The sequence below is a fragment of the Leifsonia sp. genome (assembly GCF_051955155.1).
In the GTDB taxonomy this organism is placed as follows: domain Bacteria; phylum Actinomycetota; class Actinomycetes; order Actinomycetales; family Microbacteriaceae; genus Leifsonia.
Map to the genome: position 1 here is coordinate 1 of NZ_JBQCGZ010000080.1, position 55,258 is coordinate 55,258.

Genomic DNA, 55,258 nt, shown 5'->3' on the forward strand with positions numbered 1-55,258 from the left:
CGGCACCGTCACGCGTCACTACCGCCAGTACCAGCAGGGCAAGGCCACCTCGACCAACCCGATCGCCTCGATCTACGCCTGGACGCGCGGCCTCGCGCACCGCGGCAAGCTCGACGGCAACCAGGACCTGATCGACTTCACCCACACCCTTGAGGACGTCGTGGTGAAGACGGTCGAGGAGGGCAAGATGACGAAGGACCTCGCGCTCCTGGTCGGCCCGGAGCAGGCCTACCTGACCACCGAGCAGTTCCTCGACGCGATCAGCGAGAACCTGAAGGCGCGCCTGGGCTGATCCCGGCTGTCCTGTCCCCGTTCGGTACGAGTGGGCGTGCGCGAGCGCGCCGCACACGTACCGGACGGGGACTTTTGCGTGTCAGGAGGCGGAGGGAGCGAGGAGGGTGCGGAGGGTGGTGATGCGGTTGTCGCGGACGGTGATCAGGTCGATTCCGCGGGCGACCGGGGCGCCCTCCGGGCCGAGGGTCCAGGCGAGGGCGCCGGAGTCCGCGCCCTCGTAGGCGGGGCCGTCCTCGCGGAAGGAGAACGTGTCCGGCGCGCCGGCGAGCAGGGCCCCCGCCTTGGCGGCGAGGGCGTCGCGACCGGTCACGGAGCCCTCCGGGTCGGTGAAGACGACGTCCTCGGAGTAGACGTCGTCGATCGCGGCGCGGCGGCGGGCGGCGTCGCGCTCGCCGAAGACGCGGTGGAGGTTGGCCTGCAGGAGTTCCGGGATGGTGGGCATTCCCGCATGCTATCCGCGATCGCTACACTCCCGCTCGGGAGGCGCAGATGGCACTGTTCGGCAGGCACCGTGAACACGGCTCGACGCCGGACGGTACCGCCGCCGCCCTCGAGCGGTACGAGTACGTGCTCGCGACAGCGCAGCCGGACCAGCAGTACGCCGTGCACGCCGAGGCGTTCGGCAGGCTGACGGACGCGGAGCGCGAGGAGCTGCGAACGCGGCTGACCGAGGCCGTGGCGCCCGGCGATGCGCCGATCGACGCGCGACCGGAGACACTCGCGCGGGTCGCCACCGACGCCGAGCGGGCAGCGAGCGGCAGCCTCGCGCGCATCCTCGGCCCGCTGCTGCCGACCGTGGCGGCGGTGGTCGTCGCCTCGCCCCTCGCCATCGCGCTGTTCCCGTACGACTACGGCGCGGTCACCGGGCAGTGGGCGGAGGACGCCGAGGACGACGGCGGCTTCTTCTGAGGCCGCGGGACGAGGGGAGAGCAGTGGAGGCACAGACGTTCGACGTCGTCATCATCGGCGGCGGCGCGGTCGCGGAGAACGTGGCGGAACGGGCGGTGCAGGGCGGCCTCAGCGCCGTCCTGATCGAACACGAACTGGTGGGCGGGGAGTGCTCGTTCTGGGCGTGCATCCCCTCGAAGGCGCTGCTGCGTCCCGCGCAGAGCCTGCGGGAGGCGCGGGCGGTCGACGGGGCGGCGCAGGCCGTCACCGGCGGCGTGGATGTCGCGGCGGTGCTCGCGCGCCGCGATCGCCTCGTGTACGACTGGTCCGACCAGAGCCAGGTGGACTGGGTGGACGGCGCGGGAATCGCGCTGATCCGCGGGCACGGCAGGCTCGCGGGGGAGAAGCGCGTCATCGTCACGGCGGCGGACGGCGCCGAGACCGAGGTGGAGGCGCGCGCGGCCGTCGTGATCGCGACGGGCTCGGATCCCGTCGTCCCCGACATCCCGGGCCTGCGGGCGAGCGAACCCTGGACCAGCCGCGACGCGACCAGCGTCCGCCAGGTGCCGGAGAGCCTCGCGATCATCGGCGGCGGGGTCGTCGGCGCGGAGATGGCGACCGCATATGCGGGCTTCGGCTGCGCCGTCACGCTGATCTCGCGCGGCGGGCTCCTCGACGCGATGGAGCCGTTCGCCGGCGAGCTGGTCGCCGCGTCGCTGCGGAGGCTGGGCGCGACGGTGCTGCTCGACACCGGGATCGGCAGGGTCGAACGGAACGCGGAGGGTGTGCGCATCGAGATCGACGGCGGCGAGCCGGTCGTCGCCGAGGAGGTGCTGGTGGCGACGGGGCGCCGGCCGCGCACGGAGGCGATCGGGCTGGAAACCGTCGGGCTGCGTCCCGGCGACTGGCTCCCCACCGACGACACCCTCCGGCTGCCGGGCTACGACTGGCTGTACGCGGTCGGCGACGTGACCCACCGCGCGCTCCTCACCCATCAGGGCAAGTACCAGGCGCGCATCGCGGGCGACGTGATCGCCGCGCGGGCGGCCGGAGACGAGGTGGGCGACGAACCGTGGGGGCCCCACGTCGCCACCGCCGACCACGAAGCGGTGCCGCAGGTGACGTTCACCGAGCCGGAGGTCGCGTCCGTCGGACTCACCGAGGCCGCCGCGCGGGCGGCCGGCTACCCGGTGAGCGTGGCCGACTACGACATCTGCTGGGTCGCCGGGGCGGTCGTCCGGGCCGACGGCTACGAGGGCAGGGCGAGGATGGTCGTCGACGACGAGCGCAGGGTCGTCCTCGGGGTGACGCTCGTCGGGCCGGACGTCGGCGACATGCTGCACGCCGCGACGACCGCCGTGGTCGGACAGGTGCCGATCGAGCGGCTCTGGCACGCCGTTCCGTCCTACCCGACGGTGAGCGAGCTCTGGCTGCGGCTCCTGGAGACCTACCGGCTGGATCAGCGCAGGAAATCCCGACAGAAGGCGTGACGAACATGGACATGAAGCTCGAAGTGGTGGTGCTCCCGGTCTCGGATGTGGACAGGGCCAAGGCGTTCTACGCCGGTCTCGGCTGGCGCGAGGACGCGGACTTCACGGTGGACGAGGGGTACCGGGTGGTGCAGTTCACCCCGCCGGGGTCGGCGGCATCGGTCATCTTCGGGTCCGGTCTCACCACGGCGCAGCCCGGCTCGACGCAGGGTCTGCAGCTCACGGTCTACGACATCGACCAGGCCAGGGCAGCGCTCATCGCGGGCGGGGCGGACGTCTCGGAGCTCTGGCACGACGAGACCGGCGTCTTCCACCACGCGGGCACCGCGGGCCGCGTGCCGGGGCCGCATCCCGAGCGCGCCGACTACTCCACCTTCGCCTCCTTCTCGGACCCGGACGGCAACGGCTGGATCCTGCGGGAGATCAAGAAGCGGCTTCCGGGACGATGACCGACGCGGACGACGAGATGACGGCGGTTCTGCTCGACCACCTTAGGCAGGCGGCCGCGGCCCACGGCATCCACGAGAAAGAGGAGCTCGGCGGCGTCTACGACGAGCAGTGGCCGGAGTGGTACACGCAGCACATGGTGGAGACGCTGACCGCGGCCGGCTGGCGGCTGGTGCGCGCCCGCTGAGCGGTGGCGTCTGTCCCCGGTCGGTACGTGTGCCCCTGCTCGAGCAGGGGGCAGAGGTACCGAACGGGGGCAGTCGGGAGGGGCTGGCTCAGGAGCCCAGCGCGTCCAGGGCAGCCATGTCCTCGGCGGACAGCTCGAAGTCCACGTCGGCGTTGGCGGCGATGCGGCTGGGGGTGGTCGACTTCGGCAGCGGCAGGACGTCGTGCTGCAGCAGGTAGCGGATGCTCACCTGGGCCACCGACTTCCCGTACTTCTCGGCGATCGCCGCGATGTCGCGGTTGTCGAGCAGCCGGCCGGTGGCGAGCGGCGAGTAGCCCTCGACGAGGATGTCGCGCTCGCGGCAGAACGCCGTGGTCTCCGGCTGGGTGTTGCCGACGAACCAGCGGATCTGGTTCGCGTGCGGGACGACCGTCGTCGCGCCGAGCAGCGACTCCAGGTCGGCGACCTGGAAGTTGCTGACGCCGATCGAGCGGGTGCGGCCGGCGTCGTAGAGCTCCTCGAAGACCTTCCAGACCTCGATGTTCCCTGCGCGGTGGTCGCTGCCCTGGTCGCTCCAGGGCCACGGCGCGTGGATGAGGTACAGGTCGATGTGCCCGAGGTCGAGCAGCTCGCTGGAGCGCTCGAACGCGTGCCGGGCGCCGTCGGCGTTCTTCACCTCGGCCGGGCACTTGGTGGTGACGAAGATCTCGTCGCGGGGGATGCCGCTGTCGCGCACGGCGCGGCCGACGCTCGCCTCGTTGCCGTAGGCGCGGGCGGTGTCGATGTGGCGGTAGCCGGTGTCCAGCGCGGCGCGGACCGAGTCGTAGGTCTCCTGGCCGTCGGGGATCTGCCAGGTGCCGAAGCCGATCTTCGGGATCTCGACGCCGTTGGACAGGGTGAAGGTGTCAGTCAGTGCGGGCATGCGCCACATGGTAGCCGCCGTCAGCGCGCGGTCCAGCCCCCGTCGATCGCGAGTGTCTGGCCGGTGACGAGCGAGGCGGAGGGGGAGGCCAGGAATGCGACTGCGCCGGAGACCTCCGCGGGCCGCCCGAGCCGGTGCAGCGCTGCGATCCGCTCGATGGTGTCGGCGCGGAACGCGTCGTCGGAGAGCGCGGCGGCGGTGCCGTCCGTCTCGATGAAGGTGGGCGCGACCGCATTGACGCGGATGCCGTACTCGCCCCACTCGACGGCCAGGCAGCGCGTGAGGTGCACGACGGCGGCCTTCGCCGCGCAGTAGGACGACTCGCCGGGCAGCGCGACGAGCCCGGCCTGGGACGCGACGTTGACGATCGCGCCGCCGCCGTTCGCACGCATCGAGTGGGCGAGGTGCTGCGAGAGGAAGAACGTGGAGCGGGTGTTCAGCTGCCAGACCCGGTCGAAGTCCTCCTCCGTCACGTCCAGCGCCGGCGCGTCGACGCCGCCGCCGGCGTTGTTGACCAGGATGTCGATCGGGCCGTGCTCGGCGATCGACGCGTCGATCGCGGCGCGGCAGCCGGCGAGGTCGAGCACGTCCATCCGGATCGCGTCGGCGGAGACGCCGAACGCCTTCAGCTCCGCGACCAGGCCCGCGGAGCCCTCGGGGTCGCGGACGCCGATCACGACGTCGGCGCCCTGGCCGGCGAGCTCCAGGGCGATCTCGCGGCCCAGGCCGCGGCTGGCGGCGGTCACGAGGGCGCGGGAACCGGACAGCGAGAACGGGGTGCGGACGGATGCGGGGGATGCGGTCATCCCTGGATCGTAGCCGCGCGCCCGGCACGGTCCAGAATGGGACCATGTCCGACGCCGACCTGCTGCTGAGCCGTTTCGTGAGTTCTGTCGACCGGGAGGGGCTCGGCGTCTACGGTGCCGTCGCCCTGGTGGGAGACGACGAGAGCGCGCACCGGTGGCGCAGCGACGACCGCGAGAACCTGTACTCGGTCTCCAAGGGCGTGAGCGCGCTCGCGGCGGGCATCGCCGTCGACGCGGGCATCCTCTCGCTCGACACCACCGTCGGCGAGGCGCTGCCCGGCCTCGAGCTCGGCGACGGTGTCGACCGGGTGACCCTGCGCGACCTGCTGACCATGTCGAGTGGGATCGACTTCGTCTGGTTCGGGGACGAGCCGGTCCCCGGGACCGACCTCGCGCAGGAGATGCTGCGCCGGCCGACCCGCGGACCGGGGGAGGGGTTCCGGTACTCGGACGCCAGCACCTACGTCGCCATGCGGATGCTCGAAGCGCGCGTCGGCGACGTGCGCGACTGGCTGCTGCCGCGTCTGTTCGACCCGCTGGAGATCGACAACCCGCAGTGGCTGCGCTGCCCGCTCGGGCACATCCTCGGCGGCACCGGGCTGCAGCTGCGCACCGGCGAGCTCGCCAGGATCGGCCGGCTGCTGCGCGACCGCGGCGAGTGGCGCGGCCGACGCCTCGTGAGCGCAGGCTGGGTGGATGGGATGCACGCCGGCTGGCGCGAGACCGGCCTGCCCGCGACCAGCGACCGCTATGGCCTCGCGGTCTGGGCGGGCCCGTCGGGGCTCTGGCGGCTGGACGGCCGGTACGGGCAGTACGTGATCGTCGACGACGCGCACGGAGCCGTGCTCACCATCACCGCGCACGAGGAGTTCCGCGACGACCGCCTCCTGGAACTCGCGCACCAGGCGCTGCTGAGCTGAACCCCGCAGGTTACGACTTCGTTTCGTCGCTTGCATTTCATTTGTTCGTAAGCTTTACTAACAAACATGACGACGACGGAGGTGCAGGGACGCGCCGGCGGGCTGGGCCCGGGCCGCGCGCTCCGGCCGCGCGCGAAGGTGCTCCCCGAGCACGCGCGCAGCCACAACCGGTCGCTCGTCCTGCAGACGCTCTACCGCTCGGGGGAGCGCAGCCGCGCTGACATCGCCAGGGAGACCGGGCTGACCCGCGTCACCGTGTCCGACCTCGTCGCCGAACTGCTCGCGGAAGGGCTCGTCATCGAGCTGGGCCAGCGCGAGTCCGCCCGGCCGGGCAAGCCGGCCGTCCTGCTCGACATCAACCGCAGCGCGCACCAGATCGTCGGCGTCGACCTCAGCGACCACGACCGGTTCCGCGGCGCCGTCATGGATCTCGACGGCGCGATCGTCGCCTCCGCCGAGGTCATGCTCGACGGCGCCACCGGGGACGAGGCGCGGGCCAAGGTCGAGACGCTCGTCGACCGGCTGATCGAGACGGCCAGCGCGCCGATCCTCGGCATCGGGGTCGGCTCGCCCGGCGTCGTCGACCTGAGCGGCACGATCCTCACGGCCCCCAACCTCGGCTGGAGCGGCCTGCGCCTGCAGGAGCTGCTCGCCGCGCGGACCGGACGGCCGGTGGTCGTCGCCAACGATGCGAACGCAGCCGTGCTCGCCGAGCACAGCTACGGCGACGCGTCCGGCGACATGATGCTCATCCGGGTCGGCCACGGCATCGGCGCCGGCCTCATCGTCGCCGGCGCCCTGGTCTACGGCAGCCACTTCGCCGCGGGCGAGATCGGCCAGGTCATGGTCGGAACCGATCTCGGCCTCGACGCCACTTACCGCAGGGACCAGGTGCTCGAGCACTGGCTGAGCGTCCCCCAGCTGCGCCGCGGCATCGCGGAGGCGGAGGCCGCCGGCGCGGACGCCACGCCCATCCTGCGCGAGGCCGGGCAGCGGCTCGGCATCGCCCTGGCGCCCGTCGTCGGCGCCCTCAACCTGTCGGAGATCGTGCTCAGCGGCCCGGCGGACCTTCTCGATGGCGCGCTCGCCGACGCGACCATCCACACGCTCCGGAGCCGGACGATGGCCGAGAACCACGCCGACCTCGCCCTCCGGATGACCGCGCAGGGGCAGGACATCGTCCTCCGCGGCGCGGCCGTACTCGTCCTCTCCGGACAACTCGGGGTCTCGTGACACAGCATGCGCGAAACCTGGACCCCTGCACCGACGGTGTGACGCGACCCGCACACATCGACCACTGAAGAGAACAGCCCCACTTCACAACGAAAGGACAGCGCTATGAAGAGAAAGCTCGTCGGCCTCGCCGCAGTGGCTACGGCTTCCGCTCTCGTGCTCGCCGGATGCGCCTCGGGCGGAGGCTCTGCCCCCAGCACCGACGGCAAGGGCAAGACGGTCACCCTGTGGCTCGTCGGCTCGGACACCCCGGATGAGCTCCGCAACTACCTCAAGACGGAGTTCAAGAAGGAGACCGGCGCCACCCTCAAAATCGAGCAGCAGGACTGGGGAGACATCGTCACCAAGCTCACCACGGCGCTGCCGGATGCGAACAACACGCCGGACGTGACCGAGATGGGCAACACCCAGTCGCCGACCTTCACCAACGTCGGCGCGTTCCTCGACATCTCCGACATGTACAAGGACCTCGGCGGCGACAACCTGCTGCAGTCCTTCGTCGACGCCGGCAAGGTGGACGGCAAGAACTACACGCTGCCGTACTACTTCGGCTCGCGCTACATGTTCTACCGCAAGGACGTCTACGCGGCAGCCGGGGCGACCGTCCCGACCACCCTCGACCAGTTCAACACCACCGTGGCCGACATCACGGCCAAGAACCCGAAGAAGATCGACAACTTCTCCGGCTTCTTCCTCGGCGGCCAGGACTGGCGCGACGGCATCTCGTGGATCTTCGCCAACGGCGGGGACATCGCGAAGAAGGAGGGCGACAAGTGGGTCGCCACCCTCGACTCCGCCGAGTCGCAGAAGGGTCTGCAGCAGCTGCAGGACATCTACAAGAACGCGTCCAAGGCGCCGAACGACGCCAAGGACTCCAACCAGTACATCTACCTGAACGACAGCGACCAGACCACGGACGCCGACGGCAACAAGACGGGTGACACCTCGCTCGCCGCCGCCACGATCATGGCCCCGGGCTGGGCGCACTGGTCCATCGGCGACCTGTCGACCAAGGACGGCAAGGCCGTCCGCACCTGGAACGACGCCACCTTCGGCACCTACGTGCTGCCGGGTAACGACGGCAAGCCGGCCCCGGTCTTCGCGGGCGGCTCGAACATCGGCATCTCGGCCAAGTCCAAGAACCCGGGCCTGGCCAAGACCCTCCTGAAGATCATGTTCTCGAAGGAGTACCAGGAGATGCTCGGCAAGAACGGCCTGGGCCCGGCGAACAAGGACTACGTGTCCTCGCTCGGCGACGACCAGTTCGCGAAGGCGCTCATCGAGTCGGCCTCCAACTCGAAGCTCACCCCGGCCGCTCCGGGCTGGGCCAAGGTCGAGGCGGCGAACGTGATGGAGGAGTTCTTCTCCAAGATCCGCGACTCGTCCGACCTCAAGGGCCTCGCCCAGGAGTACGACACCAAGATCAACGCTCTCCTCAACGAGAAGAACGGCTGATCCAGCCCCGCCCCGCGGCAGTCAGGCGAGGGCGCGGAAGCCTCTTCCGCGCCCTCGCCCCTGCCACCAGACTGACGAAACACCGGAAGGAGGACCGCCGTGACCGCGACGAAGGAGCACGTGAGTGCACCCGCCGCCCCGCGTAGCCCGAAGACGCAGGGAGCTCCCCGCGCCCGCAGACGCCCGATCGCGCCATACGTCCTGCTGCTGCCCGCCATCCTCATCCTGCTGCTCGCGCTCGGCTACCCGATCCTCTGGCAGCTGATCACCTCGATGCAGCACTTCGGACTCGCGCAGCAGTTCGGCCAGCCGGCGCCGTTCGTGTGGTTCGACAACTACATCCAGCTGTTCTCCGACTCCTACATGTGGATCGTCGTCGCGCGGTCCATCGCCTTCTGCCTGGTCACCGCTGCGGTGACCGTGATCATCGGCGTCGGGCTCGCCCTGCTGATGAGCGGGGTCGGGAGGTTCGCCAGGATCTTCCTGCAGATCGCCCTGCTGCTGGCCTGGGCCATGCCCGTCGTCGCCGCCATGACCGTGTGGAACTGGCTGTTCGACTGGCGCCGCGGCATCGTCAACTCCGTGCTCACCTCGATGGGCCTGGACTTCCAGAACCACAACTGGCTGCAGAACCCGCTCTCCTTCTTCTTCGTCGCCATGGTCATCGTGGTGTGGATGAGCGTCCCGTTCGTGGCCTTCTCGGTCTACGCCGGTCTCACCCAGGTCTCCAGCGAGGTGCTGGAGGCGGCCCAGATGGACGGGGCGAAGGGCTTCCAGCGGCTGCGCCACATCATCCTGCCGATGATCCGGCCGGTGCTCGGCATCGTGCTGCTGCTCCAGATCATCTGGGACCTGCGGGTGTTCACCCAGATCAAGCTGCTGCAGGACAAGGGCTCCATCGCGAGCGAGACCAACCTGCTCGGCACCTACATCTACCAGCTCGGCGTCGGATCGAGCGACTTCGCGATGGCCAGCGCCGTCTCGGTGTTCGTGCTCATCCTGACCATCGCCCTCAGCTGGTTCTACGTGCGTTCGCTGCTCAAGGAGGACGAATCGTGACCGCCACCGCACAGGCCACCGGGACCGGGACCGGCGGCACCGGCCGGAAGCTGAGGCAGAAGGTCCGGCCCGGCCGGATCCTGCTCGGCGTGCTCGCCGTCGTTCTCGGGCTGATCTGGGTCTTCCCCGTCTACTGGATGCTCAACTCGTCCCTGCTGCCCAACGTCGTGCTGCAGAGCACCACCCCGACCTGGCTGCCGTTCGGCGGCTCGTTCGACAACTTCGCGGCCGTGATCGGCGGCGGGACCTTCTTCCCCGCGCTCGGGATGAGCCTGGTCGTCGCGCTGATCACCGTCGTGTTCTGCCTCGGCTTCGCGTTCCTCGCGGCGCTGGCGATCAGCCGGTTCAAGTTCCGGGGCCGCAAGTCGTTCGTGCTCGCGGTGCTGCTCATCCAGATGCTGCCGGCGGAGGGGCTGTTCATCGCCCAGTACAAGCTGATGGGCTCGCTCGGGCTGCTCAACACGGTCCTCGGCGTCAGCATCATCTACATCGCGGCCGTCGTGCCGTTCACGATCTGGATGCTGCGCGGCTTCGTCGCCGGCATCCCGGCCGACCTCGAGGAGGCGGCGATGGTGGACGGGCTCAGCCGCACGCAGGCGTTCCTGCGGATCACCTTCCCGCTGCTCGCGCCCGGCCTGGTCGCCTCCGGCGTGTACGCGTTCCTGCAGGCCTGGAACGAGTTCACCGTCGCCCTGGTCATCCTGCAGGAGAACAGCAGCCAGACGCTCCCGCTGTGGCTGCGCGGCTTCATCCAGCAGTCCGCGTCGCGCGCGACGGACTGGGGCCAGGTGATGGCGGCATCGACACTCGTCGCCGTGCCCGTGATCATCTTCTTCCTCATCGTGCAGGGGCGGATGACCAGCGGCCTGGTCAGCGGGGCGGTCAAGGGGTGAGCGGCGCGTCGGTCACCGAGGAAACCCTGACCGACACCGGGCTCCGCCGGCGCATCGCCGCGACCCTCCTCCCCGGCTTCGTCGGAACGACGCTGCCCGGCTGGCTGGAGGAGCGGCTGCGCGGGGGCCTCGGCGGGGTCTGCGTCTTCGGCCAGAACATCGTCTCCGTGCAGCAGCTGCGTGCGCTCACGGACGCGATCCGCGCGGCGAACCCGGACGCCGTCATCGCGATCGACGAGGAGGGCGGCGACGTCACCCGGCTCTACTACGAGAGTGGATCGCCGTATCCCGGCAACGCGGTGCTCGGCCGGCTGGCGGACCCCGAGTACACGGAGTCCGTCGCGCGCCGGGTCGGGCGCGAACTGCGGGCGGTCGGCGTGAACCTCGACTTCGCACCGGACGCCGACATCAACTCGAACGCCGAGAACCCGGTGATCGGCGTCCGCAGCTTCGGCTCCACGCCGGACGTCGTCGCCGAGCAGAGCGCCGCGTGGACGCGCGGCCTCCAGTCCGCCGGCGTCGCGGCGTGCGCCAAGCACTTCCCCGGCCACGGCGACGCGGGGGCGGACTCGCACCTGGAGCTGCCGGTCGTCGATCTGGACGCCGCGCGGCTGCGCGAGCGCGAGCTGGAGCCGTTCCGCGCGGCGATCGAGGCGGGGACGCGCACGGTGATGACGTCGCACATCCTGCTGCCGCGCATCGACCCCGAGCTGCCGGCCACGTTCAGCCGGAGGATCGTGGAGGGCGTCCTGCGCGGCGAGCTCGGCTTCGACGGGCTCGTGGTGACCGATGCGCTCGACATGTACGGCGCGAGCGGCGAGCGGGGCATCCCGGAGGCGGCCGTGCTGGCCATCGCCGCCGGCTGCGACCTGCTCTGCATCGGCACCGAGAACACCGACGAGCAGCTGGAGGCGATCGAGGGCGCCGTGCTCGCGGCGATCGCCGCCGGCCGGCTCGGCCGGGAGCGGGTGGCGGAGGCCGCCGAGCGCGTCCGAGGGCTCGCCGCCGGACTTCGCGACGACAGGAAGGCCGACGACGCCGCCACCGCGGCCGCCGGCCCGGACGTGCCGGGCGGCATCGACCCCGCCGACATCGAGCGCGTGCTCGGCGCCTTCGACGTGTCCGCGGACGCGGCGGAGTGGCTGAGCGCGCACCGCGGACGGTCCTCGGTGGTCCGCATCGACACCGTCGCGAACATCGCGGTCGGGTCGGCGCCCTGGGGCCCGTTCGCGGCCGCGGCGGCGGATCCCGCCGCACCGGAGGCGGTGGCGTTCACCGCGAACCCTGCGGTCGTCTTCACCGAGGGCGACCATCCCGATCTCGTCCTCGCCGCGCAGTCGCCGGTGCTGGTGATCGGCAAGGACAACCACCGGCACGCCTTCGCGCGCGAGGCCATCGACCGGCTGCGCGCGGAACGCGACAGCGTCCTTGTGGTGGACATGGGCTGGCCGAGCGAGGACAGGCGCTACGCCGACATCGCGACGTTCGGCGCCTCCCGGCTGGTCGGCCACGCGCTGCTGAGACTGCTGGAGCGCGGCGCGTGAGACTCGGCATCGACATCGGCGGCACCAAGACCGACGCGGTCGCCGTCGACGAGGCGGGCGCGCTCGCGCAGCGGGTCCGTCTCGCCACCGGCTTCGGTCACGCGGCCGTCGTGGAGACGGCGGTGACCGCCGTCGCCCGCATCGGCGAGCTGACCGGCCTGCCCGCCGCCGGCTTCGACTCGATCGGCATCGGCATCCCCGGCATGGTGGACAACGCCTCCGGCCACGTCGCGCACGCGGTCAACCTGGGCGTGGAGCGCCTGGCCCTCGGCGGCGAGCTCGCCGGCCGGCTGGGCGTCGGCGTCCGCGTGGAGAACGACGTGAAGGCGGCGGCGCTCGGCGCCTACCACCTGCTGGGGATGCACGGGACGATGGCGTACCTCAACCTCGGCACCGGGATGGCGGCGGGCATCGTCGTGGACGGCCGGCTGTGGCGCGGCGCGACGGGCATCGCCGGGGAGATCGGGCACCTGCCCGTCGATCCCGCAGGGGCGCCGTGCGCGTGCGGCCAGCGCGGCTGCCTGGAGACGGTGGCGAGCGGTTCCGGGATCGCCAGGCAGTGGCCGACGGACGACCCCCTCCCGGTGCGCGCCGTGTTCGCCGCGGCGGCGGAAGGCGACCGCGAGGCGAGGGCGATCACCGCTAGGCTGGCCGAGGGCATCGCCGCAGCGGTGCGGGTCCTCGTGCTGACGGTCGACGTCGACGCCGTCGTGATCGGCGGCGGTCTCCGGCACCTCGGGGACCGGCTGCTCTGCGATGTCCACGAGGTGCTCGACGGCTGGGCGCGGACATCCCCGTTCCTCGCCTCGCTCGCGCTGTCCCGGCGGGTGCGCCTCGTCCCCGAAGGCACACCCGTCGCCGCGCTCGGAGCGGCACTCGTTGGAGGAGCACATGGCTGAAGTCGTCGTCGTCGCGGACAAGGAGGCGGCGGGCGAGCTCGCGGCAGAGGCGATCCTGGACCTGATCGCGGCCAAGCCGGACGCGGTCCTGGGACTGGCGACCGGCTCCACCCCGCTGCCGGTGTACCGCGCGCTGGCGCGCCGCGTGACCGAGCGCGGCATCGACGTCTCGCACGTCCGCGGCTACGCGCTCGACGAGTACGTCGGCCTGCCCGCCGGGCACCCGGAGTCCTATCGCTCGGTGATCAGCCGCGAGGTGGTGGAGCCGCTCGGCCTCACGCCCTCGCTCATCCACACGCCGAACGGCGCGCGCGAGACCATCGAGCACGCCGGAGCGGACTACGAGAAGGCGATCGCGGAGTCCGGCGGCGTCGACGTGCAGATCCTCGGCATCGGCACCGACGGCCACATCGGCTTCAACGAGCCCGGCTCGTCGTTCGCGTCGATCACGCGCGTCAAGACGCTCACCGAGCAGACCCGCAAGGACAACGCGCGCTTCTTCGACAGCGAGGACGACGTGCCCATGCACTGCATCACGCAGGGCCTCTCGACCATCCTGCGCGCGCGGCACCTGCTGCTGCTCGCGTTCGGCGAGGGCAAGGCGGAGGCGCTGGCCGGGGCCGTGGAGGGACCGGTGTCGGCCTCCAACCCGGGCTCGGCCATCCAGCTGCACCCGCACGTGACGGTGCTCGTGGACGAGGCGGCCGCGTCGCAGCTGAAGAACATCGACTACTACCGCTACGCCTACGCCCACAAGCCGGCCTGGCAGAAGCTGTAGCGCGCCCGTTCCGTCACGCGCGAAAGGGAGGGTTTCCGGCCGTATTCGGCGCGGAAGTCCTCCCTTTCCGGTTCTCCGCGAGATTTCCGGCCGGATCTCCTCCGTTCCTGCGGGCGAGCGGAAAGGAGGATGCGAGCTGCCGAGGCGGCCGAAACGCGAGGAAGGGAGGAGATCCGGCGCGCGAGCGTGCGGATGTCCTCCGTTTCCGACGTCAGGCCAGGAAGCGGCCGTCGGCCAGGACCCGCTGCACGCGCCACTCGTGGTCGAGCAGCACCGCGTCGGCCGCGTAGCCGGTGTGCAGCCGGCCGAGGCGGTGGTCCTCGCCGAGGACGCGCGCGGGCGCCAGGGTGAGCGCGGTCACCGCGGGCACCGGATCCAGCCCGACCAGCGTGATCGCGTTCCGGAGCGCCACGTCCTGCGTGAGCGTCGAGCCGGCGATGGTCGAGGTCCCGGAGAGGACGGCAAGACCGTCCTTCACCGTCACGTTCAGGCCGCCGAGGCGGTAGTAGCCGTCGGTCGCCCCGGCCGCGGCCATCGCGTCCGTGACCAGTGCGACCCGGCCGGGAGCCTCCCGGAACAGCAGACCGGCGACCGAGGGATGCACGTGCAGGCCGTCCAGGATCAGCTCGAGCGTCACCTCGGGGTTCTCGATCGCCGCCATCACCGGTCCGGGCGCGCGGTGGTGGATGCCATTCATGGCGTTGAAGGCGTGCACCAGCAGCCGCGCGCCCACCTCGAACGCGCGTGCCGCCTGGTCGTAGTCGGCGGCCGTGTGGCCGATCCCGACGACGACGCCGGCCTCGATGAGCACGCCGATGGACTCCAGCGCGTTCGGCAGCTCGGGCGCGATGGTCGTCGTGCGCAGGGTGCCGCGCGCGGCGCCGATCAGCTCCTCCACCATCTCCGGCCCCGGCTCGCGCAGGAAGGCGGCGTCGTGCGCGCCGCGCCGCTCCGGCGCCAGGAATGGGCCCTCCAGGTGGGAGCCGAGGATGAGCGGGTCGACGGCCGCGAGGTCGGCGACGACGCCGAGGCTCTCGCGGAGGGAGGCGAGCGGGTTCGCGACGTGGGACACCAGCGCACGGGTGGTTCCGTGGGCGCGGTGGGTGGCGAGAGCGGCCAGCATCTGGTCGGGGCCGTCGTCGTAGGGGTGACCGCCGCCGCCGTGGCAGTGCAGGTCGATGAATCCGGGCGTCAGCCAGTGCCCGTGCGCGTCGACGACCTCGCGGCCGGGCGCCTGCGCGGCCTCGCGCCAGCCGATGCCGGTCCCGGTCGCGACGATCCTGCCGTCCTCGGCGACCAGCCAGAACTCGTCGACCAGCCCGTCCGCATCCACCTTGCGGGCGTTGTGGACGACGACGCCGCTCATGCGAACTCGCGCCGGCCGTTGATGATGCCGGAGACGGTGGCGATCACGGCGAAGACGACGGCGACGATCGGCTGCCCGAGGTCCCACCACGCGAACGCCGCGGCGCCCATGACCACGATCTCGACGATCGCCTTCACGAACGGGTCGACCCGGAGCACCGCCTTCGGCGACCGGAACAGCGCCCAGAGCAGGATCGCGATGACCGGAGCGCCGATGCCGATCACGATGTTCCAGGGCAGCGGCCAGACCACGAAGCCCCAGATGCAGAGCGAGACGATGGCGAACAGCTCCAGCACGAACCGGAGGATGTCGTTCGGCCCGATCCGGAAGGGCGTCTGCTGGTCTTGCGCTGAACTCACCCGGCCAGTCTACCGGCGGGGCATCACCGGAAGATGATCGTCCGCGCCCCGTCCAGCAGCACCCGGTCCTCGGCGAACCACTTCACCGCCTGGGTGAGCGTGCGGCTCTCCTCGTCCTGGCCGATCGAGACCAGCTCGCTGACGCTGCGGGTGTGGTCCACCCGCACCACGTTCTGCTCGATGATCGGGCCCTCGTCCAGGTCGCTGGTGACGAAGTGGGCGGTCGCGCCGATGAGCTTCACCCCGCGGGCGTGCGCCTGGCGGTACGGGTTCGCGCCCTTGAAGCCGGGCAGGAACGAGTGGTGGATGTTGATCGCCCTGCCCGCGAGCTTCTCGCACAGCTCGGGGGAGAGGATCTGCATGTAGCGGGCGAGCACGACCAGTTCGATGTCGTGCTCCTCGACCGCCTCCAGGATGCGCGCCTCGAACGCCGCCTTCGACGCGGGATCGGTCACCGGGCGGGACTCGAATGGGATGCCGTAGAAGCCGGCGAGGTCGCGCAGCGTTCCGTGGTTGGAGAGCACGAGCGGGATCTCCACCGGCAGCTGGCCGCCGCGCTGGCGGAACAGCAGGTCGTTGAGGCAGTGCGCGGCGGTGGAGACCAGGACGAGGGTGCGCAGCGGGCGGCCGACATTGTCCACGCGGTGCGACATGTCGAACTGCGCGACGACCGGGGCGAGCGCGCGCTCGAACTCCGCGCGGTCGGCCTCCGACTCCACCTGCAGGCGCATGAAGAACCGGCCGGTGTCCGTGCTGGCGAACTGCTGGCTCTCGGTGATGTTGCCGCGCGCGGCGACGATCGCGCCGCTGACCGCGTGCACGATGCCGGGACGGTCCGCGCAGCTGAAGGTCAGCACCCAGTGGTTCGGGCGGGTCTGGGGGGTCGAGACGGAGGAATCCACCCGTCAAGGGTAGCGGGAGGCGCGGCACCGGCCGCGCCGCGCTTGACCGGTGTTCGCGCGTGCACTTGGATCGGGTTCATGACCAGCACAGGTGAGGACGCGCCGGATAGAGCACCGGCCGCGGCGGGCGCGTTCGGCGTGGAGCTGAACGGGCTCAACACGATCCACGAGAGCGAGCGGAAGGGCAGGGCGCGCGACCTGTTCTGGCCGTGGTTCGGCGCCAACGTCTCGGTGTTCGGCCTGAGCTACGGATCGTTCCTGCTCGGCTTCGGCATCTCGTTCTGGCAGGCGACCATCGGCGGCATCATCGGCATCGGCGCCTCGTTCCTGCTCTGCGGGATCAGCGCGCTGGCCGGCACGCGCGGCTCGGCCCCGACGATGGTGCTCAGCCGGGCGGTGTTCGGCGTGGAGGGCAACCGGGTCCCCTCGTTCCTCTCCTGGCTGCTGACGGTCGGCTGGGAGACCGTGCTCACCGCGCTCGCCGCGCTCGCGACGGCGACGGTGTTCACCCAGCTCGGCTGGGAGGGCGGTGTTGCGACCAAGCTCGTCGCGCTGATCGTGGTGGTCGCGCTCGTGATCGCGGGAGGTGTGATCGGCTTCCACCTGATCATGCGGATGCAGATGGTGATCACGATCGTGACCGGCGTGCTCACGGTCGTCTACATCCTGCTCGTGCTCGGCCACATCGACATCGGCGCCGTCGCCGCGCTGCCGGCGGGCGACGTCCCGCACGTTGTCGGCGGGTTCGTCTTCATGCTCACCGGTTTCGGTCTGGGCTGGGTGAACGCGGCCGCTGACTACTCCCGCTACCTGCCGCGCAGCACGCGCTCGGCCGGCGTCGTCGGCTGGACGACGTTCGGCTCGTCGCTTGCGCCGGTCATCCTGCTGGTGTTCGGGATCCTGCTCGCCGGCTCGTCCGAGAAGCTGTCGACCGCGATCGCCGCCGACCCGATCGGAGCGCTCGCGTCGCTGCTGCCCACCTGGTTCCTGGTGCCGTTCGTGATCGTCGCCGTGCTCGGCCTGGTCGGCGGGGCCGTGCTGGACATCTACTCGTCCGGGCTCGCGCTGCTCAGCGTCGGCGTCCGGGTTCCGCGGTTCGTGGCGGCCGGGATCGACGGGATCATCATGACCGCGGGCGCCATCTACGTCGTGTTCTTCGCGAACGACTTCCTCGGACCGTTCCAGGGCTTCCTCATCACGCTCGGCGTGCCGATCGCCGCCTGGTGCGGCATCTTCGTCGCGGACATCGCGCTGCGCCGCAGGGACTACGCGGAGGCCGAGCTCTACGACCGGCGCGGGCGGTACGGCGCGGTACGCTGGCTGCCGATCGCGCTCATCGTGATCGGCACGGCGATCGGCTGGGGGCTGGTGACGAACACGGCGGCGTCCTGGCTGAGCTGGCAGGGCTACCTGCTCGGCCCGCTCGGCGGGGTGCAGGGCGACTGGGCGTACGCCAACCTCGGGGTCCTGGTGGCCCTGGTGATCGGGTTCCTGGGGACGCTGCTGTTCGGCCGCTCCGCGATCCGCAGGCAGGAGCAGCGATGACCGCTCCCGTGCTGGTCGTCATCGACATGCAGCAGGTGTTCGGCGACCCGGCGAGCCCGTGGTTCACGCCGCGGTTCGCCGAGGCCGAGGCCGTGATCGCAGGGATGCTGCCGGCGTTCGGGGACCGGGTCGTGTTCACCCGGTTCGTCGCCCCCGAGCAGCCGCAGGGCGCCTGGGGTCCGTACTACGAGCAGTGGCCGTTCGCGCTCGTCCCCGCCGACGACCCGATCTACGACCAGGTGCTCGCCTTCCGCGACACCGGGCATCCCGTGGTCTCCGCTCCCACCTTCGGCAAATGGGGGCCGGCGCTCCGGGAGGCGATCGGCGACGCGGACGAGATCGTCCTGACCGGCGTCTCCACCGACTGCTGCGTGCTCTCCACGGCGCTCGCCGCGGCGGACGCCGGCGTGCGCGTGCGGGTCGCCGCCGACGCCTGCGCCGGGCTCAGCGATGCCGACCACCAGCGCGCCCTGGACGCGATGGCGCTGTACGCGCCCCTGATCGAGATCGAGGACAGCGCGCGGAGCATCGCACGCGCGTAGGATGCGCGCGTGTCGTTCGACGATGTCGCCGCCGCCTCCTATGACAGCTTCATGGGCAGGTACTCCACGCCGCTCGCCGCGCTGTTCGCCGACAGCGCCGGCCTGCCGGACGGTGGTCTGCCGTACGCCGGACGCGTGCTGGACGTCGGGAGCGGGCCGGGCGCCCTGACCGCGGTCCTTGCCGCGCGCTACGGCGCGAGCGCCGTCGCCGCCGTCGATCCGGCCGAGGCGTTCGTCGCCGCGCTGCACGCCCGGCTGCCCGGCGTGGACGCCAGGGTGGGGGCGGCGGAGGCGCTGCCGTTCCCCGATGGGACGTTCGATGCGGCACTCGCCGCGCTCGTCGTGCACTTCATGGCCGACCCGCGGCAGGGCGTCCGCGAGCTCGCACGGGTGGCGGTCCCCGGCGGCACCGTCGCCGCGTGCGTGTGGGACTTCGCCGGCGGCCGAGCGCCGCAGAGTCTGTTCTTCGGCGCGCTGGCCGACGTCGTCGAGGGCGTGGACGACGAGACGGATCGGGTGGGCGCGCGCGGAGGCGACCTCGCCGCGCTGCTGGAAGAAGCAGGCTGCGCCGACGTCCGCGAGACCGAGCTGACCGTGCGGATTCGCTACGCGGGCTTCGACGACTGGTGGGAGCCGTACACGCTCGGTGTCTCGCCGGCCGGACGGCAGCTCGCCGCGCTGTCCGGCGACGACAGGGAGCGGGTGCGCGCGCTGTGCCGCGAGCGCCTGCCCGCCGGCCCGTTCGAGGTCTCGGCGACCGCGTGGAGCGCGAGCGGCCTCGTCAGCCGATCGTGATCGGCACGTCGGCCACGAGGCCGCGGCGCTCGCCGGAGGTGTAGGCAGCGCCGATCCGGTGGTCGCCGGGCGCCGTCCACTGGTAGTAGCCGGTCGTGCCGCCGTCCGGCCCGAGGTCGAGGCGGTATCCGGTCTCGGCGCCGTCGGCGATCACGAGCACCGTGCGGCCGGGGAGACCGGTGACGGTGAGCGCGATGGCGGTCCCCGTCACCTGGGCGGACGCGGTCGGGACCTGGACGCTGCCCGCGACGGACGTGCTGAGCCCCGACACGTTGCCGAGGGGATCGGTCTGCCGCGCGGAGAGCGAGAACGAGGGCCGCACTCCGGTGAGCTGGCCGGTGGCCCAGCGGCCGTCCGCGTCGGCGGTCACCGTCGCCTGGACCGCGCCCCCGTCGAGGACCTGGACGGTCGCGCCCGGCTCGGCCGTCCCGCTCACGATCGGCGCGAGCAGGCCGGTGTCCGCGCCGTCGCCGGTGTCGACCGCGGTCAGCACGGGAGGGAGCGCCGTCCTGTCGATCACGAACCGCACGGTCGCCGCCGTGGAGGTCCGGCCGCCGGCCGACTGCACGACCGACAGTGTCCAGGCGCCGTCGCCGAGCCCGTCGATCGGGACGGCGGCGGACCATGACCCGTCCGCTCCCACCCGGGCGGACACCAGGCGCGTGGCGACGGCGGCGATGGTCACCGTCGCTCCCGGGCGGCCGGTGCCCGCCGCGTCGATCGTCAGCGCCGCGGTCGTCGTCCCGGCCGCGGGTGCGAGCAGCACGGGAGCGGCGGGCGCGGGCGGGGCCGGGGGTGTCGGGGTCGACGGGGTCGTGGGGGCGGGCGCGGGGGTCGCGGGCGTCGCCGGGGGAGCGGGCGTGGCCGCGGGCGGCGGGACGGCCGGGGCGGCGACCGGCACGGGCTGCTGCGGCGCTCCCGCCGGCGGCGGGAGCAGGACCGCGGGAGGCGGCGGCGCTGCGGGCTCCGGAGCGGACGGCTGCGGCACGGAGGCGGCCGGGGTCCTGGCCGAGGTCTCCGCGGCCACCGGGCCGCCGAAGAGCTGCGGGCCGAGGACGAGGGCGCCCGCGATCGCGGCGGCGACGAGGACGCCGGCCGCGGCGATCCCCGCGACCGTCCCTGCCGAGCCGCCGCCTCCGGCAGCGCCGCCTCCCGTCCCGCCCGTCGTCGTCCCCGCGGCCCCGGCCGACGCGGCGACCGCGGACGCCGGGACGGCCGTCGCCGGCAGCGCCGCCCCCGCCGACCCGAGCGCGTATGGGACGGCGTTCGCCCCGCTCTGGATCCACGCGGTGTACGCGGCGGTCGCCCCGACCCCGACCGTGAGCGGGAGCAGCACCAGCGCGAGCCTGCTGCCCACCTCGTGCGCCTCCGCGGCGACGACGGTGCAGCGCGCGCAGCCCGCCAGGTGCGCCTCGACCTTGGCCGTGTCCCGCTTGGAGAGCCCGCCGCGCGCGTGCGCGCCGAGCCGCTCCGTCGTCCAGCGGCACTCCGAGTCCTCTGGCACCGACGCCAGGTGCGCCTGCACCCAGGCCTGGCGAAGGCCCTCCCGCGCGCGGTAGGCGAGCGCGGCGACGGCGTTCGCTGACATCCCGAGCAGCGGCGCCACCTCGGCGGGCTTCATCGCCTCCACCTCGCAGTACCAGAGCACCTCCTGCCAGCGGGACGGCAGCGAGCGGAACGCCTGCGCGGTGAGCGAGCGGTCCAGCGCGTCCATCGTCGCGGCCTCGCCGAACGCCGGGTCCTCCACCGCCTCGATGTCCTCGATCGGTGTCTCGCGCCGCGCGCGGCCCCAGGAGGCCGCGACGCTGCGGACCGTCGTGAACAGATAGGCCCGGAACGAGCTCGTCGGTCCGTTGCCCCGTCCGATCGCCGCGTAGATCTTCGCGTACGACTCCGCGATCAGGTCGTCGGCGTCGAAGGCGGACGTCAGCGAGCGCGCGACCGTGAGCCCGGCGCGTGCGTGCCGCCTCCACAGCTCCGCGTACGCGTCGCGGTCGCCGCCCCTGGTGAGCTCGACGAGTTCGGTGTCGGACAGCTCGGTCTCGGGGCGCTGCTGGGCGGGATGCACCCCTCCAGTGTGCCGTAGTTCCGCGGGTCGAGCGGACCGATGGGGTCCGCAGAGAAATCTTCCGCGAATCGCGTCATGGATGGCTGGGCCACGCGTCTCCCCTGTGTCGCGACAGTGCCGAAAGGGGCGGAAGTCGCGCCGGTGATCGACGACCCGAACGTCTGTCACCGCGGGGAGGACGAGCGGCCGGGTCCGTGATCATGGGCCCGGCCCCGCTCGTCGGCCGTCGCGTCAGCGCGGCAGCGGGACGCCGTCCCGCCACACCTGCAGCACCCGGAAGTCCTCGTCCAGCAGCACGGCGTCCGCGGCGTAGCCGGGCGCGAGCGAGCCGAGGTCGGCGCCGCGGCCGATCGCCGCCGCCGGGGTCGCCGTCAGCGCTGTCACCGCCTCCGGAACACTCACTCCCACCTCGGTCACCGCGCGCCGCAGGGCGGAGTCGAGCGTGAGGGTCGAGCCGGCGATGGAGCCGCCGCCCGCCAGCCGGGCCACGCCGTCGCGCACCTCGACGGCCAGCGAGCCGAGCACGTAGTCGCCGTCGGCCGATCCCGCCGCGGCCATCGCGTCGGTGATCAGCGCGATGCGGCCGGGCGCCGACGCGAACGCGATCCGGACGACCTCGGGGTGCACGTGCGCGCCGTCGTTGATGACCTCGATGGTCACGCCCGCGGTCCGGGTGGCCGCGGCGACGGGACCGGGGGCGCGGTGGTGGATGCCGTCCATGCCGTTGAAGGCGTGCGTGAGGATGCTCGCGCCCGCGTCGAAGGCGGCGAGCGTCTGGTCGTAGTCGGCCGCCGTGTGCCCGACCGCGACCGCGACGCCGGCCGCGTGGAACGCGCGCACCGCGTCCAGGCCGCCGGGCAGCTCGGGCGCCAGCGTGATCTGCCGCAGCGTGCCGCCCGCCGCATCCAGCAGCAGGTCGATGTCGGACGGCTCGGCGGAGCGCAGCAGTGCTGGGTCGTGGGCGCCCTTGTGCGCGACGTCGAGGAACGGGCCCTCCAGGTGCGAGCCGAGGATGCGCGGGTCGGTCGCCGCGAGTGCCGCGACGCCGGCGACGCGCCGGGCGAGCACCTCGACCGGCGCGGTGACGAGCGAGACGACGAAGCGCGTCGTTCCGTGCCGCTGGTGCAGGTCGGCGGCCGTTCTGATGGCGTCGTCGCCGTCGTCGAACGCCGTCCCGCCCCCGCCGTGCGTGTGGATGTCGACGAAACCCGGCGTCAGCCAGCCGCCGTCCGCGTCGGTGACGACGGCGTCCTGGTCGCCGGCGACGCTCGCCCGCCAGTCGTCACCAGCGCCGGTCTCCGCGACCCGGTCGCCCTCGAAGCGGACCCAGCCGCCGTGCACGACGCGGTCGCCGGCGACCAGACGGGCGGAATGGATCACATGCGCACTCATCTGCACCAACCTACGCGACGATGACGTCGATGCCGTGCTCGACGAACGCCGCACGCTGCTCGTCGGTGATGCCGTCGTCGGTGATGAGGGTGGTCAGCACCTTCGGGCCGCCGAGCGTCGCGAACGCCGTGCGGCCGATCTTGCTCGAGTCGGCGACGACGACGGCGCGGGTGGCCCGGCGCGCCATCAGCGAGTTCACGCTCGCCTCGCCCTCGTCGTGCACGGTGGCGCCGACGATCGGGTCGATCCCGTTCACGCCGATGAAGGCGATGTCCATCGTGATCTTCTCGAGCACGACGTCGCTGTACGGGCCGACCAGCTCGTAGGAGCGCGCGTGCACGACGCCCCCGGTGACCACCGTCTTGATCTGCGGCCGCATCACCAGCTGCGCGGCGATGTTGATCGCGTTGGTCACGACGGTCAGGTTGGGGTGCGGCGACGGCTCCATCAGGTCCGGGCGCGAACCGAGGACGGTCGCGACGGCCGTGCTCGTCGTGCCACCGCACAGCCCGACGACGGCGCCCCTGGGCACGAGCGCGCTCGCCGCCTGCGCGATCCGCAGCTTCTGCGGCGTGTGCTGCTCGCGCTTGTAGCGGATCGGCAGGTCGTAGGCGACGGACTGGCCGACCGCCCCGCCGCGGGTCCTGGTCAGCAGCTGCTGGGAGGCGAGCGCGTCGAGGTCGCGCCGGGCGGTCGCCGCCGAGACATCGAGCTTCGCCACGATGTCCTCGACCTCGATCTGGCCGTCCTCGGCCAGCAGGTCGAGGACCGCGTTCAGCCGTTCCGTTCTGTTCATCCTCGTGCCGTCTCCGTTCCGCTCGCCGCTCGTGCGGCGACGTCGAACACTGTCATCAGGCGTGCCGCCTCCGCCGTCACCGCGGCGCGCCCCTCCCGCACGTACCGACGGGAGTCGACCACGTCCGGATCCGCGGCCAGGACGGCGCGGATCGCGTCGGTGAAGAATCGGTTCAGCTGGGTGGAGACGTTGACCTTGGTGACGCCGGAGCGGATCGCCGCCTCGATCGTCTCATCCGGAACGCCGCTGGAGCCGTGCAACACGAGCGGGACAGGCACGACGTTGCGCAGGTCGGCGATCAGGCCGAGGTCGAGCTCGGCGGTCCGCTCGGTCATCGCGTGCGAGCTGCCGACCGCGACGGCCAGGGCGTCGACGCCCGTCTCCGCCGCGAACCGGCGGGCCTCGGCCGGGTCGGTGCGCACCCCGGGCGCGTGCGCGCCGTCCTTGCCTCCGATCTCGCCGAGCTCCGCCTCCACGGCCGCCTCGTTGGCGTGCGCGTACTCGACGACCCGGACGGTGGCCGCCACATTCGCCTCGTACGGCAGCGTCGAGCCGTCGAACATCACCGAGCCGAAGCCCAGATCGATCGCGCGCCTCGTCAGCTCCTCGTCCTCGGCGTGGTCGAGGTGCACGGCGACGTGCGCCGAGGAGTCGGACGCGAGCGCGACGGTGGCGCGCGCGATCGGCTCGAGGCCGCCGTGGTAGCGGACGCAGTTCTGCGAGATCTGCAGCACGACCGGCAGCCGGGTCTGCTCCGCCGCCGCGACGATGGCCTCCGCCGTCTCCAGGTGGATGACGTTGAACGCCGCGAGGCCGGTGCGGCGCTGTGCTGCTCCGTGCAGCAGTTCGAGCGTCGGGACGAGAGGCATGGCTGCTCCGGTTCTCAGACGGTCACGAGGCGGGACTCGAGGTCGGCGTAGCCGGGGTCGAGCTCGCCGGCGAGCGGGGCGAGGACGGCCGCGGCCGACCAGGCGGTCGCGCGGCGCAGCAGGCGCTCGGGGTCGTCGACCCCGGCGGCGAGCAGGGACGCGACGGCGGCGACGGCGGCGTCTCCCGCGCCGGTCGCGTTGCCGCTCAGCGGTTCGGGCAGCCGGACGGCGATCGGCTCGGCGCCGGGGGCGACGGCGAGCATCCCGTCGGCGCCGAGGGAGACGAGCACCAGCCCGGCGCCGGCGTCGAGCAGCGTGCGGGCCCCGGTCACCGGGTCGTCCCCGCCGACCGTGTCCGCCAGCTCCCTGCGGTTCGGCTTGAGCACGCTCGCCCCGGCCTCCGCCGCGAGCAGCAGGGCCCTGCCGGTCGCGTCGATCACGCTCGGGACGCCGCGGCGGCGGGCGATGGCGACGAGCTCCGCGTAGAAGCCGTCCGGCGCCTCGGGGGGCAGGCTGCCGGAGCCGACGATGGTCGCCGCGGGGATCGCGAGCCGCTCGGCGGCGTCGTGCAGCGCCTTCCACTCGCTCGTGCCGAGCGGCTCGCCGGTCTCGTTGAAGATCGTCGTCTCGCCGGCGGCCTCGTCCACGATCGCGACGCTGCTGCGGGTGGCGGCGGCCACGGGGACGACCTCGGACGGCAGGCCGTCCGCCTCCAGGTCCTGCGCGAGCCGCAGCCCGGACGCGCCGCCCGCGGTGGTCAGCGCGAACGCCGCACCGCCGGTCTGCGCGATCACGCGCGCGACGTTGAGGCCCTTGCCGCCCGCACGCGCCGCGGGGGCGCGCACGCGGTGGGTCTCGCCCGGCTCCAGGGCGGCGACGCGGTAGGTCAGGTCGATGGCCGGGTTGGGGGTCACGGTCAGGATCATGACGCGTCCTCCGAGACGGTCGAGGCGAGCAGGTCCCTGGCACGCAGCGCCGCGCCGATGACACCGGCGTTCTCGCCGATGCTGGCGGGCAGCAGCGCGGGGCGGCGGTGAAAGGTGAGGATGGCGTCGAGCTTCTCGGCGAGCGGGACGAACAGCGCGTCGCCCGCCTGCGAGAGGCCGCCGCCGATGACGATCGCCTCGGGTGCGAGCAGCGCGACGGTGTGCGAAAGGCCGAGCGCGAGGGCGTCCAGCGCGCTCTCCCACACCTCCGCGGCCCCCGGGTCGCCGGCCTTGGCCCGCTCGAGTACCTCGCGCGCCCCGGGCACGGGGACGCCGGAGAGCGCGGTGTAGCGCCGGGCGATCGCGGCGGCGGAGGCGACGGCCTCCAGGCAGCCGCGGCCGCCGCACGCGCAGGCGGGTCCCTCTGCCACGCGCGAGTGGCCGATCTCGCCGGCCATGCCGCCGCCGGTGTGCAGGTGGCCGTCGACGAAGATCGCGCCGGCGATCCCGGTGCCGATCGCCAGCACGATGACGTCGCGGTACGGCGCTGCGGCGCCGAGCCGGTACTCGGCCTCGCCCGCGCCGCGGACGTCGTGGCTGAACGAGACCGGGACGCCGAGGGCCTCGGAGGCGCGGTCGCGGAAGGGGTAGTCCTGCCAGCCCAGGTTCTCCGCGAAGACGCCGATGCCGGTGTCGTCGTCCACGTGGCCGGGCACGAGCAGTCCGGCGGCGGCGGGGCGGATGCCGGGATGCGTCTCGGCGAAGTGCGCGGCCAGCGCGGCGCCGGCGGCGACCACCGCCTCGCCGGTGCGCTCGCCGTCGAGCGGGGTCGGCCGGCGGACGACCTCGACGATGCCGCCGTCGGCGTCGATGAGCGCGGCCTTCATGTCGGTGCCGCCCACGTCGAATGCGAGGACCGGCTCTCCGCCGCCGAGCGGCGCGGGGGCGCTGGGGGAGGCGTGCGGGTTCACGACGACAGGATGACAGCTCGGGTGAGGGTGCGCGGGCGATCGGGGTCGAGCCCCGCCCGGCGTGCGCGGGCGAGCGCGACGCGCTGCGCACGGACGAGGTCGGCCATCCCGTCGATCGGGGCGTCCTCGAAGCGCGCCCCGGTCGCGGCGACCTCCGCGGGGAGGCCGGCGGGAGCCGCGCCGAGCATCCAGGTGACCCGGCCGGGCGCCGCGATGGCGATCGGGCCGTGGCGGTACTCCTTGGCCGGGTAGGACTCGGTCCAGGACTGCGACGCCTCGCGCATCTTCAGCGCCGCCTCGTGCGCCAGGCCGACGGTCCAGCCGGCGCCGAGGAAGGTGTACTGGTCGGCCCCGACGAGCGCGTCGTCGATGTCCTCCTCGACGGCGGCGCGCGCCTGCTCGATCGCGGGCCCGAGGTCCTCGCCCAGCGCCGCGCGCACCAGCGCGAGCGTCGTCGTCGCGAAGCGCGTCTGCACGACCGAGCGCTCGTCCGCGAACGGGAGCAGGATCGCGTCGTCCACCAGGTCGACCAGGGGAGTCGCCGGGTCGCCGACGATGCCGACCGTGCGGGCCGTGCCGCCGGAGGCGCGCAGCGCGTCCAGCAGTTCGAGGACCTCGGTGGTGGTCCCGGAGCGGGTGATCGCGACGACGGCGTCGTAGCCGCGGTCGCGGAAGGCCGCGTCGCCGACGAGCGCCTCGGAGGCCGCGAACGCGTCGGTCACGCCCTGGTCGGCCGCCTCGCGCGCCGCCGCGTAGGACTGGGCCATGAACCACGAGGTGCCGCAGCCGACGACGGCGATGCGCTCCCCGGCGGCGGGGAGCAGGGCCTGCTCGGCCGTGAGGCCGGCGGCGCGCGCCCAGGTGTCCGGCTGCGACCGGAGCTCGTCCTCCATGTGGCCGCCGGGCACCGGGCCCGTGCGGGATTCGTCGGTCACTGCTCAACTCCTCGATCTCGTCCGCGGTGGTCACCTCAATGATTGCTTATGAGCGATATCCGTGTCCAGTGATCATCTTCAATCGTTTTGCCCCGGGACCCGCGGAATCCCGCGGCGTCGTGTAAATCCCAGGTAACGATTCGCGGGCGACTGCTTGACGCACCGCGCGCAATACGCAATTATTCGAGCATCCAGTGAGTGCAAGTGATTGTTTTTGTGTGAAACAAATCACGAAGCATCAACAGCTACGCATCGTCGCGCAGAACAGCACCATCTTCAGCGGCGGTTCGTGATCCTTCGAGAGTGAGGAAAGTCGATGAAGAAGTCTCTGCGGTGGGGGGCCGCCGTCGCGACCGCGGCGGTCGCATCCCTGACGCTCGCCTCCTGCGGGTTCAGCGGCGGGTCGGGCGGATCGACAGGCGGGGCCCAGACGCTCGACCTGATGGTGGCCAGCTACTCCGACAACACCAAGGCCGAGTGGCAGCAGATCATCAAGGACTTCGAGGCCAAGAACAGCGGCATCACGGTCAACCTGGACGTCGAGTCCTGGACCGACATCAACAACGTCATCAAGACCCGCGTGCAGGCGGGCAAGCAGCCCGACATCCTGAACATCGACGCGTTCGCCGGATTCGCCTCCGACGACCTGCTCTACCCGGCGAAGGACATCGTCTCCCAGGGCACCATCGACGACTTCCAGCCCGCGTTCGTCAAGAACGCGAGCATCGACGGCACCCAGTACGGCCTGCCGTTCATCGCCTCGGCCCGCGCGCTGTTCTACAACAAGGACCTGTTCCAGAAGGCCGGCCTGACCGAGCCGCCGAAGACCTGGGCCGAGTTCGAGGCCGACGCCAAGAAGCTCAAGGACGCCGGCGTCACCGCCTACGGCATGCCGCTCGGTTCCGAGGAGGCGCAGGCCGAGACCGCGATCTGGTTCTACGGAGCGGGCGGCGGTTACGGCGACGAGAAGACGCTGACGATCGACAGCGCGGAGAACGTCGTCGGCGCGACCGAGATGCAGAAGATCATCAAGGACGGCCTGACCGAGGCGAACCCCGGCTCGACCAACCGCACGCCGCTGATGAACGTCTTCATCCAGGGCAAGATCGGCATGCAGATCGGCCTGCCGCCGATCGTCGGCCAGATCAAGGACAAGAACCCGTCGCTGAACTACGGCATCGCGCCGATCCCGACCAAGGACGGCTCCGCCTTCACGCTCGGCGTCGCCGACCACCTGATGGCGTTCAAGAACAAGACGGACAAGAAGGCGTCGATCAAGAAGTTCCTCGACTACTTCTACTCGGCCGACGTCTACTCCAAGTGGGTGACGGAGGAGGGCTTCCTGCCCACCACCAAGTCCGGCGCGGACAAGATGGCCTCCGACGAGACCATCAAGCCGTTCCTCGACCTGCTGCCGAGCGCCAAGTTCTACCCGTCCACGAACCCGAACTGGGCGACGGCTCAGGGCGCGATCCAGAGCCAGATCGGCCAGCTCGGTCAGGGCGCCGACCCGTCCACGCTGCTGAAGTCCATCCAGGCGAAGGCCACCGGGCAGTAACGCACAGCATGAGTCGGACCATCGAAACGACCACGACGGGGGCGGCCACCGGCCGTCCCCGTCGCGGGGCGCCGCGCGCGGGGCACGGCAACTCCACGACCCTGTGGAACGCCGTCCCGTGGACGCTGCCCGCGCTCATCCTGATCTTCGGCGTCGTGCTGTTCCCCGCCGGCTACATGATCTTCAACTCGACCAGGCGGATCTCCGTCGCCGGCGTCGACCACGGATCGGTCGGCCTGCAGAACTACCTCACGGTGCTCTCCCGCCCGGAGATCCCCGGCATCCTGCTCAACACCGTCGTCTGGGTGGTCTCCGTCGTCGTGATCACCGTGGTGATCTCGCTCGCCCTCGCGCAGTTCCTCGACAAGAACTTCCCCGGCCGGCGCTGGGTGCGGATGGCCATCATCGTCCCGTGGGCGGCCAGCGTCGTGATGACCACGACCGTCTTCGTCTACGGGCTCGACCCGTTCTACGGGATCATCAATAAGTTCCTGGTGGACATCCACGTGCTCGCCGAGCCGTTCGGCTTCACCAAGGAGCCGGTGCCCGCGTTCCTCTCCTCGATCGCGATCGCGGTGTTCGTGTCGCTGCCGTTCACCACCTACACGATCCTCGCCGGGCTGGCCGGCATCCCGGGCGACATGCTCGAGGCCGCGCGGGTGGACGGCGCAGGCGCGGCGCGCGCGTACTTCTCGGTGACGCTCCCGAACCTCCGTCCCGCGATCGCGCTCGCGAGCCTGATCAACATCATCAACGTGTTCAACTCGCTGCCGATCCTGAAGCTGATGACCGGCGCCATCCCCGGCTACAAGGCGGACACCACGACGACCTACGTCTTCAAGCTGCTCCAGAACGAGCAGCGCATCGACCTCTCCAGCGCGCTCAGTGTGATCAACTTCCTGATCGTGCTCGTGGTCGTGGCCCTCTACCTGTGGATCGTCAAGCCGATGAAGGAGGTCTCGTGACCGCTCCGGCCCCCTCCCTCGTCGCCGGTGCGCCCGAGCCGCGCCGCCGCCGTTCCCGCGCCTCCGGTTCCGGCGGCCGCACGGTCGCCAAGGTGATCGCCGGGATCGTGATCGCGCTGGTCTTCATCGCGCCCTACCTGATCATGCTGGTCGGCTCGTTCAAGAGCAGGGACAACATCCTCGCGGTGCCCCCGACCTACCTGCCGACGCAGTGGCACCCGGAGAACTACCTCACGATGTGGTCGACGCCGGAGACTCCGCTCCCGCTGAACCTCATCTCGACCATCGTGATCTCGGTCTTCGCGACCGTGCTCGTGCTGGTGGTGTGCGTGCCCGCCGCGTACTACACGGCGCGGTTCCGGTTCCCCGGCCGCGGCGTGTTCCTGTTCCTGGTGATCGTGACGCAGATGCTCCAGCCGACCGTGCTCGCGACCGGTCTGTTCAAAGAGATGGTCGCGCTCGGGATCAACGACACCTGGCTCGCGATGATCCTCGTGAACGCCGCCTTCAACCTGGCCTTCGCGGTGTGGATCATGCACACCTTCTTCGCCGGGGTGCCGAAGGAGGTCGACGAGGCGGCGCAGCTCGACGGGGCCGGCAAGTGGACGGTGCTCTTCCGGGTGCAGCTCCCTCTGGTCTGGCCGGGGATCGTGACGGCCATCATCTACACGTTCGTCGCCTCCTGGAACGAGTTCGCGGCGAGCCTGGTGATCCTCTCCACGGACGCCAACCAGCCGCTCTCGGTGGCGCTGACGAAGTTCGTCGGCCAGTACGACGCGGCGTGGCAGTACGTCTTCGCCGTGTCCATCGTCGCGGTCATCCCTGTGGTGATCCTGTTCGCCCTCATCGAGAAGCGACTGGTCGGCGGGCTGACCGCCGGAAGCGTCAAGTAGCACGCCCCCGACCGCCGGAGGCACCCGTTCGTGTGGCGCGACGCGGGTGCCTCCCGGCACACATCCGGCGGGAGTCCCACGGGCGGGACACCGGGGTAGCATCGGTGTCGATGACGGCGGGCACCACACACTCCGTCCGCCCGGCGGACGACGCCGCGCGGCAGGGCGATGCCGCGCGCATCCGGCTCTTCGGGCGCGACGTGCGCTGGTGGGTCGCGATCCTCGGGATGTACGCCGCCTCGCGCGTGCTGACCACGATGCTCATGCTCGCGCTGTTCGTCGCCGAGCAGGCCGGGCATTGGGTGGGCGGCAGCCCGCTGTCCCATCCCACGTTCTTCACCTTCTCCGCCACCTGGGACGCGTCGTACTACCGGCGGATCGCGGAGGACGGCTACCCGACGACGCTGCCGGTCGATTCCGACGGCGACGTGCAGCAGAACCCGTGGGCGTTCCTCCCGCTCTACCCGCTGCTGGTGCGGGTGCTGATGACCGCCACCGGCCTCGGCTTCGCGCCGGCGGGCGTGCTGGTCGCGGCCGGCTTCGGTGCCGGTGCCGCCCTGATGCTCTACCGCGTCGTCGCCTCCCGCGTCGGGGCGACGAGCGGGTTCTGGGCGGCGGTGTTCTTCTGCTTCGGGCCGCTGTCGTTCGTGCTGCAGCTGGCGTACGCCGAGAGCCTGTTCTTCTTCCTGATGTTCGGCGCGCTCTACGCGATGATGTCCCGGCGGTACTGGGACGTCCTGCCGTTCGGCATCGCCGCCGCGTTCACGAAGCCGGGGGAGCTGGCGCTGCCGCTCGCGCTCGGGATCGTGTTCCTGGTCCGGCTGGTGCGCGCTCGCCGCGGCGCGGAGGCGTTCCCGCGGCGCGAGCGGGTCGCCATGATCGTGGTCGGCGCGCTGACCGCAGCGGCCGGGCTGGCGTGGCCGCTGATCGCCTCCGCGGTCACCGGGCACCCCGACGCCTACGTGGAGACCGAGCTGTCCTGGTGGACCGGGTTCATCGGCCGCGTGGCGTTCGTGCCGCTGACGCCGTGGTTCCTGTTCACCTGGCGCTATGCGAGCCTGGCCGGCGCGCTGCTGGTGATCGCGGTGATCGTCGGCTACGTCTGGCTGCTGCGCAGGCCCGGGATCAAGGCACTCGGCATCGAGGTGACCGCGTACGCCGCGAGCTACGCGCTCTACCTGTTCGCGGTGTTCCTGCCGCAGCAGAGCCTGTTCCGGCTGCTGCTTCCGCTCTCGCCGCTGGCCGGCGCCCCCGGCCTCACCCGCAACGTCCGGGCGCGGTCCATCGTGCTCGCCGTGTGCGTCGTGCTGCAGCCGGTCGCGCTGCTGCTGCTCTGGTTCCTCGGCTACCCCTGATCGCCGCCGCACGCTTTGGCGCACATGTGCGTTCTCGCACGGCTCCGGCCGACATTTGGCGCACATGTGCGTTCTCGCACGGCTCCGGCCCACATTTGGCGCAAATGTGGCGGCCGGGCGAGCGCGGGCGGGTCAGCCGGCCACGGGCTGCGGCCACGGGACGCCGTCGACGCGGCGGTAGCGGGTGCCGAGCGCGTCCCAGTGCTCGGCGAGGCTGCCGATCCGGTCCGCGAAGTCGGCGAAGTCCCGCGTGGACTGCACGTCCGCGGTGTCCTCCGGCGCGGGCGACCAGCCGATCTCGGCGACCGCCGCGAGGCGCGGGAACGCCATCTCCTCCGCGTCCTCGATGGTCGGGACCGTCTCGGTCCACAGCGGCGCCTCGACGCCCAGGATGTGCGCGTCGCCGAGGCCGGGCACGATCCGCGCCGGGTCCCACTCGAACGCGTCCCTGAGGCTGGTCGGGCCGTCCGCCCAGTCCTGGCCGAGACGGTCGCCCTCCTCGTAGGCGATGTCGAGGTAGGCGACGTCGGCCGGGGACATGATGACGGAGCCGCCGCGGCGCACGAACGAGAGCGTCTCCTCGGCGGCGTCCGCCCGCGGTGTGCGGAACGACCAGTACTGGCCCACGGTGCCCTCCGGGAGCCCGTCGCTCCTGCCCATCTCGTGCCAGCCGACCGGCGTCTTCCCGGTCTGCGCCACCAGCTCCGCCGCGCGGTCCACGAACCGGCGGAAGTCGGCCTCGTCGGTGCTCAGGCACTCGTCCCCGCCGATGTGCAGGAAGGGCCCCGGCGTCAGCCGCGCGACCTCGCGCAGCACGTCGCCGACGAAGCGGTCGGTGGTCTCGTCGTCGGTGAGCAGGGTGCTGAATCCCACGTCCGACCCGGTGTAGAGCGCGGGCGCGACGCCGTCGCGGTTCAGCTCCGGGTAGGAGGCGAGGGCCGCGTTGGTGTGGCCGGGCATGTCGATCTCCGGCACGACGGTCACGTGGCGCTCGGCCGCGTAGGCGACCAGCTCGCTGTAGTCGTCTGCGGTGTAGAAGCCGCCGCGACTCCCGTCGCTGCCGGTCGAGCCGCCGTGCTCGGTCAGGCGCGGCCAGGAGGCGATGTGGAGGCGCCAGCCCTGGTCGTCCGTCAGGTGCAGGTGCAGGTGGTTGATCTTCAGGAGCACGATGGCATCGATGAAGCGCTTCACGTCCTCGACGGGGAAGAAGTGGCGCGCGACGTCGAGCATCGCGCCGCGGTAGCTGAAGCGCGGGTGGTCCGTGATCCGCACGGCCGCGACGGTCAGCGGGTCGCCCTCGCACGCGGCGGGGACCAGCTGACGGAGGGTCTGCACTCCCCAGAACGCCCCGGCCGCGGTCGCCGCTCCGATGCGCACGCCCTCCGCCGCCACCTCCAGGATGTAGCCCTCCTCGCGCCGGCCGGCGGGGCCCTCGTCGTCGGCGACCACGATCGCGATGTCGCCGAACGCGGGCGGTTCGTGCACGACCTCCAACTCGCGGCTGCAGTCGGTGGCGAGCTCTGCGCGCAGCAGGCGGGCCACGGAGTCCGCCCCCGGGCCGGCGACGCTGATGCGGGCTCCGGGGGAGAGGGTGAACGGCGCGTCGCCGCTCTGCTCGATCTGCGCGGGACGGGGGACGACCACGGATGCTCCTAACGCGCTGAGAGACAGCCATTCGAGGATTCTGGTGGGACGGCCGACGCTGCCCGCCCGCTGGTCGGCCACCAGCGAGTATTGCAGGGGTCCTAACTAATGAGCAAGGGTTCGGGCGGCCCCGCCTTTGCTATGCTTGCTCACGTCGCGACTGGCGCTCAGATGGTCACCATCGGGGAGCGACAACGGTACCTCGAACGAACGGGTGGATTCGGCCGCGCGCCTGGGTCGATGCACAAGATATCCATCCCTGTTACGAAGGAGCCGATTGTGACCGACACCCTTCCCTCGACATTCACCGCCCCGCTGGCGGAGGTCGACCCGGAGATCGCGGAGGTGCTGCAGCTCGAGCTCGGCCGCCAGCGCGACTACCTGGAGATGATCGCCTCCGAGCACTTCGTGCCCCGCGCGGTGCTCGAAGCCGTCGGCTCGGTGCTCACCAACAAGTACGCCGAGGGCTACCCCGGCCGCCGCTACTACGGCGGCTGCGAGTACGTCGACGTCGCGGAGCAGCTGGCGATCGACCGGGCGAAGAGCCTGTTCGGCGCCGAGTACGCGAACGTCCAGCCGCACTCCGGCGCGTCGGCGAACGCCGCCGTCCTGTCGGCGATCGCGACGCCCGGCGACACCATCCTCGGCCTGGAGCTGGCGCACGGCGGCCACCTCACGCACGGGATGAAGCTGAACTTCTCCGGCAAGCTCTACAACGCCGTCTCCTACGGCGTCGACCCCGAGTCCTTCCTCGTCGACATGAACGTGGTGCGCGACAAGGCGATCGAGCACAAGCCGCAGGTGATCATCGCCGGCTGGTCCGCCTACCCGCGCCAGCTGGACTTCGCCGCGTTCCGCGAGATCGCGGACGAGGTCGGCGCCAAGCTCTGGGTGGACATGGCGCACTTCGCCGGTCTGGTCGCCGCCGGGCTGCACCCGTCGCCCGTCCCGTACGCCGACGTGGTCAGCTCGACCGTGCACAAGACGATCGGCGGCCCGCGCTCCGGCTTCATCGTGAGTCGTGACACCGAGCTCGCGAAGAAGCTCAACTCCAACGTGTTCCCCGGCCAGCAGGGCGGCCCGCTGATGCACGTGATCGCCGCCAAGGCGACCGCGTTCAAGCTCGCGGCGACCGCGGAGTTCAAGGACCGCCAAGAGCGCACCATCCGCGGTGCGAAGCTGCTCGCCGAGCGCCTCACCGCCGACGACTCCCGCGCCGCCGGCGTGGACGTCCTCACGGGTGGCACCGACGTGCACCTGGTGCTCGCCGACCTCCGCACGTCGGAGCTGGACGGCCAGCAGGCCGAGGACGTGCTGCACGAGGTGGGCATCACCGTCAACCGCAACGCCGTCCCGTTCGACCCGCGCCCGCCGATGGTGACCTCCGGTCTGCGCATCGGGACGCCGGCGCTCGCGACCCGCGGCTTCGGCGACGCCGAGTTCACCGAGGTGGCCGACATCATCGCGCTCGCGCTGCGCCCCGGCGCGGACACCAAGGCGCTGCGCGCCCGCGTGGACGCCCTGACCGCCGCGTTCCCGCTCTACCCCGGTCTGACGCCATCCGGCCAGGACGCGTTCCCGGTCGAGCTCCCCTCCTCGATCTGACCACCGCGACCACCCGAGTACGCAGAAAATCAGTCGAAAACCGTCGAGTACGCAGATGATCTGCGTACTCGACGGTCTGACAACGGAGGAATTGTGACTGCACGGATTCTGGACGGGAAGGCGACGGCCGCCGAGATCAAGGCGGAGCTGACCGAGCGCGTCGCGGCGCTCCGCGAGCGCGGCGTGGTACCCGGCCTCGGCACCATCCTGGTCGGCGACGACCCGGGTTCGCAGTGGTACGTCGCCGGCAAGCACCGCGACTGCGCCGAGGTGGGCATCGCCTCCATCCGCCGCGACCTGCCGGCGGACATCTCGCAGGCGGAGCTCGAGGCCGTCGTCGAGGAGCTGAACGCCGACCCGGACTGCACCGGCTTCATCGTGCAGCTGCCGCTGCCGGCGCACCTGGACACCGACGCCATCCTGGAGCTGGTCGACCCGGCCAAGGACGCCGACGGCCTGCACCCGACCAACCTCGGCCGGCTGGTGCTCAACGTGAACCGCCCGATCACCACTCCACTGCCCTGCACGCCGCGCGGCGTGATCGAGCTGATGCTGCGCCACGACATCGACCTGAAGGGCAAGGACGTCGTGGTCGTCGGCCGCGGCGTCACCGTCGGCCGCCCGATCGGCTCGCTGCTCACCCGCCGCGAGTTCAACGCGACCGTCACGCTCACCCACACCGGGACGAAGGACCTGGACGAGCACCTGCGCCGCGCGGACATCATCGTCGCCGCGGCAGGGGTCGCCGGTCTGGTCACCGCCGAGAACGTGAAGCCCGGCGCTGTCGTGCTCGACGTCGGCGTCAGCCGCATCGAGGACCCGGAGACCGGCAAGAGCCGCGTCGCGGGCGACGTCGCCGCGGACGTGGCCGAGGTCGCGTCCTGGGTGTCCCCGAACCCAGGCGGTGTCGGCCCGATGACCCGTGCGCTGCTGCTGCAGAACGTGGTCGAGTCCGCGGAGCGGTCGCTGGCATGAGCGACGCGGACCGCACGCATCCCGCCGTCGAGAAGGTCGAGGCGGCGCTGCTGGCCGCGGGCGTCGAGCCGCGGGTGCGCTGGTTCGAGACCCCGACCCCGACGGCGGTCTCCGCTGCCGCGGAGTTGGGCGTCGAGGTCGGCGCGATCGCGAACTCGCTGGTCTTCACGATCGACGGCGAGCCGCTGCTGGTGATGACCTCCGGCGCGCACCGCGTGGACACGGCCTTCCTCGGCGAGCGGCTCGGCGGCCGCATCCGCCGCGCCGACCCGGACACCGTGAAGGCCGCCACCGGCCAGACCATCGGCGGCGTCGCTCCGGTCGGGCACCCGTCGCCGCTGCGCACCGTCGTGGATGTGGAGCTGGCCGGCTACCCCGAGGTGTGGGCGGCCGCCGGCCACGCGCACACGGTCTTCCCGACCACCTTCCAGGAGCTCGTCCGCATCACCGGCGGCGACCCGGGCCCCGTCGCACCCGAGTAGGGTCGTTCCGTCCCGTCCCATCCCGTCCCGCTCGCGATTCGTCACGAATGGCGCGCACTCGTCACGAATCGCGCGCACTCGTCACGAATGGCGCGCATTCGTGACGAATCGACGGGGCGCTAAGAGGCGGGGTGCTCGGCCACGTGCGTCAGGTACGCGGACGCGTTGCGCAGGATGCCGGCGCGCTCGTCCTCCGTCAGCTCGCGGCGCACCTTGCCCGGCACGCCGGCGACGAGCGAGCCGGGCGGGATGACCGCGCCCTCCAGCACGACCGTCCCCGCCGCGAGCAGCGAGCCCGCGCCCACGACCGCGCCGTTCAGCACGGTCGCGTGCATCCCGACCAGGACGCCGTCCTCGATCGTGCAGCCGTGCAGTACCGCGTTGTGCCCGACCGAGACGTCCGATCCGATCGTCAGCGGGAAGCCGGCGTCCACGTGGCAGGACACGTTGTCCTGGATGTTGCTGCGCTCCCCGAGCACGATGTCCTCCGCCTCCGCGCGCAGCACCGCGTTGTACCAGACGCTCGATCCGGCGAGCAGGCGCACCCTCCCGGCGAGGACGGCGCCGGGGGCGACGAACGCGTCGTCGGCCAGCGTGGGGGTCGATCCGTCGGCGAGGGTCACGATGGTCATGGCTCTCACCCTACGGGTCATCCCGCGGAGGCGGGCACCCCGAGGTCGTACACGCCCGCCGTCGCGTGCGTGAGCGACGCGCGGGCGGCGGGGGAGGCTCCGGGCGCGACCAGGAGCAGGTTGCCGTAGCCGCTGACCGTCGCGCCCTCCGGCAGCGCCGCCTCCATCACCTTCGCCGAGACCGCGTCCGGCACCAGGTAGGCCTCGGCGGCCGCGCCCTTCCCGGCGACCCGGAGGGTCAGCGCGTGCGAGCGGAACCGGTCCGCCGTCGTGCACGCCGAACCGTGGACGCTGTCCGCTGGTCCGACGGCGCCGAGGAGGCACAGCCGCCCGCGTGCGTCCAGCGCCGCCCAGTACGTGCCTCCCGTGCCCGATTGCAGCAGGCGGGCGGTCCCGCGGTTCACGCCGCCGTCGCCGACGCCGGCCGTGTCGAACCCGTCGGGCAGCGCGTCCGCCGCGGTCGCCGCCCCGCCGAGGACGCCGAGGTCGTAGGTCGACGCCGCGCTCTCCGCCGTGCGCGGGGTGGAGCCCGCCTGCGCCGTCGCCGCGACGCCCACCCCGATGCCGCCGGCGGCGAGGAGCGCCACCACGCCGATGATCCCGATCCATGCGCCTCGCGCCATGATCATCACCCCCTGATCCGGCGGACCCCCCGACCCGCCGTCTTCCACGCTACGAGGATGCCTCCGCCGGGGCATCCGCCGGAAGACGGATCTTCGCGCGCGGCCCTGGTCAGTCCGCGACGACCACGAAGCGCTTGCGCACCACCCGCTCGCCGGGCGCCCCGGTCAGCTCGCCGAGGGCGTCCAGGACGCGGTCGAGGATGCGCGGCGGCAGCGCGAGCGGCAGCTCGTCCGGCTGGTCGAGCGTGCCGGGCGGGTAGACGACGCCGGGCGTCGACGACATCTCCACGTGCGCTCCGCGCAGCTCGCGCACCGGAGCGGTCGGGGCGTCCCTGAACCGGATCAGCCGCTCGATCGTGGCGCGGTACTGCGCGCGGTCGCGCACGTACAGGTGCCCGGGCAGGACCGTGTCCCCGGTGAACAGGATGCCGGTCGCCCTGTCGAAGAACGCGACGGCCGAGGGCTCGTGACCCGGCCCGCCGATCACGTCGACCGGCCGGCGGCCGAGGTCGAGCACCACCGTCTCGTCCGGCCAGCTGCGGAACCCGAAGCGCGCGATCACCTGCGCGGGCGTCGGCCCGACCACCGTCGTCCCCGGTCGTCCCGCGAGCAGCGCGTCGCCCGCGATGTGGTCGCCGTGCGCGTGGCTGTGCGCCACCAGCAGCGGGTACGGCCGGACGTACACCGCGGGGTTGCGGCGCAGCCACTCGGCGGTGAGCCGGTCGACGGTCGTGCGCAGCGGGAAGACGGCCTCGTCCGTCGTCGCCCCGGTGTCGATCAGCAGCGAGCGCTCCCGTCCGAACAGCAGGAACAGGAACGGCGCCTCCCAGTGCGAGCCCTTCGGCTGGCGCAGCTGCACCGTGTCGGCGTCCAGCCAGGTGATCTCGGGCTCCGGTGCGGTCATCCGCCCATTGTGCACCGCGGCCGTGACGCGCAGGTGAACGCCGCTCAGCTCTCCCGCCGCGCCCCCTCGGACGCGCGCACGGTGAACAGGTCCGGCTGGCCGAAGCCGTGCTCGGCGAAGGCGCCGTCCAGGGCGACCAGCACCCGGCTGAGCGCGTCGGAGGGGACCAGCGCGATCGCGGAGCCGCCGAAGCCGCCTCCGGTCATCCTGGCGCCGATCGCACCGTTCGCCTGGGCCGTCTCGACGGCCAGATCGAGCTCGGGGACCGAGATCTCGAAGTCGTCGCGCATCGAGACGTGGGAGGCGTCCAGCAGCTCGCCGATCGCCTCCGGTCCCTTCTCGCGGAGCGTGCGCACCGTGTCCAGCACGCGCTGGTTCTCGGTGACGACGTGCCGGACGCGGCGGAAGGTCACGTCGTCCAGGATCTCCCTGGCGCGCGGCAGGTCGTCGACGCTCACATCGCGCAGCGACTCGACGCCGAGCGCGGCGGCGCCCGCCTCGCACGAGGCGCGGCGCTCGGCGTAGCCGCCCGTCGCGTGCGCGTGCGTGACGCCGGTGTCCATCACGAGGATCTCGAGCCCGGCCGCCTCGAGGCCGAGCGGGACGACCTCGGAAACGAGGGTGCGGCAGTCCAGGAAGACCGCGGAGTCCTCGCGGCCGAGCAGCGACGCGGACTGGTCCATGATGCCCGTCGGAGCGCCGACCGCGATGTTCTCGGCGCGCTGGCCGACGCGGGCGAGCGTCTGCCGGTCCAGGCCCAGCCGCCAGACGTCGTTCAGGGCCAGCAGGGTCGCGCCCTCGATGGCGGCGGAGGAGGACAGGCCGGCGCCGACCGGGACGTTGGAGTCGAGCAGCAGGTCGAAGCCGGGCACGGCGGCCAGGTCGGCGCCGAACTCGCCGAGCGCCCAGGCGACGCCGAGCGGGTACGCCGACCAGCCGTCCAGCGCCTCGGGCGAGAGGGCGTCCAGGTCCACCTCCACCAGCTCGTCGGCGAACGTGCTGCCGACGCGGATGGTGCGGTCCTCCCGCAGCCCGAGCGCGGCGACCGTGCGGCGGTTGATCGCGAACGGGAGCACGAAGCCCTCGTTGTAGTCGGTGTGCTCGCCGATCAGGTTGGCGCGGCCGGGGCTCGACCAGACGCCGTCGGGCTCGCGGCCGAACACCTCGGCGAAGTCGTCGCGGACACCGGTGCGCAGGTCGGTCATCGGTCGGCCTTTCAGGGGGAGGAGGTCAGAGGGAGGGGGTGGCGGCGGGGACGGTCACGAGACCCGATATGCCGGCGGGCAGCTCGCCGACCGGGTTGTCGCGGTCGGCTCTGGCGACGGCGTCGCGCAGGGCTGCGGCGGACTGCTCCGGCGGGATGTCGCCCACCCACGCGCCCATCGCGGACTCGGAACCGGCCAGGAACTTCAGCTTATCCGCGCCGCGCCGGGGCGACGTGATCTGCAGCATCAGCCGGATCTCGTCCCTGCGCACGTCGACCGGCGCCTGGTGCCAGGCGGCGATGTAGGGCGTCGGGGAGTCGTACAGCGCGTCCACCCCGCGCAGGACGCGGAGGTACAGCGTGGCGAGCTCGTCCCGTTCCTCGTCGGAGGTGGCGGCGATGTCCGGCACGTGCCGGTGCGGCAGCACGTGGATCTCGATCGGCCAGCGCGCGGCGAACGGCACGAACGCCGTCCAGTGCTCGCCAGCCAGGATCACGCGCTCGGAGGCGCGCTCGCGCTCCAGGATGTCGGCGAACAGGGTCGACCCGTAGCTGTCCAGCGAGCGGAGGAGCGCGTTCGTGCGCGGCGTGATGTACGGGTAGGCGTAGATCTGCCCGTGCGGGTGGTGCAGGGTGACGCCGATCGCCTCGCCGCGGTTCTCGAACGGGAACACCTGACGCACGCTCGGGATGGCGGACAGCGCCGTCGTGCGGTCGGCCCAGGCCTCGATCACCGTGCGTGCGCGCGAGGGCGTCAGGCTGCCGAAGGAGCCGGTGGTCGCGGGGGAGAAGCAGACCACCTCGCAGCGCCCGACGGAGGTACGGGTGCGGCCGAGGCCGACCTCCGCGAGGTCGTCGAGGCCGTGCGGCTGTTCGGCGTCCTCGGTGAGCGGCCCGAACGACGGCGACTTGTTCTCGAACACCGCGACGTCGTAGAGGCTCGGGATCTCGGAGGGGTTGCCTTCGGTGGCGGGCGCGAGCGGGTCGAGTTCGGCCGGCGGCAGCATGACGCGGTTCTGGCGGGCGGCCGCGATGGACACCCACTCGCCGGTGAGCGGGTCCTGGCGCATGGACGCGGTCGCGGGCCGCGGGGCGGGCTCGCGCAGGTCGGGGGAGCGCTCCGGGTCCAGCGCGGTGTCCGCGTCGTCGAAGTAGATGAGGTCCCGACCGTCGGAGAGCCGGTGCGGGCGCTTGGTGATGGCGGCCATGCGTACCTTTCGTTTCCGAAAGCGAGGGTAGTCGACTACTTACGAATTGACAAGAAAACGCAACCGCTGGACCATGTCCGTATGAGCGAACCGCTGCCGGCGCCGCTGCGACGCGAACGGATGCTCGAGCTGATCGGGCGGGCGGGCTTCGCGCGCGTCGCCGAGCTGAGCGAGGCCTTCCAGGTCTCCGACGTGACCGTCCGCAGCGACCTGGACGCGCTGGACGCGCAGCAGAGCATCCGCCGGGTCCACGGCGGCGCCGTCCTGCGCACCGGCGGCGTCCGCGAGGCCAGCTTCGAGGAGGCGCTGGAGTCCTCTGCGGACGAGAAGCGCAGGATCGGCGAGACCGCGGCGGCGCTCGTCGCCTCCGGCAGCAGCGTCCTGCTCGACGTCGGCACGACGACCGCGGCGATCGCGCGGGCGCTCGCGGACCGCGATGACCTCGAGGATGTCACGGTCATCACGAACGGCCTCACCATCGCCCTGGAGCTGGAGCGCGCGATCCCGCGCTTCCAGGTCGTCGTCACCGGCGGGACGCTGCGGCCGCTGCAGCACTCGCTCGTCGAGCCGCTCGCCGCGGTGCTGCTGGAGCGGATGCACGCCGACCTGGCGTTCATCGGCTGCACGGGCGTCCATCCCACCGGCGGCATCACGAACGTGAACCTGCCGGAGGCCGACCTCAAGCGCGTCATGGTCGGTTCGGCCACCCGCGCGATCGTCGTCGCCGACGGCTCGAAGCTCGGGCGCACGCACCTCGGCCGGATCGCCGCCGTGGACGAGGTCGCCGGGCTGATCACCGGGGACTCCGCCACGCCGGACGCGCTCGCGGGCATCCGGGACACCGGGCTGCCGGTGACCGTCGCCTGAGGCCTACGCTGAGGGTATGCGCGCACCCACCGGAGACCAGTACGAGCTCGAGTTCGGCGACCTGACGGCCACCGTCACGCAGGTGGCCGCCGGAATCCGCACGCTGCGCTTCGCCGGCGTCGACCTGATCGAGCCGTTCGCGGAGGACGCGACGCCGCCCTCCGCCGACGGGATCGTTCTTGTGCCCTGGCCGAACCGGGTGAAGGACGGCGTCTGGGAGCTCGACGGGGTCCCGCAGCGCCTGGCGATCACCGAACCTGCGCTCGGCAACGCGTCGCACGGGCTGCTGCGCTTCCGGCCGTACTCGCTGCTCGAGCGCACGGAGTCCTCCGTCACCCAGGCGGCGACGATCTACCCGGAGGCGGGCTACCCGTTCATCCTCGACACCGCCGTCACGCACGAGCTGGACACCGAGGGGCTCACCGTCACGCACACCATCGCCAACCGCGGCGATCGCAGTGCGCCGGTCGCCGTCGGCGCCCACCCCTACCTGCGGATCGGGGACGTGCCGGCGTCCCAGCTGACCCTGACCGTCCAGGCCGGGACGCGGTTCCTCACCGACGACCGGCTCAACGTGGTCGGGGAGGAACCGGTGCCCGGCACGCGCTACGACCTCTCGGCCGGCGCGCGGGTGAGCGAGCTCGACCTGAACGACGGCTTCGGCGGCCTGCAGGAGCGGCCGGAGCACATCCTGTCCGCCGACGACGGCCGCCGCCTCGTGCTCTGGGGCGACCCGGCGTTCGCCTACGTGCAGCTGTTCACCCACCGCTCGTTCGCCACCAAGGAGAAGGGCGACGTCGCGCTCGCGATCGAGCCGATGACCGCCCCGGCGAACGCGCTGAACACCGGGACGGGCCTGCGCTGGCTGGAGCCGGAGGAGACCTGGACGCTGTCCTGGGGCATCCGCCCCGAGGGCTTCGCCGGCAGCTCCTACCTCGCCAGCTGGGGGTAGAGCACGCGGACGTCCTCGTGCAGCACGGCCTTGACGCGCTGCGCCGTCTCGCCGACGATCGCCTCCGCCTCGCCGGCGGCCACCGCGTCCAGGGCCTCGCGCACCACGCGCTCCGGCGACTCCTTCGCGCCGTCGGCGTTCGCGGCCATCTCGGTGTCGACCCAGCCGACGTGAACGCCCACCACCTGGATGCCCTGCGGCGCGAGCTCGACGCGCGCCGAGTTGCTCGCCGACCAGAGCGCCGCCTTGGTCGCGCTGTAGGAGCCGACGGCCAGCCAGCTCAGGGCGGAGTGCATGTTCACGATCGCGCCGCCGCCGTTGGCGGCGATGACGGGCGCGAAGGCGCGGGTGAGGAGCACCGGGCCCCAGAAGTTGGTGTCGAACTCGCGGTGGATCTCGTCCAGGTCGCCGGAGACCAGCGACTGGTTGACGGCGATGCCGGCGTTGTTGACGAGGACGGTGGCGTCCGCCGCCGTCTCCGCAGCGCGCCGGATGCTGTCCGCGTCGGTCACGTCCAGCTGCAGCGGCACGACGCGCGGGTCGGTCACCGCGACGCTCTCGGGGCGGCGGGCGGCCGCGTAGACCTTCGAAACGCCGCGCTCGAGCAGCTCGGCGACGAAGGCCGCGCCGAGGCCCCGGTTGGCGCCGGTGACGACGGCGATGCGTCCAGCGAGATCGGTCATGGGATTCCTCCAGAAAAGTAAACGGATCGGTTTACCGGCAATGTACACAGATCGGTTTACTTTGCGCAACCCGCTCCGTAGAATCGACGCATGACCACCGCGACCGCCACCGCCTCCGCGCCCGCCGCCCGGCCGAAGCCGCGCGAGCGCGTGCTCGCGGCCGCCGCGCGGCTCTTCATCCGCGAGGGGGTCAACGCCGTCGGCGTCGACCGGATCGCGCAGGAGGCACAGGTCTCGAAGCGCTCGATCTACCAGCACTTCGAGGGCAAGGACGCGATCGTCGCCGAGATGCTGCGCAGCTACGGCCCGCGCGTCGTCGCCGGCTACTTCGCGCCGGAGGACGACGGCACTGCGCCGCGCGAGCGCGTGCTGCACGTCTACGACGCCCTGCACGCCGCCGCGGAGGCCAGCGACTTCTACGGCTGCCCGTTCGTGAACGTGGCGACCGAGCTGCGCGACCGCGAGCATCCCGCGGCGCAGGTCGCCCGGCACTTCAAGGACGAGTTGACCGCGTACTTCGAGCGTCAGGCGGAGCGCGCCGGCGCGAGCACGCCGCACCTGCTCGCGGTGCAGCTGACGCTGCTGTTCGACGGCGCGGCGGCCAGCGCGGCGATGTGCGGCGGCACCCCGCTCGCCGCCCGGCTCGCGGCCGAGGCCCTGTGGGATGCGGCCGTGGCGCCGGAGGCGGCTACGGCGCGATCGACAGGAAGATGAACGCCGCGAAGATGATCAGGTGGATGGTGCCCTGCATCCGCGCGGCGCGTCCCTGGACGATCGTCAGGATGCTGACGGCGACCGTGAGCGCCAGCAGCACGATCTGACTCGCCCCGAGCCCGAGGTGCAGCGCGCCGGGCAGCCAGATCGAGGCGACGGCGATGGCGGGGATCGTCAGGCCGATGCTCGCGATCGCCGAGCCGAGCGCCAGGTTCAGGCTGGTCTGCATCCGGTTCCGGCGCGCCGCTTTCGCGGCCGCGATGCCCTCGGGGAGCAGCACCAGCAGGGCGATGATGACACCGACGAACGACTGCGGCAGGCCGATCCCGGTCACCGCCCGCTCGATCGGGGTGGACTCCAGCTTGGCGAGGCCGACCACGGCGACCAGAGCGACCAGGAGCAGCAGCAGGCTCACGATCGCGGTGCGCGTGCTCGGCGCGTCCGCGTGGTCGTCGTCGCGCAGCGGCCTGCCCTTGGCGGTCACCGGGAGGAAGAAGTCGCGGTGCGCGAAGGTCTGCGTGAACACGAACATCGCGTAGAGCGCGAACGACGCGATCGCGGCGAAGGCCAGCTGGCTCGGCGAGAACTGCGGGCCGGGCGTCTCGGTGAACGTCGGGACCACCATCGTCAGCGTCGCCAGCGCCGTGACCGTCCCGAGCGCCGAGCCGCTGCCCTGCGCGTTGAACGCGGTGGTCTCCCTGCGCGAGGCGGCGAGCAGCAGGCTCAGGCCGACGATCCCGTTCATGGTGATCATCACGGCGGAGAACACGGTGTCGCGGGCGAGCGTCGCCGAGTCCTTGCCGCTGGTCATCAGGGTCACGATCAGCGCGACCTCGATCACGGTCACGGCGATCGCGAGCACCAGCGAGCCGAACGGCTCCCCGACGCGGTGCGCGACCACCTCGGCGTGCTGGACGGCGGCGAGCACGGTCCCGGCCAGGACCACGCCGATCAGCGCGACGGCGACGGGGCCGAGCGGCACCGTCCAGAACGCGGCGAGCACGACGACGCCGATGATCGGGACGATGATCGCCCAGTACCTGGTGAGCCACGATCCCAGCGCCTTCATGTGTCCATCCTGCCAGGGCGGCGCGTCCGCGGGCGGATCGGTCGTCCGGGATGCTTCGATGAACGCATGGCTGCCGCACGTCCCTCGTCACTCGTCTCGCGGAGCGTCACGACGCTCGCCATCGCCGTCGCCCTCGGCGCCGCCCTCGTCGGCTGCTCCACCGGGGGGACCCCGACCGCATCGCCGTCGGACTCCGCGTCCACGACGTCCACGCCGGTCGACACCGGCACGACGACGCCCCGGCCGACGTCGACGAGCACCGCGACCCCGATCGACGGCCAGTGCGACACCGGCAAGCTGACCGGGACCATCGGCAAGGGCGGCGGCGGCGCGGCGGGGAGCGTCGAGGTCACCCTCGTGCTCACCAACAACGGCACCGCCAAGTGCTCGCTGCAGGGCTGGCCAGGCGTCTCCTTCGTCGGCGACGGCAACGGCACCCAGCTCGGCGCGCCGGCGCAGTTCGACAGGAGCACGCCGCACCCGACCGTCGTCCTGCAGCCGGGCGGCTCTGCGCAGGCGCCGCTGAAGATCGGCAACGCGCAGAACTACGATGCGGCCGACTGCAAGCCGAAGCCCGCGGACGGCTTCCGCGTCTACCCGCCGGGGTCGACCGAGTCGCTGTTCGTGAAAGACGCGAACGTCACCGCCTGCACGAGCGACACCATCGTGCTGCTCACGGTCGGCGCCCTCGTCGGGAGCTGACCGGACCGACCGATACCCTGGAGGCGTGCCCTCCCCCCGACCCGCGCGTGGCTCCGCGACGCCGCGCTGGCTGTTCCGGCTCGTCGTCGTCACGGCGCTCGTCGGCATCGGCTCCGGGGTAGGCGGCGGGCTCGTCTACCTGGCCCTGCACGCCATCCAGCACCTGGCCTTCGGCTACTCGGAGGGTACCTTCCTGGACGGCCTGCTCGAGGCGCCGCCCGTGAACCGGGTGGTCGCGCTCGCCGTCGCCGGTGTCATCGGCGGCGTCGGCTGGTGGCTGCTGCGGCGCTGGGGCAGGCGCGACCCCGGGCACGCCGTGGTCTCGGTGGAGGCGGCGGTCGGCGGGCGCAGGATGCCCGGCTTCGTCACCCTCGCGAACGCGGGCCTGCAGGTGGTCATCGTCGGCCTCGGCGCCTCGATCGGGCGCGAGGTCGCACCGCGCGAGGTCGGCGCGCTGTGGGCGTCCTGGCTCTCGGAGACGGCCGGGGTGAGCGCCCGCGAGCGGCGCATCCTCGTCGCGTGCGGCGCCGGCGCCGGTCTCGCCGCCGTCTACAACGTCCCGTTCGGCGGCGCGGTGTTCGCGGTCGAGATCCTGCTCGCCGAGATCAGCTTCGCGACCGTCCTGCCCGCCCTCGCCACCTCGGCGGTGGCCACCATCGTCGCCCGCATCGTCGTGCCGGCGAACCCGCTGTACCTGGTGCCGCAGGTGCCGCTGTCCCCGACCATCGTGGTCTGGTCGATCCTGGCCGGGCCGCTGCTCGGCTTCGCGGCGGTCGGCTTCGTGCGCCTGGTGCGGTTCTTCCAGGACCACCGCCCGCGCTCGTGGGGCATCCTGATCGTGATGCCGCTGGTGTTCATCGCCGTCGGCTTTCTCTCGCTCGCGTTCCCCGCGATCCTCGGCAACGGCCGGTCGCTCGGCCAGCTGGCGATGACGGCCACGCTGCCGGTGCTGCTCATCTTCGTGACGACGCTCGTGAAGACCGCGGCGACGGTCGGCACGATCGGCGCGGGCGCCGCGGGCGGGACGCTGACCCCGTCCCTGGCGATCGGCGCCGGCCTCGGCCTCAGCATCGGCGCGCTGTGGGACCTGGTGTGGCCGGGCGCGCCGCTCGCCGCGTTCGCGTTCATCGGCGCCGCCGCGTTCCTCGCCGTCACGATGCGCGCGCCGCTGACCGCGCTCCTGCTGCTGATCGAGTTCACCAACCAGGGCCCCGAGATGCTCGCCCCGCTGATGCTGTGCATCGCGGGCGCGGTGGCCGTCGGCTACGTCCTCGAGCGCAACCGCGTCACCGGCGTCGCCTAACGCCGCCGCTGCGCCTCCGCGACTGCGCCACCGCGTCACGTCTGCGGCTGCGCGCGCACGCGCAGACGTGACGGCGCGGCGCATTCGTTCGCCACGGGCGTGCGGCTGGTGCCCGGTGCGCGGACGCGGCGCTGGTAGCATCGACGTCATGGAATCGATCGAGGTCGACAGAGCCTAGCCACCGGAGCGCCGGTGGCTTCGTCGTGAACGCGTCCCGCGTGTCCGCCCGATGGCGTCGACAGCGCGACGCGGCGCAGCGCCGCCCGGGCTCCACACGGCTCGAACACACCCTCGAACATCCCCGCTCCCGCGCGCCGACGCGCGCCCGGGAGAGAAAGCGATTCCAGCATGTCCAGCGCATCCGCGATCACCCTGCACGACCTCACCTTCGAGTGGCCGGACGGCACGGTCGCCCTCGACCACGTCAGCGGCACCTTCGGCACCGGCCGCACCGGCCTGATCGGCCGCAACGGTGCGGGCAAGTCCACCCTGCTCCGCCTGATCGCCGGCGAGCTCACCCCGACCTCCGGCCGCATCGACACCGCGGGCGACGTCGGCTACCTTCCCCAGTCCCTGACCCTGCGGCGGGACACCACGGTCGCCGAGCTGCTCGGCATCCACGGCATCCTCGCAGCGATGGCCGCGATCGAGTCCGGGGATGTCGACCAGCGGCACTTCGACGCGATCGGCGACGACTGGGACATCGAGTCCCGTGCCGACGAGGCCCTGCACCAGGTGGGGTTCTCCGCCGCCGACCTGCACCGTCGCGTCGCGGAGCTCTCCGGCGGCGAGGCGATGCTCATCGCGATCACCGGCCTGCGCGTCCGCCGCACCCCAATCACCCTGCTCGACGAGCCGACGAACAACCTCGACCGGCCCACCCGCGCGAAGCTGGCGGAGCTCGTCGATCAGTGGCCCGGCACGCTCGTCGTCGTCAGCCACGACCTCGAGCTCTTGGAGCACATGGACGGCACCGCCGAGCTGTTCGGGGGAGCGCTGGAGTGGTTCGGCGGCCCGTACAGCGCCTGGCTGGAGCACCGCGAGGGCGAGCAGGCAGCCGCGGTGCAGGCCGCGCGCTCGGCGCAGCAGGCCCTGAAGGTCGAGAAGCGGCAGCGGGTCGAGGCGGAGACCAAGCTCGCCCGGCGCGAGCGGACCGCCAAGAAGACCCAGCGCGACGGCGGCATCCCGAAGATCCTCGCGGGCAACCGCGCGAGCAAGGCGCAGGCGTCCGCCGGCTCGATGCGCACCGCACTCGACGACAAGGTGCAGGCCGCGCAGGCCGCCGTGGACGCCGCCGACGCCCGGGTGCGCGAGGAGGAGCACATCCACCTGACGCTGCCCGACCCCGACGTCCCGCGCGGCCGCCGGCTGGCCGAGCTGGAGGACGGCGGGCGGACCGTCGTCGTGCAGGGCCCGGAGCGGGTCGCCCTCGTCGGTGCGAACGGCACCGGCAAGTCCACGCTGATCGAGCACCTGCTGCGGGGCACCGAGCCCGTTCCCGGCCGCCCGCACGGCCGTCTGCTGACCGATCGGGTCGGCTACCTGCCGCAGCGCCTCGACGGCCTGGACGAGGACGCGAGCGCGATGCAGAACGTCCAGTCGGTCGCGCCGGCCGCCGCGGCGGGCACCGTGCGCAACCAGCTGGCGCGGCTGCTGCTGCGCGGCGACAGCGTCGACCGTCCCGTGCGCACGCTGTCGGGAGGCGAGCGCTTCCGGGTCTCGCTCGCACGGCTGCTGCTCGCCGAGCCGCCCGCGCAGCTGCTGGTCCTCGACGAGCCGACGAACAACCTCGACATCGCCAGCGTCGAGCAGCTCGCCGAGGCCCTGGACGCCTACCGCGGCGCCCTCCTCGTGGTCAGCCACGACCACGGCTTCCTGGAGCGGATCGGCGTCGACACCGTCATCGAGCTGGACGACGCCGGCCGGATGCACCAGCGGGCGGAACTCGTCGGATGACGCGTTCATAGCCGGCTCTGGGTTTCTCGCAGCGGGGACATAGCCGCGGCCTGTCGTGCTCCCATCCCGCCGCGATGTGCTCTGTGGGTCGGACGTCGAGTCGAGAGGACAGGGCCATGCAGGTGGGATCGGGAACACGGGTGGAGGAGGGCGGCGTGGGCGCCGCGACGACAGGACGACGGGGCCGGAGGCGCGTCGTCGTCCTGTCGGCCGCCGTCGCGGCGATGGTCGCGGCGGGCGCGACCTTCGGGATCGCCGCGATCGGTGGCGGGGCGGGCGCGAGCGCGGCAGCGGCGTCGTCCTCCTCGCCCGCATTCGGCACCGCGCTCGCCCGGATCGGTTCCGGATACTCCGGGTACCGCGGCTCCGGTGGTTACAGCGATGCCCCCGGCTACGGGTCCTCCGACTCGACCGGCACCTCGACCCTCGCGAGCGCGACCGCGTCCCAGGAGGTCGGCGTCGTGGACATCACCTCCGAGCTCGGCTACGACCAGGCGGAGAGCGCAGGCACCGGCCTCGTCCTGACCTCGACCGGCGAGATCCTCACGAACAACCACGTCGTGGAGGACGCGACCAGCATCACCGTGACCGTCGTCTCCACCGGCGCCAGCTACTCCGCGACCGTGGTGGGCACGGACGCCACGGACGACGTGGCCGTGCTCCAGCTGGGCAACGCCTCCGGCCTGAGCACAGCGCACCTCGACACGTCGGGGGAGGTCGCGATCGGCGACGCGGTCACCGGCGTCGGCAACGCTGGCGGGGTCGGCGGCACGCCCTCCGCGTCGCCGGGGACCGTCACCGCCCTCGACCAGACGATCACCACGCAGGCGGAGACGGCGGCCGCATCCGAGACGCTGAACGGCCTCATCGAGACGGACGCGGACATCCAGGCCGGCGACTCCGGCGGCCCGCTCTTCAACGCGTCCGACGAGGTCATCGGCATCGACACCGCTGCCGCGCAGAGCGGCGAGACCGCCGGCTACGCCATCCCGATCGAGGACGCGCTGGCCATCGCCGCCGAGATCGAGGCCGGCCACGCCTCGTCCACGATCACCATCGGCTACCCCGCCTTCCTCGGCGTCGAGGTCGCCCCGTCCACGGACGCGTCCGGCGCGGCCGACCTGCACGGTTCCTCCGGCGCAGCGCAGGCTGACCCGTCCGGAGCGACCATCGCGGGCGTCATCGCCGGCGGCCCCGCCGCGACCGCGGGCCTCGCCGCGGGCGACACGATCACCGCCCTGAACGGCACCCCCATCGCCTCCGCCCAGACCCTCACCCAGGCCCTCGCGACGCTCACCCCCGGCCAGCGCGTCAGCCTCGCCTGGACCGACACGGTCGGCGCAGCGCACACCGCAGAGGTCACGCTGGCGCGCGGGCCGGTGGCGTAGGCGGGATACGAGGTGGGCCCCGTGGGGCTCGAACCCACGACCCGCGGATTAAAAGTCCGCTCGGGCTCCGCGCCAGGGGAGCCGCGACTCCGAAAATCCGCGGAATTCCGCGCTTTTGGAGCGCATTGAGATCACTATGTCCTCAGGTGATCTCATCCGGGTGTGGGCAAATTGTGGGCACGTGGCTCTTAGCGCGGGGTTGGCTCCGCCTCGATGAGGTACCCATCCGAATCCTGCGACAGGAGCGCGGTAGCCCGCCACGGCTGCCGAATGTCCGGAAGATCGAAGGCTTCGAACTCGTATGACCGCACACAGGACAAGCTTCCGCGCAGGGTCATCCTTTCGCCTACTTCGGGAAGACGACCCTCGGCCGCGTCCTGAGTCAGAGCCTTGGATGTCGACGTAGCTAAAACGGTCTCGAATAGCTGATTGAGCTCGTCAGTTCTGGACCACTCCACAATTCCGTCATACGATTCGTCGCGCCCGTCGGCTGTCCACATACAACCCAGCCGAACCGCCATGAGAGGTATGTCTACACCTGGCAATGGGTGGGGAATCTCGTCGTCGATGACCACGCCATCCGGAATATGGATCCGCACGCTCACAGGCTCAACTTATGTCGGATCAGTAGTGGTAGCGAGCCTGCAGGATGATCACGAAGGCGTCGTCGACCAAGTACACGAGACGGTTCGCTTCATCGATGCGCCGAGACCACGCCCCAGCCAGCGCGTGTTTCAGCGGCTCCGGCTTGCCGACGCCCTCGAAGGGGTCGTCGCGCAGGATGTCTTCGATCAAGAGGTTGATCCGCTTGAGCGTTCGCCGGTCCTGGCCCTGCCAGTCGAGGTAGTCCTCCCAGCCGCCGGCGGTCCAGGCGAGCTTGCGATCACTCACCGGTCATGTCGTGCTCGGTGATGTCTCCTGCACGTGCGCTCTCGATGGCGTCGATGAGGCGTCGTGCGTTCTTGGGGGAGCGCAGGAGGTAGGTGGTCTCAAGCAGCGAGTCGTACTCGTCCTTGGACATCAGCACGGCCGAACCGCGCTTGGACGTGATCTCGACTTCGGTCTGGTCGAGGTTGACGCGTTCGATGAGGCCGAACAGGTCGCTGCGCGCCTCGCTTGCTGTGATGGCCATAATTCCTCCAAGTGGTACAAGATATCGTACCATCCGGAAATAGCTGGTCGACGGCACCGACCTCTGAGTCTCCTGTGGTGATCACTGAGATCTGACGAGGTGGATCAAGCCCACTCAGGCGGATGCGTCAATGCAGCGGCGAGTGGTGCAGACCCTCATTGCCCCAGGGCTGCTCAGAGTCAGGTCTGGGCGCTGTCCACGTACTTTCGCAGACCCGTCCTCGTCAGCGGGAGGCGGATCGGGCCACGGACGCGTTTCGAACTGGGTCCTCCCCGGCAGAACCAGACTCTTCGTACCCCACTACGTCTTCCAAGGTGAAGCCTGAGGCCCCGAGGATTGCAGAGAGCTTTTCGCGAAGTTCCTTGTAGTTGCGCACCATTTCGCGGCGTCGAGCGTTGGTCACCTCGCCGGAGCTCGAAATGATGTTCGCCTCATCTGTGTCTTCCGGCCCCCTGTACGGTCGCAATTCCTTGCCTAGTGCTTCTGCGCATTCTTCAAGGGTTGGCCATTTCAGAATGTCGCCCGGCTTAGGGCTTCCGCCGAAATAGCGAAAGTCGCCAACGATAGGTTCGCCGACCATGGCTTGGAGCAGGTTGACGTACACCCTGTCCATGGGCGTACCCACTGATCGAAGAATCTGCGATGCAATGAGTTCGACTCGAGTGTTGACGCTAGTCAAGACTTCTAGAGTGTCTACGACTTGGGCTTCTCTGGACGTGCTGGAAAGGTGATCGTGCATCATTCCTGCCCACTGCGCTCGGAGATATGTCTCGATGTCCGAGATCGTGCGAAAGGGCACTAGCGCGTTGTTTTCCGCCTGCTTCCGGACCGAATCAATGAACTCAAATATCTTCACGTTGTCGGCGTTGGGGAACTTCATTTGTGACAACGCCTCAGGCGAGCCCACGTTAGCTTGATAGACGGCGTAATCGTTGAACGTCGACTGTTCTACCATCGCAAAGACCGGGATCTTGTCTTTTACTGCGCGCTGATACTCGGCGTTCGTGACGGACTCGTCCGATCCGGGAAGCGCCATCCCGTAACGGCCACCGATCAACAGCACCATCAGGTCGGCGTTCGATACCTCCTTCAGGCATGCTTCCGCCGCGGTGGTCGTCGGATCGTAATAGACCGCACCCTCTTCGCTCAGCACGGGGATATAGCCAAACTGTTCAATGAATCGTTTGAGCGATTCCCGCGCGTATCGGAGGTCGTAGAAGGTCGAGCTCACGAAAACTGTAGGGGCGGCCATGTTTGCATCTTCCCAGTTCCTAGAGCGAGACGAGAAGGACCCATTGTGGCGTCAGCGACCTGATCGCGCTCGGCGAGCGAGTTTCATTGTGGATAGCGGATCCGGTTGCTTAGTGCCTGTCGGGTCAGTCCTGTTCGCCCCGCAAGCGAATTCCACGTCTCTCCACTCGCGCGCAGGTGCGCGACCAGGTCGTCGCGTTCCTGCCGCGCGGACTCCTGATCTCGACGAAGTCGGTCGATAGCCTCCAGCTCCAGCATCGCGTCGGCGGCGTGCCGCTGAGCGGCCTCTCGCTCACGCTCTTCAGCGCGCCGAATCGCGGCGGCGTCGTGTGCCTGGCGCTGCCGCGCGTATGACGCTTCGCGCCGGCTCGCCTTGCCTGAATTCCCCCGATTTGCCATGCAACCTGGTTTACACGCGACCGCTGTCATTCATTGGGCTGCCGAAAAGGTCCACTTAAAGTGCCTGCGTGCATTAGGTAGTTGGCCTTTGCTCCTCGTCCCTATCCGGGCCTCTCATTCTTTGGTCTCGTCTGGTACCTCGCTTCTTATCGCTTGCTTCACTCACATGTCCTCTTGACTTGATCCTGGAAACCTCCCTTCTACTACAGCTAGGGCGATAGCATGATCGAACGCCTCAACAGGGGCCAAACTTCGTGCCGTTTGTGAGGGGACGCGGGCTGATCACCCCCCACTCACTCGGATCCACTTGCGAGAGCAAGTTGGGTTGCGTAGTTGCGTATTTTGGTGGGCACGCGGTTCGGGGTGCCCGGTTCCGCCGGGCACCCTCGCGCCAACTCATGGGGGCGAGATGTGGTGGCAGTTATCCGACGAGCTGCGGGACAAGGCGCAGCGGGGTGTGCTGGAGTACGAGCGGTACCGTCAGGTCATCCGTGATGAGAATCATCGTCGACAGAGGCGGACAACTGGTAAGCCCCTCCAGCTCGATGTCCAGGAGCCTGAGTCCTGGGCTCTTGACTCCGGCCACAACCCCTTCCATGTGAGGGCTCGGCACGAGACGATCGCTCACTCGGTCACTAACCAGTTGAAGGCTGGCGCTTTTGCCCCCGCTCGACCGGCGGGTTTCGTTGTCGCCAAACCGTCTGGCGGTACCCGAACCATCAGCCACTTTCGAATTGTCGACGAACTGATCTCGCTTCGTCTGTTCCGATCCTTAATGGACAAGAACCGTTCTCTTTTGAGCGCTCGGGCATACGCATACCGGTTAGACCTCTCGCCGCATGATGCCCTCGCGCACATCGGTCGTGAATTCGCGCGGGAGCAGCGCGTGTTTGTTGCTGAGTTCGATTTCAGCAAGTTCTTCGACACGATCTCGCACGAGTACCTTCGTCATGCATTCAGCTCGCTCGGCCTTCGAATCACACCCCTTGAACGACGTCTGATCGACCAGTTCTTGGCGACACCTGAACCGTATCTGTCTCTAGCTGAGAAGTCGGCTCGCGCCCCGAGCCGACTGACAGGCATCCCGCAGGGCACGTCCCTTTCTCTCTTCTTGGCGAATGTAGCTGCTGCGGAACTGGACCGATCGCTAGAGCGGCTTGGCGTGGGTTTCGTGCGGTACGCGGACGACACGTTGATCTGGAGTCATACCTACGCTGAAATCAGCGAGGCGGTCGACGCTTTGCATGCCGCGTCGGCCAACATCGGCTCCGAGATCAATCTCGAGAAGAGCCCTGGCGTCCGCCTCCTTGTGCCAGAGGGGACCAAGTCTGCAGAGATGAGTTCCACTCGGGCCGTGACTTACCTCGGCCACGAGATTGGCCTGCGCAAGACGAGCATGAAAGCTTCCGCAGTGCAGCGGATCAAGTCGCGCGTAAACGAGCTACTTTTCGCAAATCTCCTCCGCGAACCTGGCAGAGGGACTCAAAACTTAGCCCGTCTGTCAGGAATTAACGACAGAGACTACGTCACCTAC

57 protein-coding genes, 1 tRNA gene and 1 riboswitch (1 of these 59 cut by a window edge) are annotated in these 55,258 nt (G+C 71.2%); of the genes, 32 read left to right on the plus strand and 26 right to left on the minus strand.

Features of this window, described 5'->3' with window-relative positions; genetic code table 11:
• Positions 1-292 (plus strand): isocitrate/isopropylmalate family dehydrogenase (locus ACTHMF_RS08125; RefSeq protein WP_440317026.1); only part of this gene is annotated, 292 nt, incomplete at its 5' end.
• Positions 293-373: 81 nt separating this feature from the next.
• Here the strand turns inward: ACTHMF_RS08125 and ACTHMF_RS08130 are convergent.
• On the minus strand, positions 374-736 hold the full coding sequence (locus ACTHMF_RS08130) for a nuclear transport factor 2 family protein (protein WP_440317027.1): 363 nt from the start codon (positions 734-736) through the stop codon (positions 374-376).
• 47 nt (positions 737-783) lie between these two features.
• Between ACTHMF_RS08130 and ACTHMF_RS08135 the strand changes: the two genes are divergently transcribed.
• From ACTHMF_RS08135 to ACTHMF_RS08150, 4 genes are read left to right on the plus strand one after another with little or no spacing between them, the layout of a single operon-like run.
• Complete coding sequence (locus tag ACTHMF_RS08135) at positions 784-1,203, plus strand: hypothetical protein (RefSeq protein WP_440317028.1); 420 nt, start codon at positions 784-786, stop codon at positions 1,201-1,203.
• A gap of 23 nt (positions 1,204-1,226) precedes the next feature.
• A complete protein-coding gene (locus tag ACTHMF_RS08140; protein WP_440317029.1) occupies positions 1,227-2,672 on the plus strand; it encodes a dihydrolipoyl dehydrogenase family protein in 1,446 nt (481 codons plus the stop codon).
• 5 nt (positions 2,673-2,677) lie between these two features.
• Positions 2,678-3,121, plus strand: coding sequence for a VOC family protein (locus ACTHMF_RS08145; protein WP_440317031.1), 444 nt, complete (start codon positions 2,678-2,680; stop codon positions 3,119-3,121).
• Positions 3,118-3,306 carry a hypothetical protein gene (locus ACTHMF_RS08150; RefSeq protein WP_440317033.1) on the plus strand — a complete coding sequence of 63 codons (189 nt, stop codon included), beginning with the start codon at positions 3,118-3,120 and terminating at the stop codon, positions 3,304-3,306. The genes ACTHMF_RS08145 and ACTHMF_RS08150 overlap by 4 nt, the downstream gene beginning before the upstream one ends.
• A gap of 88 nt (positions 3,307-3,394) precedes the next feature.
• Here the strand turns inward: ACTHMF_RS08150 and ACTHMF_RS08155 are convergent, their stop codons facing one another.
• Both ACTHMF_RS08155 and ACTHMF_RS08160 read right to left on the minus strand, forming a co-directional pair.
• On the minus strand, positions 3,395-4,207 hold the full coding sequence (locus ACTHMF_RS08155) for an aldo/keto reductase (protein WP_440317034.1): 813 nt from the start codon (positions 4,205-4,207) through the stop codon (positions 3,395-3,397).
• Positions 4,208-4,227: 20 nt separating this feature from the next.
• Entirely contained in the window at positions 4,228-5,013 is a 786-nt protein-coding gene (locus tag ACTHMF_RS08160; protein WP_440317035.1) for an SDR family NAD(P)-dependent oxidoreductase, read from the minus strand.
• A gap of 44 nt (positions 5,014-5,057) precedes the next feature.
• On the opposite strand from ACTHMF_RS08160, the gene ACTHMF_RS08165 reads away from it, so the two are divergent.
• The 8 genes from ACTHMF_RS08165 to nagB all read left to right on the plus strand — a co-directional run bounded on the left by ACTHMF_RS08165 (position 5,058) and on the right by nagB (position 13,794).
• Positions 5,058-5,933, plus strand: coding sequence for a serine hydrolase domain-containing protein (locus ACTHMF_RS08165; protein WP_440317036.1), 876 nt, complete (start codon positions 5,058-5,060; stop codon positions 5,931-5,933).
• Positions 5,934-5,999: 66 nt separating this feature from the next.
• Entirely contained in the window at positions 6,000-7,166 is a 1,167-nt protein-coding gene (locus ACTHMF_RS08170; protein ID WP_314148317.1) for an ROK family transcriptional regulator, read from the plus strand.
• A gap of 105 nt (positions 7,167-7,271) precedes the next feature.
• A complete protein-coding gene (locus ACTHMF_RS08175) occupies positions 7,272-8,621 on the plus strand; it encodes an extracellular solute-binding protein (protein WP_314148318.1) in 1,350 nt (449 codons plus the stop codon).
• A gap of 99 nt (positions 8,622-8,720) precedes the next feature.
• Complete coding sequence (locus ACTHMF_RS08180) at positions 8,721-9,680, plus strand: carbohydrate ABC transporter permease (RefSeq protein ID WP_314148319.1); 960 nt, start codon at positions 8,721-8,723, stop codon at positions 9,678-9,680.
• A 50-nt stretch (positions 9,681-9,730) separates the two neighbouring features.
• The gene (locus tag ACTHMF_RS08185) at positions 9,731-10,573 is read left to right on the plus strand and encodes a carbohydrate ABC transporter permease (protein WP_440317082.1); all 843 of its coding nucleotides are present in this window, start codon (positions 9,731-9,733) and stop codon (positions 10,571-10,573) included.
• Positions 10,570-12,117, plus strand: coding sequence for a beta-N-acetylhexosaminidase (gene nagZ / locus ACTHMF_RS08190; RefSeq protein WP_440317037.1), 1,548 nt, complete (start codon positions 10,570-10,572; stop codon positions 12,115-12,117). Before ACTHMF_RS08185 ends, nagZ begins: the two co-directional genes overlap by 4 nt.
• The gene (locus ACTHMF_RS08195) at positions 12,114-13,016 is read left to right on the plus strand and encodes an ROK family protein (protein WP_440317038.1); all 903 of its coding nucleotides are present in this window, start codon (positions 12,114-12,116) and stop codon (positions 13,014-13,016) included. Before nagZ ends, ACTHMF_RS08195 begins: the two co-directional genes overlap by 4 nt.
• Positions 13,009-13,794: a glucosamine-6-phosphate deaminase gene (gene nagB, locus ACTHMF_RS08200; RefSeq protein WP_314149545.1), complete on the plus strand. Its 786-nt coding sequence runs from the start codon at positions 13,009-13,011 to the stop codon at positions 13,792-13,794. Before ACTHMF_RS08195 ends, nagB begins: the two co-directional genes overlap by 8 nt.
• Before the next feature lie 211 nt (positions 13,795-14,005).
• Here the strand turns inward: nagB and nagA (ACTHMF_RS08205) are convergent, their stop codons facing one another.
• From nagA (ACTHMF_RS08205) to purU, 3 genes are read right to left on the minus strand one after another with little or no spacing between them, the layout of a single operon-like run.
• On the minus strand, positions 14,006-15,160 hold the full coding sequence (gene nagA / locus ACTHMF_RS08205) for an N-acetylglucosamine-6-phosphate deacetylase (RefSeq protein ID WP_440317039.1): 1,155 nt from the start codon (positions 15,158-15,160) through the stop codon (positions 14,006-14,008).
• Entirely contained in the window at positions 15,157-15,519 is a 363-nt protein-coding gene (locus tag ACTHMF_RS08210) for a YrdB family protein (protein WP_440317040.1), read from the minus strand. Before ACTHMF_RS08210 ends, nagA (ACTHMF_RS08205) begins: the two co-directional genes overlap by 4 nt.
• A 23-nt stretch (positions 15,520-15,542) precedes the next feature.
• A complete protein-coding gene (purU, locus tag ACTHMF_RS08215) occupies positions 15,543-16,421 on the minus strand; it encodes a formyltetrahydrofolate deformylase (RefSeq protein ID WP_314149542.1) in 879 nt (292 codons plus the stop codon).
• Positions 16,422-16,499: 78 nt separating this feature from the next.
• Between purU and ACTHMF_RS08220 the strand changes: the two genes are divergently transcribed.
• From ACTHMF_RS08220 to ACTHMF_RS08230, 3 genes are read left to right on the plus strand one after another with little or no spacing between them, the layout of a single operon-like run.
• Positions 16,500-17,966 carry a purine-cytosine permease family protein gene (locus tag ACTHMF_RS08220; RefSeq protein WP_440317042.1) on the plus strand — a complete coding sequence of 489 codons (1,467 nt, stop codon included), beginning with the start codon at positions 16,500-16,502 and terminating at the stop codon, positions 17,964-17,966.
• A complete protein-coding gene (locus tag ACTHMF_RS08225; RefSeq protein WP_314149540.1) occupies positions 17,963-18,508 on the plus strand; it encodes a cysteine hydrolase family protein in 546 nt (181 codons plus the stop codon). The genes ACTHMF_RS08220 and ACTHMF_RS08225 overlap by 4 nt, the downstream gene beginning before the upstream one ends.
• A 9-nt stretch (positions 18,509-18,517) precedes the next feature.
• Positions 18,518-19,303 carry a class I SAM-dependent methyltransferase gene (locus ACTHMF_RS08230; protein ID WP_440317044.1) on the plus strand — a complete coding sequence of 262 codons (786 nt, stop codon included), beginning with the start codon at positions 18,518-18,520 and terminating at the stop codon, positions 19,301-19,303.
• Here ACTHMF_RS08230 and ACTHMF_RS08235 read toward each other — a convergent pair.
• From ACTHMF_RS08235 to ACTHMF_RS08265, 7 genes are all read right to left on the minus strand, one after another.
• The gene (locus tag ACTHMF_RS08235; protein WP_440317045.1) at positions 19,290-21,371 is read right to left on the minus strand and encodes a sigma-70 family RNA polymerase sigma factor; all 2,082 of its coding nucleotides are present in this window, start codon (positions 21,369-21,371) and stop codon (positions 19,290-19,292) included. The genes ACTHMF_RS08230 and ACTHMF_RS08235 overlap by 14 nt on opposite strands.
• Positions 21,372-21,602: 231 nt before the next feature.
• Positions 21,603-22,763, minus strand: a complete 1,161-nt coding sequence (gene nagA / locus ACTHMF_RS08240; protein WP_440317046.1) for an N-acetylglucosamine-6-phosphate deacetylase — start codon at positions 22,761-22,763, stop codon at positions 21,603-21,605.
• Positions 22,764-22,773: 10 nt separating this feature from the next.
• Positions 22,774-23,559 (minus strand): DeoR/GlpR family DNA-binding transcription regulator, encoded by a 786-nt coding sequence (locus tag ACTHMF_RS08245; protein WP_440317047.1) that lies wholly within the window; start codon positions 23,557-23,559, stop codon positions 22,774-22,776.
• Positions 23,556-24,428: a class II fructose-bisphosphate aldolase gene (locus ACTHMF_RS08250; protein WP_440317048.1), complete on the minus strand. Its 873-nt coding sequence runs from the start codon at positions 24,426-24,428 to the stop codon at positions 23,556-23,558. Before ACTHMF_RS08250 ends, ACTHMF_RS08245 begins: the two co-directional genes overlap by 4 nt.
• Positions 24,429-24,442: 14 nt before the next feature.
• Positions 24,443-25,354, minus strand: coding sequence for a 1-phosphofructokinase family hexose kinase (locus ACTHMF_RS08255; protein WP_440317049.1), 912 nt, complete (start codon positions 25,352-25,354; stop codon positions 24,443-24,445).
• On the minus strand, positions 25,351-26,325 hold the full coding sequence (locus tag ACTHMF_RS08260) for an ROK family protein (protein WP_440317050.1): 975 nt from the start codon (positions 26,323-26,325) through the stop codon (positions 25,351-25,353). Before ACTHMF_RS08260 ends, ACTHMF_RS08255 begins: the two co-directional genes overlap by 4 nt.
• Complete coding sequence (locus ACTHMF_RS08265) at positions 26,322-27,218, minus strand: SIS domain-containing protein (RefSeq protein WP_440317083.1); 897 nt, start codon at positions 27,216-27,218, stop codon at positions 26,322-26,324. Before ACTHMF_RS08265 ends, ACTHMF_RS08260 begins: the two co-directional genes overlap by 4 nt.
• A 358-nt stretch (positions 27,219-27,576) precedes the next feature.
• On the opposite strand from ACTHMF_RS08265, the gene ACTHMF_RS08270 reads away from it, so the two are divergent.
• The 4 genes from ACTHMF_RS08270 (at position 27,577) to ACTHMF_RS08285 (ending at position 32,031) form a co-directional block, all read left to right on the plus strand.
• On the plus strand, positions 27,577-28,818 hold the full coding sequence (locus ACTHMF_RS08270; protein WP_314148180.1) for an extracellular solute-binding protein: 1,242 nt from the start codon (positions 27,577-27,579) through the stop codon (positions 28,816-28,818).
• A gap of 8 nt (positions 28,819-28,826) precedes the next feature.
• Entirely contained in the window at positions 28,827-29,783 is a 957-nt protein-coding gene (locus ACTHMF_RS08275; RefSeq protein ID WP_440317051.1) for a carbohydrate ABC transporter permease, read from the plus strand.
• Complete coding sequence (locus ACTHMF_RS08280; protein ID WP_440317052.1) at positions 29,780-30,676, plus strand: carbohydrate ABC transporter permease; 897 nt, start codon at positions 29,780-29,782, stop codon at positions 30,674-30,676. The genes ACTHMF_RS08275 and ACTHMF_RS08280 overlap by 4 nt, the downstream gene beginning before the upstream one ends.
• 110 nt (positions 30,677-30,786) lie before the next feature.
• Positions 30,787-32,031, plus strand: coding sequence for a mannosyltransferase family protein (locus ACTHMF_RS08285; RefSeq protein WP_440317053.1), 1,245 nt, complete (start codon positions 30,787-30,789; stop codon positions 32,029-32,031).
• A 132-nt stretch (positions 32,032-32,163) separates the two neighbouring features.
• On the opposite strand, the gene ACTHMF_RS08290 is transcribed toward ACTHMF_RS08285, so the two are convergent.
• Complete coding sequence (locus ACTHMF_RS08290) at positions 32,164-33,675, minus strand: beta-N-acetylhexosaminidase (RefSeq protein WP_440317054.1); 1,512 nt, start codon at positions 33,673-33,675, stop codon at positions 32,164-32,166.
• Between the two features lie 146 nt (positions 33,676-33,821).
• Positions 33,822-33,920, plus strand: a riboswitch (ZMP/ZTP riboswitch).
• 34 nt (positions 33,921-33,954) lie between these two features.
• Here ACTHMF_RS08290 and glyA point away from each other — a divergent pair.
• From glyA to ACTHMF_RS08305, 3 genes are all read left to right on the plus strand, one after another.
• On the plus strand, positions 33,955-35,280 hold the full coding sequence (gene glyA, locus ACTHMF_RS08295) for a serine hydroxymethyltransferase (RefSeq protein ID WP_440317055.1): 1,326 nt from the start codon (positions 33,955-33,957) through the stop codon (positions 35,278-35,280).
• 93 nt (positions 35,281-35,373) lie between these two features.
• Positions 35,374-36,255 carry a bifunctional methylenetetrahydrofolate dehydrogenase/methenyltetrahydrofolate cyclohydrolase gene (locus ACTHMF_RS08300; protein WP_440317056.1) on the plus strand — a complete coding sequence of 294 codons (882 nt, stop codon included), beginning with the start codon at positions 35,374-35,376 and terminating at the stop codon, positions 36,253-36,255.
• Positions 36,252-36,737 (plus strand): YbaK/EbsC family protein, encoded by a 486-nt coding sequence (locus tag ACTHMF_RS08305; RefSeq protein ID WP_440317057.1) that lies wholly within the window; start codon positions 36,252-36,254, stop codon positions 36,735-36,737. Before ACTHMF_RS08300 ends, ACTHMF_RS08305 begins: the two co-directional genes overlap by 4 nt.
• A gap of 119 nt (positions 36,738-36,856) precedes the next feature.
• Here ACTHMF_RS08305 and ACTHMF_RS08310 read toward each other — a convergent pair whose 3' ends face one another.
• The 5 genes from ACTHMF_RS08310 to galT all read right to left on the minus strand — a co-directional run bounded on the left by ACTHMF_RS08310 (position 36,857) and on the right by galT (position 41,308).
• Positions 36,857-37,369 (minus strand): gamma carbonic anhydrase family protein, encoded by a 513-nt coding sequence (locus ACTHMF_RS08310; RefSeq protein ID WP_440317058.1) that lies wholly within the window; start codon positions 37,367-37,369, stop codon positions 36,857-36,859.
• Positions 37,370-37,386: 17 nt separating this feature from the next.
• The gene (locus tag ACTHMF_RS08315; protein ID WP_440317059.1) at positions 37,387-37,992 is read right to left on the minus strand and encodes a hypothetical protein; all 606 of its coding nucleotides are present in this window, start codon (positions 37,990-37,992) and stop codon (positions 37,387-37,389) included.
• A gap of 109 nt (positions 37,993-38,101) precedes the next feature.
• On the minus strand, positions 38,102-38,896 hold the full coding sequence (locus ACTHMF_RS08320) for an MBL fold metallo-hydrolase (RefSeq protein ID WP_440317060.1): 795 nt from the start codon (positions 38,894-38,896) through the stop codon (positions 38,102-38,104).
• 44 nt (positions 38,897-38,940) lie between these two features.
• A complete protein-coding gene (galK, locus tag ACTHMF_RS08325; protein WP_314148169.1) occupies positions 38,941-40,101 on the minus strand; it encodes a galactokinase in 1,161 nt (386 codons plus the stop codon).
• A gap of 25 nt (positions 40,102-40,126) precedes the next feature.
• Positions 40,127-41,308 carry a galactose-1-phosphate uridylyltransferase gene (gene galT / locus ACTHMF_RS08330; RefSeq protein ID WP_440317061.1) on the minus strand — a complete coding sequence of 394 codons (1,182 nt, stop codon included), beginning with the start codon at positions 41,306-41,308 and terminating at the stop codon, positions 40,127-40,129.
• Between the two features lie 81 nt (positions 41,309-41,389).
• Here galT and ACTHMF_RS08335 point away from each other — a divergent pair, with 81 nt between their 5' ends.
• The gene (locus tag ACTHMF_RS08335; protein ID WP_314148166.1) at positions 41,390-42,175 is read left to right on the plus strand and encodes a DeoR/GlpR family DNA-binding transcription regulator; all 786 of its coding nucleotides are present in this window, start codon (positions 41,390-41,392) and stop codon (positions 42,173-42,175) included.
• A gap of 16 nt (positions 42,176-42,191) precedes the next feature.
• Positions 42,192-43,127 (plus strand): aldose 1-epimerase family protein, encoded by a 936-nt coding sequence (locus ACTHMF_RS08340; RefSeq protein WP_440317063.1) that lies wholly within the window; start codon positions 42,192-42,194, stop codon positions 43,125-43,127.
• Here the strand turns inward: ACTHMF_RS08340 and ACTHMF_RS08345 are convergent.
• Positions 43,106-43,810: an SDR family oxidoreductase gene (locus ACTHMF_RS08345; protein WP_440317065.1), complete on the minus strand. Its 705-nt coding sequence runs from the start codon at positions 43,808-43,810 to the stop codon at positions 43,106-43,108. The genes ACTHMF_RS08340 and ACTHMF_RS08345 overlap by 22 nt on opposite strands.
• 90 nt (positions 43,811-43,900) lie before the next feature.
• Here ACTHMF_RS08345 and ACTHMF_RS08350 point away from each other — a divergent pair, with 90 nt between their 5' ends.
• Positions 43,901-44,524, plus strand: coding sequence for a TetR/AcrR family transcriptional regulator (locus ACTHMF_RS08350; protein WP_314148162.1), 624 nt, complete (start codon positions 43,901-43,903; stop codon positions 44,522-44,524).
• On the opposite strand, the gene ACTHMF_RS08355 is transcribed toward ACTHMF_RS08350, so the two are convergent.
• Positions 44,499-45,593: a calcium:proton antiporter gene (locus ACTHMF_RS08355; protein ID WP_440317066.1), complete on the minus strand. Its 1,095-nt coding sequence runs from the start codon at positions 45,591-45,593 to the stop codon at positions 44,499-44,501. The two genes, ACTHMF_RS08350 and ACTHMF_RS08355, sit on opposite strands and share 26 nt — an antisense overlap.
• A 66-nt stretch (positions 45,594-45,659) precedes the next feature.
• Here ACTHMF_RS08355 and ACTHMF_RS08360 point away from each other — a divergent pair, with 66 nt between their 5' ends.
• The 4 genes from ACTHMF_RS08360 to ACTHMF_RS08375 all read left to right on the plus strand — a co-directional run bounded on the left by ACTHMF_RS08360 (position 45,660) and on the right by ACTHMF_RS08375 (position 50,942).
• The gene (locus ACTHMF_RS08360; RefSeq protein WP_440317067.1) at positions 45,660-46,295 is read left to right on the plus strand and encodes a DUF4232 domain-containing protein; all 636 of its coding nucleotides are present in this window, start codon (positions 45,660-45,662) and stop codon (positions 46,293-46,295) included.
• A gap of 25 nt (positions 46,296-46,320) precedes the next feature.
• A complete protein-coding gene (locus tag ACTHMF_RS08365; protein WP_440317068.1) occupies positions 46,321-47,598 on the plus strand; it encodes a chloride channel protein in 1,278 nt (425 codons plus the stop codon).
• A gap of 348 nt (positions 47,599-47,946) precedes the next feature.
• Positions 47,947-49,554: an ABC-F family ATP-binding cassette domain-containing protein gene (locus ACTHMF_RS08370; protein WP_440317069.1), complete on the plus strand. Its 1,608-nt coding sequence runs from the start codon at positions 47,947-47,949 to the stop codon at positions 49,552-49,554.
• A gap of 116 nt (positions 49,555-49,670) precedes the next feature.
• The gene (locus tag ACTHMF_RS08375; RefSeq protein WP_440317071.1) at positions 49,671-50,942 is read left to right on the plus strand and encodes a S1C family serine protease; all 1,272 of its coding nucleotides are present in this window, start codon (positions 49,671-49,673) and stop codon (positions 50,940-50,942) included.
• Between the two features lie 13 nt (positions 50,943-50,955).
• Here the strand turns inward: ACTHMF_RS08375 and ACTHMF_RS08380 are convergent.
• From ACTHMF_RS08380 to ACTHMF_RS08400, 5 genes are all read right to left on the minus strand, one after another.
• A tRNA-Lys gene (locus ACTHMF_RS08380) sits at positions 50,956-51,025 on the minus strand.
• Between the two features lie 105 nt (positions 51,026-51,130).
• Positions 51,131-51,547, minus strand: a complete 417-nt coding sequence (locus ACTHMF_RS08385; RefSeq protein WP_440317073.1) for a hypothetical protein — start codon at positions 51,545-51,547, stop codon at positions 51,131-51,133.
• A 19-nt stretch (positions 51,548-51,566) separates the two neighbouring features.
• Positions 51,567-51,833 (minus strand): Txe/YoeB family addiction module toxin, encoded by a 267-nt coding sequence (locus tag ACTHMF_RS08390; protein WP_440317074.1) that lies wholly within the window; start codon positions 51,831-51,833, stop codon positions 51,567-51,569.
• Positions 51,826-52,074 (minus strand): type II toxin-antitoxin system Phd/YefM family antitoxin, encoded by a 249-nt coding sequence (locus tag ACTHMF_RS08395; RefSeq protein WP_440317075.1) that lies wholly within the window; start codon positions 52,072-52,074, stop codon positions 51,826-51,828. The genes ACTHMF_RS08390 and ACTHMF_RS08395 overlap by 8 nt, the downstream gene beginning before the upstream one ends.
• 223 nt (positions 52,075-52,297) lie before the next feature.
• A complete protein-coding gene (locus tag ACTHMF_RS08400; protein ID WP_440317076.1) occupies positions 52,298-53,305 on the minus strand; it encodes a DUF4062 domain-containing protein in 1,008 nt (335 codons plus the stop codon).
• Between the two features lie 197 nt (positions 53,306-53,502).
• On the opposite strand from ACTHMF_RS08400, the gene ACTHMF_RS08405 reads away from it, so the two are divergent.
• Positions 53,503-53,679: a hypothetical protein gene (locus tag ACTHMF_RS08405; protein WP_440317077.1), complete on the plus strand. Its 177-nt coding sequence runs from the start codon at positions 53,503-53,505 to the stop codon at positions 53,677-53,679.
• Positions 53,680-54,181: 502 nt separating this feature from the next.
• Positions 54,182-55,258, plus strand: the 5' portion of a protein-coding gene (locus ACTHMF_RS08410) for a reverse transcriptase domain-containing protein (protein ID WP_440317078.1). Its footprint extends 429 nt past the window's final position; 1,077 of the gene's 1,506 nt are visible here — the first part of the coding sequence; the start codon lies at positions 54,182-54,184; its stop codon lies off the right edge, out of view.

Excerpts from the sequence above, each read along its gene's own strand:
- ACTHMF_RS08395 (WP_440317075.1), bottom strand. The coding sequence starts at position 52,074 with ATGGCCATCACAGCAAGCGAGGCGCGCAGCGACCTGTTCGGCCTCATC.
- ACTHMF_RS08335 (WP_314148166.1), top strand. The coding sequence starts at position 41,390 with ATGAGCGAACCGCTGCCGGCGCCGCTGCGACGCGAACGGATGCTCGAG.
- ACTHMF_RS08145 (WP_440317031.1), top strand. The coding sequence starts at position 2,678 with ATGGACATGAAGCTCGAAGTGGTGGTGCTCCCGGTCTCGGATGTGGAC.
- ACTHMF_RS08305 (WP_440317057.1), top strand. The coding sequence starts at position 36,252 with ATGAGCGACGCGGACCGCACGCATCCCGCCGTCGAGAAGGTCGAGGCG.
- nagA (WP_440317046.1), bottom strand. The coding sequence starts at position 22,763 with ATGAGTGCGCATGTGATCCATTCCGCCCGTCTGGTCGCCGGCGACCGC.
- ACTHMF_RS08310 (WP_440317058.1), bottom strand. The coding sequence starts at position 37,369 with ATGACCATCGTGACCCTCGCCGACGGATCGACCCCCACGCTGGCCGAC.
- ACTHMF_RS08130 (WP_440317027.1), bottom strand. The coding sequence starts at position 736 with ATGCCCACCATCCCGGAACTCCTGCAGGCCAACCTCCACCGCGTCTTC.
- ACTHMF_RS08135 (WP_440317028.1), top strand. The coding sequence starts at position 784 with ATGGCACTGTTCGGCAGGCACCGTGAACACGGCTCGACGCCGGACGGT.
- nagB (WP_314149545.1), top strand. The coding sequence starts at position 13,009 with ATGGCTGAAGTCGTCGTCGTCGCGGACAAGGAGGCGGCGGGCGAGCTC.
- nagA (WP_440317039.1), bottom strand. The coding sequence starts at position 15,160 with ATGAGCGGCGTCGTCGTCCACAACGCCCGCAAGGTGGATGCGGACGGG.
- galK (WP_314148169.1), bottom strand. The coding sequence starts at position 40,101 with ATGACCGACCTGCGCACCGGTGTCCGCGACGACTTCGCCGAGGTGTTC.
- ACTHMF_RS08175 (WP_314148318.1), top strand. The coding sequence starts at position 7,272 with ATGAAGAGAAAGCTCGTCGGCCTCGCCGCAGTGGCTACGGCTTCCGCT.
- ACTHMF_RS08345 (WP_440317065.1), bottom strand. The coding sequence starts at position 43,810 with ATGACCGATCTCGCTGGACGCATCGCCGTCGTCACCGGCGCCAACCGG.
- ACTHMF_RS08370 (WP_440317069.1), top strand. The coding sequence starts at position 47,947 with ATGTCCAGCGCATCCGCGATCACCCTGCACGACCTCACCTTCGAGTGG.
- ACTHMF_RS08320 (WP_440317060.1), bottom strand. The coding sequence starts at position 38,896 with ATGACCGCACCGGAGCCCGAGATCACCTGGCTGGACGCCGACACGGTG.
- ACTHMF_RS08225 (WP_314149540.1), top strand. The coding sequence starts at position 17,963 with ATGACCGCTCCCGTGCTGGTCGTCATCGACATGCAGCAGGTGTTCGGC.
- ACTHMF_RS08275 (WP_440317051.1), top strand. The coding sequence starts at position 28,827 with ATGAGTCGGACCATCGAAACGACCACGACGGGGGCGGCCACCGGCCGT.
- ACTHMF_RS08250 (WP_440317048.1), bottom strand. The coding sequence starts at position 24,428 with ATGCCTCTCGTCCCGACGCTCGAACTGCTGCACGGAGCAGCACAGCGC.
- ACTHMF_RS08375 (WP_440317071.1), top strand. The coding sequence starts at position 49,671 with ATGCAGGTGGGATCGGGAACACGGGTGGAGGAGGGCGGCGTGGGCGCC.
- ACTHMF_RS08150 (WP_440317033.1), top strand. The coding sequence starts at position 3,118 with ATGACCGACGCGGACGACGAGATGACGGCGGTTCTGCTCGACCACCTT.
- ACTHMF_RS08160 (WP_440317035.1), bottom strand. The coding sequence starts at position 5,013 with ATGACCGCATCCCCCGCATCCGTCCGCACCCCGTTCTCGCTGTCCGGT.
- ACTHMF_RS08265 (WP_440317083.1), bottom strand. The coding sequence starts at position 27,218 with ATGGAGGACGAGCTCCGGTCGCAGCCGGACACCTGGGCGCGCGCCGCC.
- ACTHMF_RS08285 (WP_440317053.1), top strand. The coding sequence starts at position 30,787 with ATGACGGCGGGCACCACACACTCCGTCCGCCCGGCGGACGACGCCGCG.
- ACTHMF_RS08340 (WP_440317063.1), top strand. The coding sequence starts at position 42,192 with ATGCGCGCACCCACCGGAGACCAGTACGAGCTCGAGTTCGGCGACCTG.
- ACTHMF_RS08165 (WP_440317036.1), top strand. The coding sequence starts at position 5,058 with ATGTCCGACGCCGACCTGCTGCTGAGCCGTTTCGTGAGTTCTGTCGAC.
- ACTHMF_RS08350 (WP_314148162.1), top strand. The coding sequence starts at position 43,901 with ATGACCACCGCGACCGCCACCGCCTCCGCGCCCGCCGCCCGGCCGAAG.
- ACTHMF_RS08315 (WP_440317059.1), bottom strand. The coding sequence starts at position 37,992 with ATGGCGCGAGGCGCATGGATCGGGATCATCGGCGTGGTGGCGCTCCTC.
- ACTHMF_RS08170 (WP_314148317.1), top strand. The coding sequence starts at position 6,000 with ATGACGACGACGGAGGTGCAGGGACGCGCCGGCGGGCTGGGCCCGGGC.
- galT (WP_440317061.1), bottom strand. The coding sequence starts at position 41,308 with ATGGCCGCCATCACCAAGCGCCCGCACCGGCTCTCCGACGGTCGGGAC.
- ACTHMF_RS08155 (WP_440317034.1), bottom strand. The coding sequence starts at position 4,207 with ATGCCCGCACTGACTGACACCTTCACCCTGTCCAACGGCGTCGAGATC.
- ACTHMF_RS08270 (WP_314148180.1), top strand. The coding sequence starts at position 27,577 with ATGAAGAAGTCTCTGCGGTGGGGGGCCGCCGTCGCGACCGCGGCGGTC.
- ACTHMF_RS08360 (WP_440317067.1), top strand. The coding sequence starts at position 45,660 with ATGGCTGCCGCACGTCCCTCGTCACTCGTCTCGCGGAGCGTCACGACG.
- ACTHMF_RS08245 (WP_440317047.1), bottom strand. The coding sequence starts at position 23,559 with ATGAACAGAACGGAACGGCTGAACGCGGTCCTCGACCTGCTGGCCGAG.
- ACTHMF_RS08220 (WP_440317042.1), top strand. The coding sequence starts at position 16,500 with ATGACCAGCACAGGTGAGGACGCGCCGGATAGAGCACCGGCCGCGGCG.
- ACTHMF_RS08255 (WP_440317049.1), bottom strand. The coding sequence starts at position 25,354 with ATGATCCTGACCGTGACCCCCAACCCGGCCATCGACCTGACCTACCGC.
- ACTHMF_RS08355 (WP_440317066.1), bottom strand. The coding sequence starts at position 45,593 with ATGAAGGCGCTGGGATCGTGGCTCACCAGGTACTGGGCGATCATCGTC.